Below are 55,958 nucleotides of genomic sequence, written 5' to 3' on the forward strand. Positions count from 1 at the left end.
CGGTCGCCGGTTCGGTCAGGCGAGCGTACTCCTCGAAGGCGGTCGTCCGGCAACCGAGGCGGTGGCCCGTCAGCGCTCCGTGGTCGTCGCTGGAACCGGTGACCGCCAGTTCCAGCCGCTTGGCCGCACCGCGCCAGTAGGCGGCCTCATCGTCGTCGTGGGAGGGGTGATCGGCCTCGATGCCGCCGAGCCCGACTTCGGCCATCTGCTCGATCAGCGACATCGGCACCGCGCCGTCGGGAGTGGCCTCGCCGCGGGCGGGGTGGGCGACGGCGCACACTCCCCCCGCAGCGCGCACCAGTTCGACCGCCCGCAGCGCGTCGAGCGCGTAGCGGGCGACGTAGCCCGGGCGGCCGACGCCGATCCAGCGGTCGAAGGCCTCGGGCACGTCGGCGGCGGCGCCCTCCTCGACGATCGCCTGTGCGATGTGCGGGCGCCCGACGACGCTGCCCCCGGATCCGTCGGCTCCGCCTGCCCCGTCGGCGGCCCGGTCGGCGGGAAAGCCCGCCAGCGTGCGGACGCGCTCCCAGACGATCTCGACGCCCGCTCTCTGCAGCCGCTCGACCATGGTGCGGGCACGGATGGTGCGGTCGTCGCGGATGCGCCGCAGCTCGGCCGCCAGCTCGGGATGCTCGGGGGCGAAGAGGTAGGCGAGCAGGTGCACGCCGGCGCCCTCGTGCAGGCAGGACAGCTCCATTCCCGGGACCAGGGTGAATCCCCGGGGCAGGTCGGCCGCGGCCTCGGGGATGCCGGCGACGGTGTCGTGGTCGGTCAGCGCGAGGATGTCCAGACCGGCCGCCGCGGCGCGCCGGACGACGTCGGCGGGCGGCTCGGTGCCGTCGGAGACCGAGCTGTGGGCGTGCAAGTCGATGCGCATCCGCCGATCATTCCACGCGTCCGCGTTCCGCCGGGCGACAGCGGCTCAGGGGGTGGGCTTCAGCGCCGAGGAGAGGAAGGGGGAGGGCGCGCCGAAGGGCGGTTCCAGCGCCGCACCTCCGTCGCGGCGGTCGCGCAGGTCGCGAACGTCGCCCAGTTCGGCGATGAGTACGGCGGTGTCGGCGGCGCTGAAGACGATCCACAGCCAGTCGGCGAAGGCCTCGCCCGCGTACGCCGCACGCCCCATGCCGGTCTCGACGCTCCACAACGCGATGTCGTGGCCGTCGTAGCGGAGTTTGGCATCGGGCGGTCCGGCACCGAACCCGCTGCCGGGGTCGGGGCCGTCGAGCCCGGCCAGCCGCGCGCCCATGCCGATTCCGGGATCCTCCGCCACCAGCACCATCTCGCCGACGCCCCCCAGCGGCGCCGGGCCGGAGAGCGCGACCGCGGTGCCCAGCGCGCCGCTGCGGTCGTCGCCGGCGTCGGCGAATCCTGTGACCAGCCATCCTGCCGGCAGCGGCCACGGAAGCCAGACGGGCACCCGGGTTGAGGCGAGCAGGAGTTCCAGCGAGGCCGTGTGGGGGGCGCGCACCGGATTGAGCGGGGCCACGGGTCCGTGCGCACCGCACTGCCACGCGCTCGACCACAATCCCGGCGCGTGGACGGCGCGTCCGCAGCGTGGACACGAAGGATCGGACCTCATGACTGCCCCGGAAAATACCCGTGCCTGCTGTGCGGAAACGCGGCCGAGGGGAGGCAGTGGTGCCACCGGTGCCGCTGTCTCCGCCGCGGACGGCGGGACGGGTGTCGCGTGTCTTAGCCGCCCGAGCCCGGCGCGGTCCAGTTCGGTCCGCTTGGAGGGTCATCGGGGTGACCCTGCGGATGCCCGGGCGCGTAGTGCCGCCCGCCGGAGGCCGCTTCGGCGTGGCCGGGCTGATGGGGCGGCTCCCGATACCACTGGGCGGGCGTGCCCTGATCCGGCGTGGAGGGCGGAGCGGCCGGAGCCGCCGGCGCGTTCCGGTCGTGCTCGTCCTCGGGGACGGTCCTGCTCACCCCCGAGCGGCGGGCCATCCACACCACCGCCGCGCAGTAGAGGCCGACCTCGACGGCGGTACTGACGACCCCCTGCCACGAGCCGCTGCCGCTGGCGATGCGGTCGAGGCCGCCTTCGTAGGCCGTGATGGTGAACGCCACGAGGTTGTGCAGGACGTGCAGGCCCACCGCCGCCTCGATCCCGCCGGTGTACCAGCTCAACCACGCCATGGCGACGCCGAACACCGCGACGTCGAGCAGGCCCCAACTGGAGTAGTCGTGCAGCAGGGTGAACACGGTGCCGCTGATCAGGATGCCCAGGAGCGGCAGGCGCAGGAACCGGGAGACGGGGCTCGCCCCGCGGGGCTCGTCGGGTCCGGCCCCGATCGAGCCGACCGCCTGCATCACGAAGCCTCGCAGCGCGATCTCCTCTGCGGAGGCCTGGAGCGGCACCAGCAGGACGAACAGCCCGATGGTCAGGGCGAATCCGGACCCGCCGGCGTACTCGCCGACGAAGGCCGCGTCGGGAGAGGTGATCCGGTGGAGGCCGAAGAGCACGCCGAAGGAGAGCGCCAGCGCGGGCACGGCCGGCACCAGGCATCGCAGCAGCCACCGAACGCGCAGCCGCCCGGCGACCGAGAACAGTGAGCCCACGGTCCGACGCTGGATCGCCCAGGCGGTGGCGATCACGATCGGCGCCATCGTCGCGATGACGACGAGTTGCAGCACGACGTTGGCCAGCGGCGAGCGGAAGACGTCGTCGCCGGTGCCCTCGATCCCGCCGACGATCGCGGCCACCACCGCGGCCGTGGCGATGATCAACTGCACGACCAGAATGGCCACCACGGCGGTGAGGACGGCCAGCGGCGGCCTCCACCACCGGTGGCGCCGGTTCCGGGCCAGGCGGTGGTACGGCGATCCGGCGGGCGGCCGGGCGGTTCCGGTCGGGCCGCGGCGCGGCTCGGTCGGCGGTGGCCACGCCCACGCGGGGGCGTGCTGGGCCGCCGCCGGCGGCCACGCCCAGACCTGCTCGTGCTGGTGCGCCGACCGGTCCGGGCCGATGGGCCCTTGCGGTTCAGACGACCAGGACGAGCCGGGTGGCGGCGGCGGGTTTCTCATCGTTTGCCGAGATTACCGTTCGCGGTTGTATTGGCCGTGTTAAGAACGCACCGCAACCGCGCCACTACCCCGAAAGACCTGCGGCGATTCGGGGCTCCTCTCGCGGCACGCGCCCGCGGTCCGTCCCCGAGAGCGCGGTCCGGGGGACGAAAGTATGATTACCGCCCGGTACGCCAGGCGCGTGCAGGGTGATTTCGCTCACATCTTCGGCGCTCTTCGTGCTGTTTAGCGCCGTGTGCGGCCCCGATCCGCCCCTAGCGCCGGCCCCGGCGGAGCCCCTCGGCCGCGGCCGGGAAAACTCCTGCTCTGCGGTCGTCGGGGTAGCGGGAAGTCCTTGCATACCATGGAGTCATGTCCTCCACACCCACCACCGAGCAGGTAAACGCGGCTCTGGCGACCGTCCAGGACCCCGAGATCCACCGCCCCATCACCGATCTCGACATGGTCAAGAGCGTCGAGATCGCCGACGGCGGTGTCGTGAACGTCGGCATCTACCTCACGGTGGCCGGTTGTCCCATGAAGGGGCGAATCGAGAGCGACGTCACCAACGCCGTATCCAAGGTCGCAGGCGTCACCGGCGTGAACGTCGAACTCGACGTCATGAGCGACGAGCAGCGCAAGGCGCTGCAGACGAAGCTGAAGGGCGGGCAGGAGGATAAGGAGATCCCCTTCGCCAAGCCCAACTCGCTCACCAAGGTCTACGCCGTCGCCTCCGGCAAGGGCGGCGTCGGCAAGTCGTCGGTGACCGTGAACCTCGCGGCGGCGATGGCCGACCTCGGGCACAAGGTCGGCGTGGTCGACGCCGACATCTACGGGCACTCGGTGCCGCGGATGCTCGGAGTCTCGGGCCACCCGACCAAGGTCGAGGACATGATCATGCCGCCCACGTCGCACGGCATCAAGGTCATCTCCGTCGGCATGTTCACCCAGGGCAACCAGCCCGTGGTGTGGCGCGGCCCGATGCTGCATCGCGCGCTGCAGCAGTTCCTCTCCGACGTCTTCTGGGGCGACCTCGACATCCTGCTGATGGACCTGCCTCCGGGCACCGGAGACATCGCGATCTCGGTGGCCCAGCTGCTGCCCAGCGCCGAGATCCTGGTGGTGACCACGCCGCAGCAGGCCGCGGCCGAGGTCGCCGAGCGGGCCGGCGCCATCTCCGGGCAGACCCACCAGCGCGTCGCGGGCGTCATCGAGAACATGTCCTACTTCGTCACACCGGGCACCGGCGAGCGCACCCACCTCTTCGGCGAGGGCGGCGGCCAGCGCGTGGCCGACGGCCTGACCCAGTCCCTGGGCGCCCAGGTGCCGCTGCTGGGCCAGGTGCCGCTGGACATGCGGCTGCGCGAGAGCAGCGACGAGGGCCAGCCCCTCGTGCTCAGCGAGCCCAGCACCGACGCCTCGCAGGTGCTCAGCGGGATCGCCGGCGACCTCGTCGGCAAGCCGCGGGGCCTTTCGGGCATGCAGCTCGGCGTCACGCCGATCGGCGGGGGCCGGTAGCACCCGGCACCGCGCAACCGACCTCGCAGGGGCCGCCGTCGTCGACGGCGGCCCCTGCGTATGTGTGCGGCAGGCGCGGCGCGCGGGAGCGCTCCGGCGGGACCGGGGCGCTCAGCGATACCATCGGACCCCGCTGCGGCCCGCCGTCCGGGCGGGGCACCGCGCAGACCGCGACTCCGGAGGATCCGTTGCCCGCGCCCGAGGAGACCGACCGCTACCGGCAATGGCTGGAGACCGCCGTCGAGGAGGCGCGCGCCGGCTTCGACGAGGGCGGCGTCCCCGTCGGTGCCGCGCTGATCGACCGCGACGGGCGGGTTCTGGGACGCGGCCGCAACCGGCGGGTGCAGGACGGCGACCCGTCCGTGCACGCCGAGACAGCGGCGTTCCGCGCCGCCGGGCGCCAACGCGGCTACACCGGCACGACCATGGTCACCACGCTCTCGCCCTGCTGGTACTGCAGCGGGCTGGTGCGCCAGTTCGGGATCTCACGGGTGGTCGTCGGCGAGGCGCGCACCTTCTCGGGCGGCCACGACTGGCTGGCCGAGCACGGCGTCGAGGTCGTGGTGCTCGACGATCCCGGGTGCACGGCCATGATGGCCGAGTTCATCCGGACGCGTCCCGAGCTGTGGCACGAGGACATCGGCGAGGACGCCGCGGAGTGACAGCGGCCCGGCCCGGCCCTCAATCCGTGCTCGACCCCAGGGTGATGTCGGTGGTGTTGCGCTCACCGCCGCGCTCGAAGACGACCTCCACCCGGTCCCCCGAGTCGTACTCGCCGATCAACCGGATCAGCGTGTCCGCGTCGGAGATGTCGCGGCCGTCGAAGCGGACGATGACGTCGCCCGGCTGCAGCCCGGCCTGGTCGGCGGGCCCCTCGGGCTCGACCGCGTCGCCGCCGGCCTCCTGGTCGGAGGCGATGCGCGCACCCTGGTCGTAGCTGTCGTCGAGGACGACGCCGATCTGGGCCTGACCGTCCTCGGAGCCCGATCCGTCCTCTCCGTCCTCTCCCGCACCGCTGAGGATGTCGTCGACGATCCCTTCGACCTCGGCCGACGGGATCGCGAAACCGAGTCCGATGCTGCCGCTCTGCCGGCCCGCGGAGCCGCCCATCGTCGCGATGGCGGTGTTGACGCCGATCACCCGCCCCTGCGCGTCGACCAGCGGCCCCCCGGAGTTGCCCGGGTTGATCGCCGCGTCGGTCTGCAGCGCGCTGATGGCCGTCCCTTGGCCCGGGGAGTCCTCGCCCAGGCGCACCGGCCGGTCGACGGCGCTGATGATGCCGGAGGTGACGGTGCCCGCCAGGCCCAGCGGCGCCCCGATGGCCACGACCTCGTCCCCGACGGTGACGTCGTCGGAAGCGCCGAATTCCAGCGGCTGCACGTCGAGCGGGTCCTCCAACCGCAGCACGGCCAGATCGGAGTCGGGCTCGGTGCCGACGATGCCGGCGCCGCTCGTCTTGCCGTTGCTGTAGGCGACCTCCATTTCGCCGCTTTCCAGCGCCGAGGCGACGTGGTTGTTGGTGACCACGTGGTCGTTCTCGATGACGAAACCGGACCCGTTGCCGCTCATCGTCGTCCCGCCGTCCTGGATGGAGACCACGCTGGGGCTGACCCGCTGGGCGACGCCCGCGACGGTGTCGGGGGCGCGGCTGGGGGCGTCGGAGGGCAGGTCGGTGTTCAGCTTGGGCGAGGACGTCTCCTCGGGCGGGGCTCCTTGCTGCACTCCCAGGGACCCACCGAGGACGCCGCCGGCGCCCGCCGAGCCGACCGCCACCACGGCGACGACGATCAGCACCGCCCACAGCGGCATGCTGCGGGTCCTCTTGGGCGGACGGGGCTGCGGCTGCGGGAAGCCGGGGGTGCCGTAGGGCCCGCCCCCGCCGGGGCCTGCCGGGCCCGCGGGAAGGCCGGGGCCACCGGGCGGAGGGGCGCCGGGGCCGCCCGCGGGCGCGTTCATGCCGGGGGCGCCGCCCTGGGCGGCGAGGTGCGGCGGGTTCGGCGCCGGAGCGCCCGGATTCTGCGGCGGCCACTGGCCGGTTCCGGCCATCGGGGCGTGGGGAGGCTGCGCCCAGGGGCCCGACTGCGGCGCGCTCCGGGGCGCGTTCTGCGGCGCCTGGAACGCGTTGTGGGAGACCTGCGGCGGCTGTGCGTAGCCGGGTTCGGGCTGCGGCGGGCCCGGAGCCTCGTCGCCGTGCCGGGTCCGGGACTCGTCCTGCTGCTGCGCCGGGGCGGGCTCGTCCTGCCGGTCTGGCCGGTCCGCGGAGGGCGGATCCGCCTGTCCCTGCGCGGCCTCCGGGCGCCCCTCCTCCGGCGAGTGCGGATGCGACCAGGTCTGGTCCGCTCCGCTGTCGGAGGTACGGGGTCCGGTGTCGTCGGTCATCCAACTCTCCGTCTGTCGCCGCCGCCCCAATAGTGGAGCAGCTCGGATAAACCGGCCGTTAGGTCGCCCGCCAGGGCATCCCCACCGGCGGACCCTATTCCCCCGATGAGCGTTTCGCAGGGCGATGACGCCCATGACGGACCTGTCCGGTCCCCATTGTCCCCGCTCAGTCCGTAACGGCAGCCGAGAGGTAGCCGAACCCCCGCAGGACCCGCGCCCAGAACTTGGGCGGCTCCGGAGCGGAGAAGCCCTCGGCCGCCGCGTCCAGCAGATTCGCGGGCGCCTGGCCCATCGCCGTGTAGACGAAGCCGCCTGAGTCCCACATCCGCTGCTGCGGGGCGCCCGACATGGCGGTACTGTCCCCCGTTACGACCTTCGCGGCCCCCGAACCGGTTCCCTCCGATTCGCCGGGCAGGCGCCCGCGCTGAGCGAACACCGACACCACCGAGAGGCCGTCGGAGTAGGCCAGGTGGACCGCACGGCCGCTCTCGGTGTCCTTGGCCCAGGCGCGGATCAGCCGCAGATTCCAGGCGGGGCGCTCGGGGATGTGCCACCCGTCCGCGCGCAGCTGTGCCAGCTCCCCCGGCGAGAGCTCGTCGGACCAGGGGCGCGCCCGCGCCCCGGAGCCCTTCGGCCGGGCCGGGGCGCCGTCCAGGCTGACCTGGACGAATTCGACCGCGTGGACGATCCGGCCCGAGATGTCGCGGATCTCCCTGCGCAGCGGCAGCCCGGTGGCCTCGTCGACCCAGATCCGTCCGGCGACGGTGCCGTCGGCACGCAGCGCGTCGAGCACAGTGGCCTGCCGACCGCACATCCGGCCCTCGCCGGCCCGGGTCACCCGGTAGGTCCGCCCCAACTGGTCCAGCAGCAGCTCGTCGGACTTCATCAGGGGCGGGGTCTGGCCGACCATGACCTCCTGCCCCCGGCCGGGAGGCGCACCCGCCGTGTAGCGGTAGTGGGTGCCTTCACCGGCGCGGTGCACCACGTCGACAGTGAGCGTGCCGATCCCGCGGACCGTCACCACCTGCACCCCTTCGAAGGAGACTTCGCCCACGGAGTCGGCGGTCCGGCGCAGCAGCTCCATGCCGTCGTCCGCGCCCGGCGCAGGGACCTCCTCCGCGTCGGCCGCGACCGACGACGGCAACAACACGAGGAGGGCCAGCGCCAGGGATAACAGGACGAACGGGACCCGCATGGGACTTCCTCCGACGCGGAGCGTCTCCGGTGGGCGGCTGTGGGCGACGCGGAGCGTCTCCTTCGAGGGCGGCGGCGGACGGGCGCGCCCGAGACGGGCGGCCCGCGCCGCTTACCGCGGTGCGGGCGTCGGCGCCTGGGTCTCCACCACCGTGCTGACCTTCGCGAGACCGGATTCGATGTCGGGCACCGGGACTTGGCGGGAGGTCACGGCGTGCTCGACGACGTAGTCCTCGATGGGCGGGGTGACCACCGGAGGGTCCTCGGCGTCCCCGCCGGCCACGAAGGCCGTGCCCAGCGCGACGGCCAGCACCGAGACACCGGCGACAGCGAAGCGCGTGCGCTCCCAGCGCGGCCGCAGCACCGACAGCGGCCGCTGCCGGGGGGCGCGCGGGCGACGGGCGCGTTCGGGCTCCGGTGCGGCGGGGGCGGACTCGGCGACGGCAGGCGTGCCGCCGCCGGTGGTCCACGGCAGGCCGCCGCCGATGGGCCGACTGGCGCCCAGTGGCGGCCTGGAGCCGAACACGCCGCCGGGCGGCCCCTGGTCCGGAGGGTCGTCGGAGGGCGGACCGGACAGCGACGTCAGGCGCCCCAGGAAGTCGGTGGAGGGCTCAGGCGCGTCCAGGCCGTGCAGGCGGCGCTTGAGTCCGCGCAGCATCTCGGCCTCGAAGCGGCAGTTCTCGCAGGCGGCCAGATGCCGCAGGATGCGGTCGCGCTCCGCGTGGCCGAGTTCGCCGTCGACCAGAGCGGACAGACGCTCTCCCGGATGGTCCATCGTCACTCCACCTCCCCGATACCCGCATCGGCGCCGCCCTGCGCGCCGGACTCGGCCTCGCGGGCGGCGGCCAGGCGCCGCCGGTGCTCAAGGGCCTTGCGCAACTGCGCGCGGCCCCGGTGGATCCTGCTGCGCACGGTCCCCAGCTTCACGCCCAGAGTGGCGGCGATCTCCTCATACGACAGGCCCTCGATGTCGCAGAGCACGACCGGAGCACGGAACTCTGCGGGCAGGTCGTCGAGCGCGGACTGGATGTCGGCGTCGAAGTGGCGGTCGTCGAACGACTGCGCCGGCGAGGGCTCGCGGCCCTGGAGCCGGTCGTCGGCGTTGTCGGAGAACCCCTCGAACCGGATGCGCTGCTTGCGCCGCGCCGTGTCGAGGAAGAGGTTGGTGGTGATGCGGTGCAGCCAGCCCTCGAACGTGCCCGGGGTGTAGCTGGACAGCGACCGGAACACCCGGATGAAGACGTCCTGGGTCAGGTCCTCGGCGTCGTGCTTGTTTCCGGTCAGCCGGTAGGCCAGCCGGTACACGCGCGCCGAGTGGTCGCGTACGACCTCGTCCCAGCTCGGCGGCTCCCATTGCTCGAAGTCCACGGCAGCGTCGGAGTCTGCCACCGCCACTCCCTTCGGATCGCGTGCGCCCGCGGGGCTCCGCGGGGATTCGGGCGCACCGTCCCTGCGTCGTCGTCAAGCCGGTCGTGCCGGGTCCGGCATCGAAGGTTCGGATACGAACTGTCCCTACCCAGTTTGCAACGTCGCGAGGCGGTGATTAAGTTCCCCGCGCCGCCAACACGCCCCCGGGAGCCCTCGGCAGGCTAGTCTGTGCCCAGGACCCCGTCTACGGGTGAGCGCACCGGCACGAAGTGTGACCGGGTGTGCGCCCGGAGCGTGCTGCGGTCCGAGCAAGCCGGCGCACGCCGCGTCCCGCCATCCGGCCGAGCCAGGTCCCGCGACGGGGCCGCCCGGCCGCAGGTACACGTCACACCACACGCGGGGAGACCGCCATCGCCAGCCGAGACGACACACTGGCCCATGCACTGGCCCACATCGAGCAGTACGCCGTCGAGGACGCCAGCCTCACCTCGGCGCGCGAGGCGGGGCAGCGCGCCGAGTCCTCGCCCGTCAGCGCCTCCGGCGGGGCGGCCCTGCGCTTCCTGGCCGCCTCGATCGGCGCCCGGTCCGTGGTCGAGGTGGGTACCGGGTGCGGCAGCTCCGGAATCTGGCTGCTGCGGGGCATGCGCGACGAGTCGGTGCTGACCAGCGTCGACATCGAGCCCGAGTACCAGGAGCTGGCGCGGGCGGCTTACCGCCGGGCGGGCTTCGCGGCCGGGCGTGTGCGGCTGATCCTGGGACGCGGGCTGCACGTGCTGCCGCGCCTGACCGACGGCGCCTACGACATGGTCTTCGTCGACGCCGAGCAGGCCGCGTACCCGGCCTACCTCGCCGAGGCGCTGCGACTGCTCCGCCCCGGCGGGATCGTGGTCTTCAACAACGCCCTTGAGGCCGCCACGAACTCCGACGGGCCGCTGAGCGCGCCCGATCCGGGCACGGCGGCGGTGCGCGAGGTCGCCCGCCTGGTGCGCGACGACGAGGACTTGGTCCCGCTGCTGCTGCCGATCGGCGAGGGCCTCCTCGCGGCGATCCGCGAGGCTCCCCGAGACGGCGGCTGATCCCCGCCGCCGTCTCGGGGAGCGCTCGCCCTCACCGTCGGCGCCGCGAGCGGCTCCGGGAAGGGGCCGCCGAGATCCCGTGCGGATCGGTTCTGCTACGACCGCTTCGCCCTCCGGTGGGGGTGCCCCGCTCCGCCGCCCGAGCCGGCCGCAGCCTCGCTGCCGGACAGCCAGCGCAGCAGCAGCCGGGTGGAGAACCCGGTGCCGCCCTTGCTCAGCACGCCCTCGTCGCTCGTGGAGCGCCCGGGGCCTGCGATGTCGAGGTGGGCCCACGGCAGGCCGCCGGTGAACTCCCGCAGGAACAGCGCCGCCTCGGCGGCCCCGGGCCGCCCGTAGCCGCCGTTGCCGATGTTGGCCAGGTCGGCCACCCGGGAGTCGAGCAGCTCGCGGTACTCCTCGGTCAGCGGCATCCGCCACACGGGTTCGCCCGACTCCTGTCCCGCCGCGCTCAGCGCCGCGGCCAGGGCCTCGTCGCCGCTGAACAGAGCACCCGTGCCGGTGCCCAGCGCGACCTTGGCCGCGCCGGTGAGGGTGGCGACGTCCACGAGGGCGTCCGGTGCCAGCTCGGCCACCGCGTAGCCCAACGCGTCGGCCATGACCAGCCGGCCTTCGGCGTCGGTGTTGAGTACCTCGATCGTGCGCCCGTCGTAGGCGGTGATCACGTCGCCGGGGCGCTGCGCGGAGCCGGAGAAGGCGTTCTCGGCGACGGGCAGCAGACCTGTGACGGCGACCCGGCTGCCCAGCGCCGCCAGGGCCGACATAGTACCGAGCACCACTGCCGCGCCGCTCATGTCCGTCTTCATGAGCTTCATGTTGTCGTTGGGCTTCAGCGACAACCCGCCGGTGTCGAAGGTGATGCCCTTGCCGACCAGCACGATGTGGGCCGCGGGGTCGTCCGGGCGGTAGTCCAGCCGCACCAGCCGGGGCGGGCGGTCCGAACCTGCGCCCACGGCCAGGATCGCGCCGAAACCGTCGCGTTCGAGCCGCTTCTCGTCCCAGACCTCGGCGTGCAGGCCCGAGTTGGCCGCGACCACGCCGGCCCGCGCGGCGAGCCACGCGGGGTCCTTCTCGGCCGAGGGTGTGTTGATCAGGTCGCGCGCCAGCGCGGTCGCACGCGCCAGGGCCTCGCCGCGGCCGACCGCCGATACGGCCTCCGCGGAGTCCGCGCCCACCAGGGACAGGTCTTCCAGCGGCGCGGGTCCCTTGGTGCCGGAGGCCAGGCTGAACCGGTAGGAGGCAAGCAGCGCTCCCTCGGCGAACGCCGCCAGAGCGTCGGCGCCGCCGCGGGACACCGACTCCAGCAGTGCGACGGTGGTCGCCGCCGTGGAGTGCCCCTTGGCCGCTCGGGCCAGTGCGGCACCGGCGGTGCGCAGGTCGGCGGGCGCCGCCTCGCCGACTCCCAGCAGTACGACACGCACCAGCCCCGCACCGAGGTCGGCGGGGAACTGCGCGATTTCGCCCGGCTTTCCGGTCAGGTCGTAGTGCGCGAGCAGGTCGGCGGCGGAGGCCGGGAGCCGCGCGTCAAGCTCGGCGGGCTCGACGCCCGCGCCCGCCGTCAGGACGGTCGGCGCCTCGCCGCCGCGCACGACGGGAACGGCCACCAGTCCGGCGGCGGAGTCGATGAGGGTGCCCGGAACCGGGCGGATCTCCGTAGCGATCGGCACGGATGCTCGCAATCGTGGAATGGGATCTCGGTGGAGCCGCGGCCCGCCGCCCCGCGGTGGCTGCGGCACACGTAGGGCGGTCGTCGGGGCGTCCGCCGGGCAGGGACCGGCCGATCAGCCGACGACGCCGTCCAGGGCCTCCTTGAGTTCGGCGGCCTCGTCCGGCGTGAGCTCGACGACGAGCCGCCCGCCGCCCTCCAGCGGGACCCGCATGATGATGCCGCGGCCCTCCTTGGTGACCTCCATCGGACCGTCACCGGTCCTCGGCTTCATCGCCGCCATGCCGCATCCCCTTTCATAGGAACCTCTCGCGGGTGAATGGGCCGCTCCGGCGGAGATGCCCCTGCCTCGGGGCGGCCGGTCCGGGGCGCGCCGCATCCGCGTGACTCAGGGAACGAATCACTGTTCTTCCATTATCTCGGTTTTGAGAACCGATTGGGAACGATCGGACAGTGCCGGGACCATCGGTCCCGAGGAATCCGAACAGTAAGGTTATAGCCGCATCGCACTTTCGCGGTCGCGGGGACCGCGCCAGGAGCCGACCAGATCGGGAGATCCGCTTGTCCGAGTCAGACACCGCAGACACCACCGACAATCGGGACAATGCAGGCAACGGGGGCAGCGGTGCCGACGACGCCGGCGACACCCCTGTCGGCTACGAACTCGCCGACGGCGTCGCCACCATCCGACTGAACCGCCCCGACGCGATGAACTCGCTGACGGTGCAGACCAAGCAGGCCCTGCTGGCCGCCATCGAGCGCGCCAAGAACGACACCGAGGCCCGCGCGGTTCTGCTCACCGGCAGCGGCAAGGCGTTCTGCGCCGGACAGGACCTGCGCGAGCACGCCGAGAACCTCAACGAGGGCCGGGGGCTCAACGGAACCGTCCGCGACCACTACAACCCCATCATCCTGGGACTGGCGCGCATGCCCAAACCCGTCGTCGCGGCGGTCAACGGCACGGCGGCGGGTGCGGGAGCGTCGCTGGCCTTCGCCTGCGACCTGCGCATCGCATCCGAACGCGCGTCCTTCCTCATGGCCTTCGCCAACGTGGGACTGGGCTCGGACTCGGGCTCGTCGTGGACCCTGCCGCGCCTGGTGGGCCACGCCCGAGCGATGGAGATGCTGATGCTGGCCGAGCCGGTCCCGGCGGCCCGCGCCCTGGAGATCGGCCTGGTCAGCAAGGTGGTGCCGGACGACGAACTGGAGTCCTCGGCGCGGGAGCTCGCCGAGCGCCTGGCCAACGGCCCGACGGTGGCCTACGCGACCATCAAGGCCGAGCTCACGTTCGGCTCGGGGCTGGACCTGGCCAACGCCCTGGAGATGGAGGCGAGCCTGCAGGACCAGTGCGCCGAGACGCGCGACCACCTCAACGCCACCGTGGCCTTCCTGAACAAGGAGGGGCCGGAGTTCGAGGGCCATTAGGCAGCGGGGCCGGCGGGCGCTTCAGGAGACGATCGCGACGATGACGGCCACCACCACGATCACCACCAGCAGCGACGCCCCTGCGACGACTCCGATGATCATGCCGGCTCCGCTGCCGCCCGAGGACCGGGCCGGGGCGGAGCCGGCGGGTCCGTAGGCCGGCGGCTGCGGTCCCCACCCGGGAGCGCTCCGCCCCGGTGCGTAGGAAGCCTGAGGCCCCGACGGCACCGGCGGGCCCCCGACACTGCCCGGGCCGTAAGGCGGCTGCGGCGGCCCCGAGGCGGCCCCGGGATACCCCGGCCCCTGCGGGCCCGGCCCGTAGGGAGCGCCGCCCGCGGGAGGGTTCGCGGGGCCGGGCGCAGCCTGCCCGCCGGTCGGACCCGCCGCTGGTCCCGCCGCGTAGGGCGCGGCAGGCGGCGGTGCGGTTCCGGGGCCGTAGGGCTGCCGCCCCTGCGGCGGCCCGCCCGGACCGGGGGCGTGCGGCGGCTGGGGCCCCGACGCGGGAGCCGACGACGGCGGACCGTAGCCGTACGGCTGCTGCCCGCCGGTCGGAGGCATCGGTGACGGCCCCCCGTGGGGATGCTGCGGGCCCGAGCCCGCGGCGGGCGGGGTCCGGGGCGGGGCGCCCGAGCCGGGCGCCTGCCACTCGCCGCCGGGCGGCACGGGGGCTGCCGAGGGCGGCGTCTGCGGTCCGCCGGGCGGCGGGGTGTGGGGCCCGCTCGGGGGCGGTGTCTGGGGCCCGCTCGGCGCCGCGGGAGCGGCCTGCTGCCCGGAGGGGTGCTGGGGACCGGTTCCGGCTCGCGGCGGGGCGGGTGGAAAGGACCGGAAGAGGCCGTCCTCGTCGATGACACTCCCGCTGCCCTGCGGCAGGCTGTCGCGCAGCCCGGCCGCGGTGCGCTCGCGCACCTCCGGCGCCGCGGCGGCCACGGCACCGGCCGCCAGAGTCTGCACGGGCAGCGCGCCGGACTCGCCGGGCTCGTCGGCCTCGGCGGCGCCCGCCGCAGCGGGATCGGACATGGCCACGCCGAGGACGCCCATCAGCGTCTCGGCGGCGGTGGGCCGATCGCCGGGGGCCTTGGCCAGGCAGCGCTCGGCGATCTCGCGCAACCGACCGTCCAGCTCACCCAGTTCCGGCGGCTCGTTGGCGACGCTGTGCAGTACCTCGCGCAGCGAGTCCTGCCCGAACGGGCTGCGGCCATTGGCCGCGAAAACGATGGTGGATCCCCACGAGAAGAGGTCCACCGCGGGCTCCAGCGCTTCGCCGGCGATCTGCTCGGGGGCCATGTAGGCGGGAGTACCGGCGATCTGGCTGGTGAGGATCGCGGTTCCCTCAAGCGCGCGGGCGATGCCGAAGTCGATCACCCGCGGACCGTCGGGGCCGATGAGGACGTTGCCGGGCTTGAAGTCGCGGTGCACGATCCCCGCCTGGTGGATGGCGGCCAGGGCGGTCAGCGTGCCCACGGCCAGCCGCTCCAGAGAGGCGCCGCGCAGCGGGCCGTCGCGCAGGACCACCTCGCGCAGCGTCGGGCCCTCGATGTACTCGCTGACGACGTAGGGAGGGTCGGCGTCGATGTCGGCGGCCAGCACCTGGGCGGTGCAGAACCGCGCGACCTTGCGCGCGGTCTCGATCTCCTCGGCGAGCTGGCGGCGCAGTCCTGCCGCGTCGATGCCGTCGGAGTGCAGGGTCTTGACCGCCACGGAGCCGCCGTCGGAGTCGTCTCGGCCGAGGTAGACCACGCCCTGTCCGCCCTGCCCCAGGCGCGCGGTCAGCGTGTAGCCGCCGATGCGCCGTGGATCGTCGTCGGTCAGGGGCTGGGTACCGGTCATCTTCCCTCCAGAGGCCCTGTTCCGCGCGCGGCGGGCGCGCGGACCTCAGCGGCGCCCACCCTAACGGAGAGTCCCGGTGGAGGTCATCGGCACGCCGTTGTGGGAAACGGCGGTCCAGCGCGCTTCGAGCGTGCCCGCCGAACCGCCCCGCTTCAGGACGAGGTCGGACTCGTCCACGCAGCGCGTCTCGGGGTCGTAGGTCTCGACGTAGTCGAAGGCGAGGCGGTCGCCGGTGCGCTCGGTCAGGGTGAGGCTTCCGCGGCAGTCGAAGGTGTACCACTCCGCTACGCCGCGCTCCTCGCCCCGCTCCAGCTTGACCTCGGCGCCCCAGTCTGCGACGTGCTGGCCGTCCTCGTTGACCTGGCTCATCTCGCCCCGCCACGTCCCCGCGTAGGACTCCGGCACGGCGGAGGTGTCGGCGGTGCCGCCGCGCTGCATCACCCATACGGCGGCCGAGCCCATGCCCGAGCCCAGGACGAGGACCGCGGCGAGTCCGAGGATGAGGTTCCGCCGGCGCTTGGCGCTGTGACGAGTGGAGCGCGGCGGCGGCCACAGCGAGATGTGCCGGACGGGCGAGCCGCCCCGCGAGTCGGCATCTCCCTTGGCGGCCGCGCCGGAAAGGCCGCTCACCGCGGGCTCCCGGGCCGGGCCCGGTCGAGGGTGTTGGCTGTGATCATGGCGTGAACCTCCAAAGCGAACAGGCTCAGGCGTCCGCTCGCGGCTACAGCGACAGAGAATAAGCGACACATCCCCGCATCGCCTCCGACATGGAGTGATGTGGAGCACATCGGGTGAAAACGCTGATGCCGGACATGTCGCTACCCGTGGCACGCGCGGCGGGCCGCGGACAGGGACGGGATGTGCGGGGCCGGACCGCGCCGTGAGCGAGGGTCGCGCGCAGCGTCAGCGGACGCGGCGGCGGTGGGCGGGCCCCTTCAGCGGGAGCCTACATCGCGCGCGAGCGTGGTCGGCGCCTCACTCCGGACCTGCCTGCCGCGCGCGGCGGAAGCACCCGCTGAGGTGGTCGTCGACGACGCCGGCCGCCTGCATCGCCGCGTAGGCGGTTGTGGGGCCGACGAAGGCGAATCCGTGCCGCTTGAGCGCCTTGGCCAGCGCGGTGCTCTCGGGGGTGGAGGCGGGCACGTCGGTGACGCGCTCGGGCGCCGTGTGATGCTCGGGTGCGTGCCGCCACACCAGCGCGGACAGGCCGCCGGGCAGCTCCAGCGCGGCCCGCGCGTTGCGGATGACCGCCTCGATCTTGGGCCTGCTGCGGATCAGGCGGGCGTCGCCCAGCAGCCGCTCGACGTCGGCCTCGCCGTAGTCGGCCACGAGCTTCGGGTCGAACCCGGCGAAGACCTCGCGCAGGGCGGGGCGCTTACGCAGGACCGTCAGCCACGACAGGCCCGCCTGGAAGCCCTCAAGGCAGATCCGCTCGAACATGGCGTCGTCGCCGGTGATCGCAAGGCCCCACTCGGTGTCGTGGTAGTGCAGCAGGTCCTCGCCGCCCAGGGCCCAGTGGCAGCGGCGCCGGCCGTCGGGTCCCGGTCGGGCCGTCGCTTCGTCGCCGCTCATCGGGCACCCGGCCGCTGCGACGCGGCCGGAGCGGACTCCCGAGCGGATGCGGGGCCTCCGTCGGGGTCCGAGGTGTCGTCCGCGTCGTCGGAGGTCCCCGAGGACGCGGCCTTTCCACCGGCCCGGCGGCCGCCGGGCTCCTGCGCATCGGATCCGGACGCGGAGTCCGCGGTGGGCTCCTGCCCTTCCGCCGCGCCGCCGACCCGGTGCGTCGCGCCCGGCTCACGGGGGCCGCTCGGGTGGGAGTGGGAGCCCGTGCGCACCACGTGGGTGGGGCCGGTGTCCGCGCTCGTCCCGGAATCGATCGGGGCCGCACCGGGATCGGCGCCCGGCGCGGAGTGCGGCGGTACCGGCCGCCCGGCCTCGGCAAGGCGCCGTTCCAGGTCGGCGATCCGGGCGTCGCGTTCCGACAGCGCGCCCACGACGCGGCGCAACACGTCGTCGACCGCGCGCACGTGGTAACCCCACAGCGACAGCGGCAGCAGCACCCGGCTCACGTCGGACCCCGACAGCGGCCGATCGGCGGGAAGGTCCAACGGCGGGTGGTCGGCCTCGAAGCGCGCCAGCTCACCGCCCTTCCCCATGACCACGAACGCCACGCCGGCGAGCACGGCCACCGCGGCGAGGGCGATCAGGGCGATGATGATCGGAGACATTAGCCTCAATGGTGCCACAGCCCGGGGGACGCGGCACCGCGGCCGACGCCGCGGCGCACAGGTCACGGGGCGCCGGGAGCACCGTTCCGGCGTGCCGCCGACCACGCGGGGCGGTGGTCGCGGCACGGCACACAGCGACGGGATCGGGGGGGTCATGGCGCCGGAGGAGACGCGGTACGGCCGGGTGGTGGAGCCCGGGGCGGTCGTGGAGGACGCCGAGGACCTCGGTTACCGGCCCGCCCCCGATCGGGTGCGCGACCTCGCCGAACGCGGCCGCACGGTCCTCGTCCGCTGCGCGCCCCCGCCCTGCGCCGACAGCGGCCCCGCGCCGGGCCGGCCGGAGGAAGCGCGCGCCGCCGAGGCGGCCGAGGTGGCGCTGGCCTCGGTCTACGCCTGGCTCGGCGCCCGGGTCTTCGCCACCGGCCATCCGCAGGCGGTGCGCCAAGCCCTGGCGCTGGTCGCCTCGGCCCAGGGCCGCCGACCGCCCGCTGTGGCCCGCCGCGGCCTGGCCTAGCCCGTCACGCCCGCCTCCACCGCCCACCGCGTCCAGCTCGATCCGTGCGCTCGCCTACCCCCGTTGATCTTGTACCTACGGTCACTGTGAGCGATCACATGTGCCCGTAGGTACAAGATCAACGCTGAGAAGCGCGGCGGGTTCACTCCGGCCGCCGGCGGGGCCGGTCCTGCGGGGGCTTCGGCGCCGAGTCCGTCCGCGCAGACGGGCTCGGCGCGGGAAGCCCGCGGGAGACCGCACGCCTCACCCGGTCACGACGACTCCGAGGCCTCCTCGGCCGCGTGCAGGTCGGCGGCCTCGTCGGCCACCTGCCCCGCCTCGAACTCGCGGCGGGCCAGATCCACGTGGGACTTGCGGACGATCTCGACGACCTCGTCGGGGTCGTCGGTCAGATACATCAGCTCCGGATCGCCGGGCGAGATCGTGCCCTCTTCGAGCAGGGTGTCGCGGATCCAGTCGCGCAGGCCCGACCAGAACCGGGTGCCGACCAGCACCACCGGGAACCGGGTGACCTTGCCGGTCTGCACCAGGGTGATCGACTCGAACAGCTCGTCGAGCGTGCCGAAGCCCCCGGGCAGCACCACGAAGGCCCGGGAGTACTTCACGAACATCGTCTTGCGCACGAAGAAGTACCGGAAGGTGACGCCGATGTCGATGAAGTCGTTGAGGCCCTGCTCGAACGGCAGCTCGATGCCGAGGCCGATCGACGTGCCGTCCACGTCCTGCGCGCCGCGGTTGGCCGCCTCCATGACACCGGGACCGCCCCCGGTGATCACGGCGTAGCCCGACGCGGCCAGCTTCGTGCCGATCTCCTGGCCGAGTTCGTAGAAATGGGTGCCCGGCTTGGTGCGCGCCGAGCCGAAGACGCTGACCGCATGCCCGACCTCGGAGAGCAGGCCGAACCCCTCGACGAACTCCGACTGGATGCGCAGCACGCGCCACGGGTCGGTGTGCACCCAGTCGGCCGGTCCGCGGCGGTCCAGCAGGCGCTGGTCGGTCGTCGTTTCGGGTATCGCGTCTCCTCGGTAGGTGAGCGGTCCCGCGCTACGGGTCTTCCGAGATTCCGTCATGCCGCAACGCTATCCGGATTCGCGCTGCCGCATGCTGAATCCCAGGCCACACACGTGCGACCACAAGCGGACGTGCGCCCGTACGCGCCCGGGCTCACTCCGTTCCGGTGAGCCATGCGCTCATGCGGGCCTCGGCCTCGGCGACGGCGTCCAGCGACACCCACTCCCCGCGGGTGTGGGCCAGCGTGGGATCGCCGGGACCGTAGTTGACCGCGGGCACACCCAGCTCCGCCATCCGCGCTACGTCGGTCCAGCCCAGCTTGGCGCGGACCTCGCCGCCGCCCACGGAGGAGACGAACTCGGCCGCCGCTGGGTCGTCCAGCCCCGGGCGCGCGGGCGCCGCCGAGTCGGTCACCCGCACGTCGAAGTCCTGGAACAGCTCGCGCAGGTGCTGCTCGGCGTCCAGGGGCGTGATGTCGGGGGCGAACCGGTAGTTGACGGTCACGGTGCACTCGTCGGGGATGACGTTGCCGGCCACGCCGCCGTCGACGAAGACCGCGTTGAGGCCCTCGCGGTATTCGAGGCCGTCGACCACCGGACGGCGCGGGGTGTATTCGCGCAGCACGTCCAGGATCGGTCCGGCGCCGTGGATGGCGTTGCGCCCCATCCACGACCGGGCGCTGTGCGCGCGCTCGCCGCGGGAGATGACCTCGACTCGCATGGTCCCCTGGCAGCCGCCCTCGATGACGCCGCCCGTGGGCTCCAGCAGCACCGCGAAGTCGCCCAGGAGCCGGTCCGGCAGGTTGCGGGCCAGTCGGCGCAGCCCGTTGCGCTCGGCGTCGACCTCCTCGCAGTCGTAGAAGACGTAGGTCACGTCGTGCGCCGGCTCGGGCACCGAGGCGGCGAGGCGCAGCTGCACCGCCACGCCGCTCTTCATGTCCGAGGAGCCGCAGCCGTAAAGCCGCCCGTCCTCGGTGCGGGAGGGCACGTTGCCGACGATGGGGACCGTGTCGATGTGCCCGGCGAGAACCACACGGCGCTCCCGGCCCAGCTCGGTGCGGGCGATGATCGCGTCCCCGTCGCGCTCGACGGTCAGGTGCGGCAGTCGGCTCAGGGCGCTCTCGACGGCGTCGGCGAGAGGGCGCTCGCCGCCGCTGACGGACTCCGTGTCGACGAGCTCGGCCGTGAGCGTGCGGACGTCGGCGGTCAGATCCAGCATGTCGGCTGCCTTACAGGTCGTGGCGGATCGGGGCGGAGCGGCCCGGGCGGCGGCGCCGCGCCCACCGGTGCGCCCTCCACGGGCGCGGTGGGCGCCTCGCTCGTCTGCGCCCCGCCGCCCGGGCCCGCCGGTGACAGGGCGGGCCCGGGAAGGCGGGCTCAGGCGTTGACGCCGTGCTCCCGCAGCAGATCGTTCAGGGCGAGCTTGTCGTGCTCCTCGCCGGCCTCCAGTCGCTTGAGGACCAGCAGGCACGGCATGCCGAAGTCCCCGCCGGGGAAGCTCTTGACCCGGTTGGCGGTGACGCACACCGACCACGCGGGCGCCTCGCCGCGCGGGAGCTCCTCGCCGGACTCGGCGTCGAAGACGCGGGTGGAGGAGGTCAGGATCGTGCCGGCGCCGAGCTTGGCGCCGCGGCGCACCCGCGCGCCCTCGACGACCATGCTGCGCGAGCCGAGGAAGGCGCCGTCCTCGATGATGACGGGCGAGGCCTGCGGAGGCTCCAGCACGCCGCCGACTCCGACGCCGCCGGAGAGGTGCACGTTCTCGCCGACCTGCGCGCACGAGCCGACCGTCGCCCAGGTGTCGACCATGGTGCCCGATCCCACCCAGGCGCCGAAGTTGGTGAAGGAGGGCATCAGCACCACGCCGGGCGCCAGGTAGGAACCCCAGCGGGCGATGGCGCCGGGCACCACGCGCACACTGTCGAAGCGGGTCTTGAGCGGAATGCGGTCGTGGTAGTGGAAGCCCCCTACCTCGGCTTCCTCCATCGCCAGGACGCGGAAGCTCAGCAGGATGGAGCGCTTGGCGCGCTCGTCGACGACGACCTCGTCGGTGGCCTCGTCGACGAAGGCGACCCGGGCCTTGCCGGTGTCCAGTTCGTCGACCGCGCCCACGATCACGTCGCGGGCTTCGGTGTGGTCGGGGGTCAGTTCGGATCGGCGCTCCCAGAGGGTGTCGATCTCCTCGGGAAGCGGGCTCGTGAACGCGGTGGTCATGGGCACGGAGCCTACCGTCGGCCGCCGCACGCCCCAACCCGGCGCACGCGGGCGGCCCCAGCGCCGTGTGGGCGGATCGCGTACCCCCCGCCGCGCCGCCCCGTTCACCGAGGCCGGCCGGCCTGCGCCGCCTCCGTGCACACCGGGATACGGCCGGTTACACGCGAGCACCGCCTTCCACTACGCCTTACTATGCGTGCAGATCCCCTGCCCGGAATCGCGCGGCGGCCCGCTCTCACGGCCGGATCCGCGCGAGATCGATCCTGTCAGCCGAGGCGCGCCCACGCCCGCGTCCCCCAACCCCTACGGTCTGCCTGTGCCTGGAAAGCTCCGGAAAGTCTCCGCCTTCTTCAAGATCCTCGTCGTGTTGACGCTGGTCTGCGGCGCGCTCCTCGCCGGCGGGTACTACGTGATGAACTCGGTGCAGCCGCTGGAGGTGAGCGAACCCGAACCCGTCGAGGCCTGCACGTTCACCGCCGACGGCGACACCGACTCCCTCGATCCCGACCAGGCCGGCAACGCCGCGACGGTCGGCGGCGTGGCGTTCGCCAAGGGCCTGCCGCGCGAGGCGGTGGTGATCGCCTACGCCACGGTCTGGCAGGAGTCGAAGTTCTACAACGTCGAGTACGGCGACCGCGACTCGGTCGGACTGTTCCAGCAGCGGCCTTCGCAGGAGTGGGGCGAGCCCGAACAGCTGATGGATCCCGTCTACTCCACCGCGGCCTTCTACGACAAGCTGACCGAGATCGAGGGCTACACGGACATGCCGGTGTACGAGGCGGCCCAGGCCGTTCAGCGCAGTGCCGACGGATTCGCCTACGACCAGCACGAGCCGGTGTCGCGGCAGATGGCGAAGGCGTTCAGCGGGGCCTCGGGACCCACGGTCTCGTGCGTGCTGCCCGACGGTGTGGGCGAGGCCGATCTGCAGGGGGCCCGCGAGGAGATGGCCCGGGTCTTCGGCGCCGACCCCCGCGAGGTGCCGCCCGGCGGCTCCTACGCCACCGGCGACCTGGGCTGGGCCATGGCGCAGTGGGCCGTGGCCAACGCCAAGGACTACGGCATCGGCTCGGTGACCTACCAGGACCAGCGCTGGCGCGCCGAGGCGGGCCAGCAGGGCTGGACCACGATCCCCGAGGCCGACGCCGCGCCGCGCGGGGAGATCGTGCTGAATTAGCGGGACGGGGACGCCGTTCTGCGGATCGACCGCTCTCGTGGCCGACGGCGTCCCGCGGTCTCACCGGGGAGTCCCGCCGCGAGGCCCCGGTCGAGCCGGCGCGCAGCGTCTCCGACGGCGGCGGGCGGGGCTCAGAACAGGGCGCCGAGCCGCTTGACCGCCGCGTCGACGCGTTCGTCGGTAGCGGTGAAGGCGACGCGCACGTGCCCGGCTCCCGTAGGTCCGTAGAAGTCGCCCGGAGCGACGAGGACGCCGTGCTCGGCGAGCAGCGCCACCGACCCCCAGGCGTCGTGATCGGGGTGGGCCGCCCACAGGTACAGCCCCGCCTGCGAGTGCGTGATCCGCCAGCCCGCGGCCTCCAGCGCACCGCGCAAAGCCCTGCGCCGGGCGCCGTAGCGGGCCTTCTGCTCTTCGGCGTGGCCGTCGTCGTCCAGGGCGGCGCGCATCGCGGCCTGGACGGGGCCCGGCATGATCATGCCGGCGTGCTTGCGGACCGCCAGCAGTTCGTCGACGAGCGCCGGGTCGCCGGCGGCGAAGGCCGCGCGGTAGCCGGCGAGGTTGGAGCGCTTGGACAGCGAGTGCAGAGCGAGCAGCCCTTCGTGGGACCCGCCGCACACGTCGGGGTGCAGCACCGAGACCGGCTCCTCGCCTTCCCAGCCGAGGCCGATGTAGCACTCGTCGGAGGCCACCACGGCACCGCGCTCGCGCGCCCAGGAGACGACCTTGCGCAGGTGCTCCACGCCCAGGACCCGGCCGGTCGGGTTGGCCGGGGAGTTGATCCACACCAGCCGCACGGGCGCCGGCCCCAGGGCGGTCAGGCCGTCGGAGGCGACGGGTTCGGCACCGGCCATGCGGATGCCGATGTCGTAGGTGGGATAGGCGAGTTCGGGGAAGACCACGGTGTCGCCCTCGCCCAGGCCCAGCAGCGTGGGCAGCCAGGCCACGAACTCCTTGGAGCCCACCGACGGCAGTACCGCTGAAGGCTCGACGGTGACGCCGTGGCAGCGCGCCAGCCAGGCGGAGGCCGACGCACGCAGTTCCGGGGTGCCGTAGGTGGCGGGGTAGCCGGGGCTGTCTGCGGCCCCGGCCAGGGCCTCGCGCACGCGCTGGGGTACGGAGTCGACGGGGGTGCCTACCGAGAGGTCCACCGGGCCGTCGGGGTGCGCGCCGGCCGTCGCCTTATGGGGAGCCAGGCGGTCCCACGGGAAGGCCGGCAACCGGTCTGCCACGCGCCTGCGATCGGCCATTGCGTTCATCCCTCGATCTTCGCCGGTGCGCGGCGCGGGGCGGGTCACGCGACACACGTCGCCCGCCGCGGCGCGGCGGTGTCTCGCTGTTCAGGCGGGAGCCGCCGGCACGCCAGGGGTAAGGCCTCGTGTGCCGACACTCCCGCATCGGGAGGCGGACCCGCCGTGCGCGCCGTCTCGGATCGCAAGCGCGCGCACGGCTCGGCCCGCTCCTTATTCGGCCTGCGGGGGCAGCTTGGCGACTACGGAATGGTCGGTGTCGAGCTGGCCGACCTTGGACGCGCCTCCCGGAGAGCCGATCTCGTCGAAGAACTCGACGTTGGCCTTGTAGTACTCCGACCACTGCTCGGGAAGGTCGTCCTCGTAGTAGATGGCCTCCACAGGGCACACCGGCTCACAGGCGCCGCAGTCGACGCACTCGTCCGGGTGGATGTAGAGCATGCGCTTGCCCTCGTAGATGCAGTCGACGGGGCATTCCTCGATGCACCCCTTGTCGAGCACATCGACGCAGGGCTGCGCGATGACGTAGGTCACGTCGTACTCCTCCTCGGTCTTCGCCACGTTGACCGCGTTTACGTGTCTTCGCTGTCACATAGCCTGGGCGATGCCGGAGAGCCTGGAGTGGACCGCCGGGCATCTGACACACGATTCGCACTATCCAGTATTGCGTCTACCGAGCGTTCCCGCGTAATTGGGGGTCGATCCCATGGGCTCCGCCCCGCGCTTGAGGTCCGAACTGACTCCCGACCACGTCGGGCGGCGCGCCAACGTGCGCCTACGGCTGCCTGGCGGGGGATTCCAGGATATCGTCGGAGTTCTGGAGTCCTGGCAGGACGGTCTGCTACGGCTCCGTCGGCGCGACGGCACAGTGGCTGAAGTCACCGCCGACGACGTCGCGGGAAGCCGTATCGTGCCGCAGCAACCGCCGACACGCAGGCGCGGGACCGGCAGGCCGCCGACGGACGGCTAAGCGCCCGCCGCTGATGTTGAAGGGGGAGGTGGCGAGTTCACGCCATGCAGGAGACCGTCGCTTCCGCCCTCGCCCAGCTCTCCCGCGCCGACTCCCGCGCGGCCCAGGTCGCCGAGACCGCGCTGTCCACGCTCACCGACGGCCGCAACCTCGAGGCGCTCACCCAGCACTCCGTCCAGGAGTTCTGCTGGTTCGTGCTGCCGGTGCGCTTCTCCACCGACTCCGCCGAACGGCATTTCGCGGCACGCTCGCTGGGCCGCCTGTTCAGCCTGCTGGGGTTGGACCGCTACGCCGCCATCTGCACCTCCGGCGTCACCCGCGAGATCCTGGAGAACCACCGGGTCAGCCACGACTCCGGCCGCCAGGCCTACCGGCGGGCGATGCGCGCCTCGGGTGTCGAACCGCCCGACCTGCCCGAGCTGACCTGGGGCAGCACGCTGGGATCGGCCGAGATCTCGGCCTACCAGGCCACCGCGGCGTCTCTGGAGCTCGCCGTCGCTCTGGACGAGCTCCGACCGGGCACCCCGGCGTGGCGCAACTCCCAGCAGCAGCAGACCCGGGCCTTTCTGACCCAGCCCGACTCCCAGGGCCGCAGCAGGCTCGACCGCGTCCGCGAGGAGCGCGTGCGTGCTTGGCTCTCCTCGCCCTCCCACCCCCATCGCCAGCGGCTGTGGCCGCTGCTGGGCCAGTTGATCAGCGGCGCCGAGACCCCGCCCGACGCCGCCGCCGCGCTGGCGCCGGTGGTGCGGCTGCTGGACTACGCCGACGACGGCATCGGGCTCACCCAGATCGGCTATATCTCGCCCAGCGTGGTGCGCGAGCTGTGCGCGGAGTTCGACTGGGAGACCTCGCCCTCGCCGCCCCGCAGTGAAACCGACTCCACGCAGCTCATCGCGCTGCACAAGCTGCTGCGCACCATGCGGGCGGTACGCCGGTCGGGGCGCCGGCTGGTGCTCACCCGGCGCGGGCGGCGCCTGCACGACGACACCGAGGCGCTGTGGCGCGCCGTCGCCGAGAGCGTGCTGGACACCGACGGCTTCGCCCAGGCCGCCACCGAGACCCTCCTGGGGCTGCTGCTGTCGTTCTCCTCGCGCTCGACGGGCAACCACGCCCGCGACACCTGCACCGACATCGCCGAGGAGGCCCGCCTGGTGCTGGCCGACGCCGGCTGGGGAAGCGACGGCCGGCTGCCCGACACCCAGCAGGTCGGCTCGGTGCTGATCACCGTCACCTGGCTGCTGGAGACCCTGGGGTTCGTCGTCGGCGGCGACCTGCTGGGCGAAGGCGGCAGCCACCAGCTGACCAAGGCCGGGCACGCGTTCTCACTGACCGCCATGCACCTGTCGGCGACCACTCCCCCGACCTCGCTGTAGCCCCGGGGGGTCCTGCTCCACCCCGGAGGATGGCGGGTCCCGCCACCCGGTGCGCGTCCGGAGGCCGGTGCCCATAGCCTGGAGGCGCCGCCGCTGATCCCCCGCGCACCGCGCTTGCGCACGGTGTTGTGACCCGTTTTCCCACGAGCTGGAGCACCATGTCCGCGCCTGAGCCCACCGACCGGGACGAAGCGGCCGCGTTGCGGCCCGACGCCGACGCGGCCGTCGCCGGGGACGCCGACGAGCGCCCCGAGGGGGCCGCGCCGGTGGACGGCGACGAGCCGGAGGCAGCCGGCCCCGAGGCCGACTCCGCCGGGGAAGGCCCCGCCGCCGCGGAGCGGGACGCCGCGCGCGGCGTCGCCGACCTGCTGCCCAGTCCGTTCTTCGTGCTGCTGCTGGGGATCGCGGGGCTGGCGGGCTGGTTCTCGTGGACGCGCGCGGAGGTCGACTGGACCGGTGACGACTCCACCGTCTACCTGCCCTTCGTCTTCATCCTGGCCGGGTGGATCATCTCGCTGGCCCTGCACGAGTACGGCCACGCCGCGCTCGCCTACCGCTTCGGCGACCGGTCCCTTCGCGGCAGCGGCTACCTGCGGCTCAACCCGTTCGGCTTCCGCGATCTCTTCGCGGGGCTCCTGATGCCGGTGGCCTTTCTGCTCCTGGGCGGGATCGGCCTGCCGGGGCCGGCCACCTACCTGGACCCCTCCGCCGTACCGGGCAAGGCCCGGCGCAGTCTCGTGGCGACGGCCGGAATCACCGTCAACCTGGTGCTGGCCGCGGCGACCGCCGCCGCCGTCGTGCTGCTGGTCCCCGCGGAGATGTTCACCGACAACTGGATGCTCGGCGGGCTGATGTACCTGTGCTACCTCAACCTCGGGGCGGCACTGCTCAACGTGCTGCCGATCCCGGGCCTGGACGGATTCGGCGTCATCGCGCCGCACCTGCCCGGCGATGCGGCCGAGCGGATGCGCCCGTGGGGGCTCTTCGGCGTCATCGCCGTCTTCGCCGTGCTGTGGGTGCCGCCGGTGAACGTCGAGGTGCCCCGGGTGATGACGCAGGTGTTCGCCGGCCTGGGTCTTCCGCAGATCGACGTCGGTTTCGGCGAGGTGCTGCTGCGGTTCTGGGCGTCCTGATCGCGCCGCCGGAGTGCGCGGCCGCCGGTCAGGGGCCGGGGTCGGTGAGGACGACGGCGATACCCACGGCGGTGAGCCCGCCGAACAGGTAGCAGTAGTCGATCGCGGTCGAGGTCAGCACGACGTCGCCGCCCGAGGTCGCCGCGACGAGCGCGAACACCGACCCTGCCCAGCCGACCGCAGGCAGGCCCGAGCCCAGGCGCGAGCCCATCCCCCAGCCCGCTGCCCGGCATCCGGCGAAGAGCGCCGCCAGCAGGACCAGCAGCGCGACGGCGGCGACGGCCTGCCCGGCCATGCCGGCGCGCCACAGGTAGGACAGCCACCCGGCCATGACGGTGCCGCCCAGCCCCGCGGCCGCTCCGGTGGCGAGCAGCGCCGCATACCCCAGCCCCGTGACGACGGGGTCGGCGATCCGGGCGGCCGCCGCCGCACGGCTTTCGGCTGCGGCGCCGGGCGGCGGGGACTGCGGGTGGGGGGTCGGCTGCTGGGGTGCGGACACGGCGGTGGTTCCTTCCGGCGTCGTGGGGATAGCGGGCGGAGGAGCGGTCGCAGGGCCCGCCAGGCTTCGGCCGCGCCGGCTTCGCCGGGCTCGTTCGGCGCGGGCCTCAGGCGAACAGGTCGGTCTCGAACCCCTCGGGCCCCCGCCGCGCCGCGGCTCCGGCGATCTGGGTGAAGTACTCGACGCCCCGGATCTCCTGGGCGATCCCGTTGGACAGCGCGAACAGCTCGCCCTCGACGCTGATCTGGGTGGCGTGCGCGCGCATCGCCAGCGCCTTGGCGGCCCAGTGCGCCGAAGCGTCGATGCGCGCAGTGACGAGGCCGTCGGGCGTGCCCGGCGAGATGTCGCCGGGCCCTTGGGGCGCGCTGAAGGGCCCGGGACTGCGCCGCAGGCGCTCGGCCGACTCCTCCAGCACCGACTGCGGCTGCGCGATCGCATAGAGCTTGCGGGTCTGCCACGGCGTGCCCGGCAGCGCGCGCTCGGCGGCCTTCTCGAACGCCCGCACGGTGACGCGGTGGGCCTGGATGTGGTCGGGGTGGCCGTATCCCCCGTTGTCGTCGTAGGTGACGACGACCTGCGGGCGCACCTCGCGGATGACCGTCGCGAGCATGTGCGCGGCCTCCTCCACGTCGGCCTGCCAGAAGCAGCCGGAACCGTCGTTGGTCGCCGCGCCCATCATCCCGGAGTCGCGGTAGCGGCCCGGCCCGCCGAGGAAGCGGTGGTCGCGCACCCCCGAAGCCAGGCAGGCCTTGTCCAGCTCGCCGACCCGGTACTCGCCGAGGGTGTCGTCGCGGTCGGAGCCCAGGTGCGCGAGCTCGGCGGGGATGATCTCGCCCTCCTCGCCGCGCGTACACGTCACCAGGGTGACCTCGGCTCCTTCGGCGGCGTACTTGGCCATGGTCGCGCCGGTGACGATGCTCTCGTCGTCGGGGTGAGCGTGCACCAGCAGCAATCGCCGATCTGTCATGGTCTGGACGATACCCCGGTCGGGTCCCAGGACACGGCATCGCGCGCCCCGGCCGCCGATGTGGGTACGAGCGGCGGCATCCGCGGCGGGCGCCGCGGATGGGCCACAATCGACGCATGAGTTTTCCCCGGCAACAGGCCCGCACGCGTCGGTTCACCCTCGGCGTGCCGCGCGCCTTCCAGATCTCCCCGGACGGCAGGCGCGTGGCGTTCCTGCGCGGCAGGGACGGCGAGGACACCGCTACGTGCCTGTGGATACGCGACGTGGACAGCGCGCAGGAGCGCGTCGTGGCGGACCCCCGCACCGTCGGAACCGACGGCGAGGACCTGCCCGCCGAGGAGCGCGCCCGGCGCGAGCGGCTGCGTGAGACCGGCGGCGGCATCGTCTCCTACACGGTCGACAGCCGGTTCGCGCGTGCCGCCTTCACACTGTCGGGGCGGCTGTACACGGTCGGGTTGGACACGGGCGTGCCGCGCGAGGTCGCCGAGGCGGTCACGCCCGTGGTCGATCCCGCGATCTCGCCGCAGGGCGGCGCTGTGGCCTACGTGAGCGGCGGTGCGCTGCACGTTGTCGACCTCGGCGGGGGCGGCGACCGCGTGCTGGCCGAACCGGACGGCGACGACGTCGCCTGGGGGCTGGCGGAGTTCATCGCCGCCGAGGAGATGAACCGCTTTCGCGGGCTGTGGTGGGCGCCCGACGGCTCGGCGCTGCTGGCGGCGCGCGTGGACGGTTCGCCTGTCACCCGGTGGACCATCAGCGACCCCGCTAATCCCGACGCCGCCGCGCAGCCCGTGGCCTATCCTGCCGCAGGCACACCCAACGCCGACGTGCGGCTGGCGGTGCTGGACCTGGACGGGGGCGGAGCGGCCGAGCCGCGCTGGATCGAGTGGGACCGCGCGGAACTGCCCTACCTGGCACGCGCGGGCTGGACCGAGCGCGGCGGCCCGGCGCGGGGCGGTTCCGGCTCCGCCGAGGCCTCCGGGGCACCCGAGGTCGTGTTCACCGCCCAAAGCCGCGACCAGCGCACACTCGCGCTGCTGCGCGCCGATGCGCGCACCGGGCGGGCGCAGCGGGTGCACACCGAGACCGACCCCACGTGGGTCGAGATCATGCCGGGGGTCCCTGCTTTCACCGGGAGCGGCGAGACGGTGTGGATCGGGGGCGGCGATCAAAACGCGGGCCGTGTGCTGCTGGTGGGCGGCCGCGAGGCGGGCCCGCCGGACGGCTGCTACCTGCGGTCGGTCGCCGACGTCGACGGCGACCTGGTGCTCTACTCGGCCTCGCCGGCCGGGGCGCCCGGCGAGGTCGGCCTGTGGCTGCTCGACACGCGCAGCGGCTCGACCGCGCCCGTCGACGTGCCCGATGCGGCCGAGGGCGGCGTGGTCGCGGGCCGGATGCGCGGCGGCACCCTGGTCCTCCAGCGGCGCGACATGGCCGGCGACGGCGTGCGCACCGAACTGCTCCGTGTCCCCTCTGCCGAGGCCACGGCCGAGGCCGAAGCCGCCGGCCGGATCGAGAGCTTCGCGCAGGTGCCCGACATCCCGCGTCCCGATGTGCGCTTCTGGTCGGCGGGTGAGCGGGGGATCCCCGCGGCGCTGGTGCTCCCCTCCTGGTACGACCCGGACTCGACGGTACGCCTGCCGGTGCTGGTGGACCCCTACGGCGGCCCGCACGCCCAGCGCGTGATGCGCAGCCGCTCGGCCTATCTGACCTCGCAGTGGTTCGCCGACCAGGGGTTCGCGGTGCTGATCGCCGACGGGCGCGGCACCCCCGGCGTCGGCGTCGGGTGGGAGCAGGCGGTCCACGGCGACTTGGCGACCCCGGTGCTGGATGACCAGGTGGCCGCGCTGCACGACGCGGCGGCACGCTTCGGCTGCCTGGACCTGGACCGGGTGGCGATCCGCGGCTGGTCCTTCGGCGGCTATCTGGCGGCCCTGGCCGTGCTGCGCCGCCCCGAGGTCTTCCACGCGGCGGTGGCGGGCGCGCCGGTCACCGACTGGCACCTGTACGACACCCACTACACCGAGCGCTATCTGGGCACGCCGCAGCAGCGGCCCGACGCCTATACCCGCTCCTCGGCGCTGGAGGGCTGGGCCGACCCCCACCGCCCGCTGATGCTCATCCACGGCCTGGCCGACGACAACGTCGTCTTCGCCCACACCCAGCGGCTGTCCTCGCGGCTGCTGGCGGCGGGACGCGCCCACACCGTGCTGCCGCTGTCGGGCATCACGCACATGGCCTCCGAGGAGACGACAGCGGAGAACCTGCTGCTGCTCCAGGTGGAGTTCCTGCACCGATCGCTGGGTCCGCGTCGGGCAGGCGGGTGAGGGCCGGCTCCCGCCCACCGGGGCGGGAGCCCCTCCACGGTGCCCCGGGCCGCCACACAGGAGGCCGACGTCGCGCGGGTCCACGTTGGGTTGACATGAGATCGTGGCCGAATCCGGCCAATTGTCCGGCTGGTGGCGACGGTGGGTGATCAGCCCCCGCAGGACCCCGTGAGCACGGGGTTCCGCGGCAGGAACGTGCTTCCGACTCCTTCGCGGGGCGTGTGCGACACGGCTTGCCTCCTCTGAAGGGCCTTGATCGCGACATCGGGTGATGGCGACGTCTTCGATGTGATCTGTCGCACATGCCGCCCATGACCTATGGTTTCCCAGCGCTCACCGAAGGCCGGTGAGCGGGTGCGGCGGTCCTGTGTCCCTCTCCTTTGCGTGCGGCCGCCGCCCGTCGGCGGGCCCCGCTGAGCCCCCCGCTCTTCGTCGGGGCCCGCCTCTCCCGCGAGCCCGAAAGAGCAGAAGTGCGCCAATCCCCCTGCATCTGGGCGCTCGGCGCCGCCGTCGCAATCGGACTGGTCGTCGCCGGTGCAGCGTCCACCACCGAGAACGCAGCCGTGCCCCAGGACATCGCCCTGAGCTCCGCAGGAGGCGCCACCTCGGCGACCGCGGCGCCTCCGACCGGCTCCGACCGGGCCGAACCCCCCGGCCCCGCATCGGCACCCGAGCAGAGTCCGCACGCGGCTCCCCTGCGCGCCCGCGTCGCCGACGCCTTCGCCGAGTACCGCCCCAGCGCCGGCATCCGAGGTCTGACGGTCGTCGTGGCCGCGGGAGAGCGAACCTCCTCAGAACGTCACAACCCCCGTCGTCTCGGCGATCCGGACGCCGCCGGGGTTCGGCTCGGCTCTCCTTAGCGGCTAAGCTGCCGCTGAAGCTCGTCGGTATGCGACGAAGGCCGGAAACGGCCCGAATTGTCGCGGACGCACCACGCAGAGCACCGGTCCGATGCTCCTGCGGCGTGCCCCTCCGATCCAGCGGCTTCACGAGCGCTCCGGCGCCGACAGGGGCGCCGGGGTCTCGCGCATCGCAACGCCCGGGTGCGCGAGGCCGGCCGGCGTATCCCGTCCGCATCCATTCCCCGAATGCGCCGGCCGGCTCCCCCCGGGTCGTACGGGCCCGCCCCGCACCGCCGCACTCCGGACGCGGTGCGGCGGGCCGTTCCTAGACTGTGGCCATGCGCCTCGTCCTGCCGGCCTTCCTCCTCGACGCCGCCTTCGTGCTCGCCTTCGTGGTGATCGGACGCATCAACCACGCGGAGGGGCTTACGCCGTCCGGGGTGGCGCTCACCCTCTGGCCCTTCGCCGCGGCGCTCGTCGCGGGATGGCTGGCGACACTGCCGTGGCGGCCGTGGCGCGCTCCGAAGACACTGCTGACGACCGGCTGGATCGTGTGGGCGGTCACGGTCGGCGGAGGGACGCAGCTGCGCGACCTCGCGGGCGAAGGCGCCCCGCTCTCGTTCTCCCTGGTGACCGCGGCCTTCCTGGGCGTCACACTGCTGGGCTGGCGCGGTCTCGCGATGCTGGCCGGAAGGCGCCGGCGCGCCGCGGCCGAGTAAGGGCGTCCGCCCCCGGCGAACCGCCTTCCGTGAGCCCGAAGGACGAGTCCGGTGGGCGAACACGCATCCGCCCCGGTCCGCGCCCGACGACGCGCCGATCATCCCGCACGGCGTCGATCCGTCATCGGGAACTCGCCCCAGCGGTTGCACGTTCAGCTTAGACTCAGGGTATACACAGGTTTCTCCCAGGTTTTGCCTTCGGCCTCCGCGAGTCCGCACGTGGTCCCGGACCGAGGGCGGCTCCGCCCCCTGACGCGAGAACCTGGCCAATCGACGAGCGGGAAAGGTGACGATGCCTAAGTCGGCCGGCGCCATCAACAAGTACGGACAACTGGACGAGTACACACCCGAGGACATCGCTGCCGGTGCGCACCGCAAGCGGGTGGGCGCCTACTGGGACGAGATCGGGCAGCTCCAGTTCGACTTCCTGGTCAAGCAGGGCCTGACGCCCGAGTCCAAGCTCCTCGACGTGGGCTGCGGCTCGCTGCGCGGCGGGATCCACTTCATCCGGTACCTGGAGCAGGGCAACTACTACGGCATCGACGTCGACCCGGCGCTGGTGAAGGCCGGGCTGGAGTACGAACTGCCCGCCGTGGGGCTCAGCGACCGCCTGCCCGAGGAGAACCTGCGCGTCACCACGCGGTTCAACGCCGACTTCGGAGTGAAGTTCGACTTCGCCCTCGCGCAGTCGGTCTTCACGCACCTGCCGCTGAACCACATCCGGCTGTGCCTGTTCCGCGTGGCCAAGGTGATGCCGCCCGGCGGGCGGTTCTTCGCCACCTACTTCGAGGCCCCCGCGGACGAGCCCTTCGACAGGCCGTTCAAGAAGCGCTACCCGGAGCAGGACCCCTATCAGTACCGCCCCTACGAGATGGAATGGGCGGCCAACGTGGCCGGATGGAAGTTTCGCAACATCGGCGACTGGGGCCACCCCCGCGGCCAGCGGATGGCCGAGTACCGCAGGGTCGCCTCCCCCCGTTCCACCGTTCAGCGCGTGCGCCGCAAGGCCAAGCGCATGGTGCGCGGAAACCGGTAGCGCGCCTGAGGGCTCCGGTCCCCGCCGGGTGCCGCCGGGGGACCGCCGCGGCCGAGGCCGCGACGCGGCGAAACGGCGGGGAACCGGTACGACGCCCCGTGCGAGCGCCCCGCCCGCACGGGGCGTTCGCACGGCACGAACCGGTGCGACGGGCCGCCTCCGTGCGCCTCTAAGCTGGGAGCGTGACCGATCAGGCCCTTCCCGATTCCGCGACCCCCGACTCCGGCGCCGACGGGTTCTCCGAACGCCACGAGGTCGGTGTCGGGCCGTGGCAGGGCCCCTGGCCCGAGGGCGACCACTACGATCCCGAACTGCTGGCCGAAGGCGACCGGCGCAACGTGGTCGACCGCTACCGGTACTGGCGGCGCGAGGCGATCGTCGCCGACCTGGACGCCGGCCGCCATCCCTTCCACGTGGCCGTGGAGAACTGGGAGCACGACTTCAACATCGGCTCCGTGGTGCGAACGGCCAACGCCTTCGCCGCGGAGGCCGTGCACGTCGTGGGACGGCGCCGCTGGAACCGCCGCGGGGCCATGGTGACCGAGCGCTACCAGCACATGCACCACCACCCCGACAGCGCCGCTCTGGTCGCCTGGGCGCAGGACCGCGGCCTGCCGCTGATCGGGATCGACAACCTTCCCGGCGCGGTGCAGCTGGAGACCTATCCCCTGCCGCGTGCGTGCGTACTGGTCTTCGGCCAGGAGGGCCCCGGACTGTCCGAAGAGGCGCGGGCGGTGTGCGAATCCGTGCTGTCCATCGGCCAGTACGGGTCGACCCGGTCCATCAACGCGGGCGCTGCGGCCGCCGTCGCCATGCACGCGTGGATCCGCGCGCACGTCTTCGACCAGCGCCCCTGACACCGCGGCGGGGAACTCACCGGAAGCCGCCGCACCGGCTACCGCGGCCGGCCGCGGCGGGCAGGCGCACAGCGCTTCGCCCTGGACGGCCCCATCGCCGCGACCTCGCCGGAACCCCGCCCCTCGCGTTCTCCCGGAGGGTTCCTCGGGGCCCGCGCACTTCGGGGCCGCCCCACTGCGGGACGGCCCCGAAGGCGGTCGTTCTCGCGTCCGCGCCGCTACTCGGCCGCGCCGCTGGACAACGAGCCCAGCAGGTCGCGGTTGAGCTGGGAGATGGTGTCCAGCGGGATGCCCTTGGGGCAGACCGCGGCGCACTCGCCGATGTTGGTGCAGCCGCCGAAGTCCTCCTCGTCGTGCTGGTTCACCATCTGCACGACGCGGGCCTCCCGCTCGGGCTGCCCCTGCGGGAGCATGCCCAGGTGGGTGACCTTCGCCGCGGTGAACAGCATGCCCGAGGCGTTGGGGCAGGCGGCCACGCACGCGCCGCAGCCGATGCAGGTGGCCGCGTCGAAGGCGCGGTCGGCGTCGGCCTTGGGCACCGGGCTGGCGTGGGCGTCGGGCGCGGTGCCGGTCGGCGCGCTGATGTAGCCGCCGGCCTGGATGATCCGGTCGAAGGCGCCGCGGTCCACGACCAGGTCCTTGATCACCGGGAACGCCTTGGCCCTCCACGGCTCCACGGTGATGGTGTCGCCGTCGGAGAAGCTGCGCATGTGCAGCTGGCAGGTCGTGGTGGTCTCGGGGCCGTGGGCCTCGCCGTCGATGACCACGCCGCAGGCGCCGCAGATGCCCTCGCGGCAGTCGTGGTCGAAGGCCACCGGCTCCTCGCCCTCGAGGATGAGCCTCTCGTTGAGGACGTCGAGCATCTCCAGGAAGGACATGTCCGGCGACACGTCCTCGACCTTGTAGGTGACCATCCGACCCTTGTCGTCGGGGCCCTTCTGGCGCCAAACGCGCAGGGTGATGTTCACTTGTAGCTCCGCTGCTTCATCTCGACGTATTCGTACTCCAGGGGCTCCTTGCGCAGCACGGGCGGCTCGCCCGTCCCGCCGAACTCCCATGCGGCGACGTAGGCGAACTCGTCGTCGTGGCGGAGCGCCTCGCCGTCCTCGGTCTGGCTCTCGGAGCGGAAGTGCCCGCCGCAGGACTCCCTGCGGTGCAGTGCGTCGATGCACATCAGCTCGGCCAGCTCGAAGAAGTCGGCCACACGGCCGGCCTTCTCCAGCGACTGGTTCAGCTCCTCGTTTTCGCCCAGCACGCGGACGTTCTGCCAGAACTCCTCGCGCAGCTCGCGGATGCGCTCGACGGCCTTGCGCAGGCCCTCCTCGTTGCGCTCCATGCCGCAGTAGTCCCACATGATGTGGCCGAGTTCCTTGTGGAAGGAGTCCACGGTGCGGTTCCCGTTGATCGAGAGCAGCTTGTCGATGCGCGCGCGCACCGCCTCGGCCGCCTCCCCGGCCTCGGGCGTGCTCTCGTCGACCTCCTCGAAAGGACCGGCGGCGAGGTAGTCGTTGATGGTGTTGGGCAGCACGAAGTAGCCGTCGGCCAGGCCCTGCATGAGGGCGCTGGCGCCCAGGCGGTTGGCGCCGTGGTCGGAGAAGTTGGCCTCACCGGTCACGAACAGGCCCGGGATGGAGCTCTGCAGGTCGTAGTCGACCCACAGCCCGCCCATGGTGTAGTGCACGGCGGGATAGATGCGCATCGGAACCTCGTAGGGGTTCTCGCCGGTGATGCGCTGGTACATGTCGAAGAGGTTGCCGTACTTGGCCTCGACCGCGGGACGGCCCAGGCGCTTGATCGCGTCGGCGAAGTCCAGGTAGACGCCGAGGCCGCCGGGGCCGACCCCGCGCCCTTCGTCGCAGACGTTCTTGGCGGCGCGCGAGGCGATGTCGCGCGGCACCAGGTTGCCGAAGGCGGGGTAGATGCGCTCCAGGTAGTAGTCGCGCTCTTCCTCGGGGATCTCGCGCGGGTCGCGGGTGTCGCCGGCCTCGTTCGGCACCCAGATGCGGCCGTCGTTGCGCAGCGACTCGCTCATCAGCGTCAGCTTGGATTGGTAGTCGCCGCTGACGGGGATGCAGGTGGGGTGGATCTGGGTGTAGCAGGGGTTGGCGAAGTACGCGCCCTTGCGGTGCGCCCGCCAGGTAGCGGTGACGTTGCACCCCATGGCGTTGGTCGACAGGTAGAAGACGTTGCCGTACCCGCCGGAGGAGAGCACCACCGCGTCGGCGAAGTGGGTCTCGATCTCGCCGGTGACCATGTCGCGGGCGACGATGCCGCGCGCGCGGCCGTCGACGACGATCAGCTCCAGCATCTCGTGGCGGGTGTTCATCTCCACGGTGCCGGCCTGCACCTGGCGCTCCAGCGCCTGGTACGCGCCGATGAGCAGCTGCTGTCCGGTCTGGCCGCGGGCGTAGAAGGTGCGGGAGACCTGGACGCCGCCGAAGGAGCGGTTGTCGAGCAGGCCGCCGTACTCGCGCGCGAACGGCACGCCCTGGGCCACGCACTGGTCGATGATCTCGACGCTGACCTGCGAGAGCCGGTAGACGTTGGACTCACGCGAGCGGAAGTCGCCGCCCTTGACGGTGTCGTAGAACAGCCGGTAGATGCTGTCGCCGTCGTTGCGGTAGTTCTTGGCGGCGTTGATGCCGCCCTGGGCGGCGATGCTGTGCGCGCGCCGCGGACTGTCCTGGTAGCAGAAGGACTTCACCTGGTACCCGGCCTCGCCCAGGGTGGCGGCGGCCGAGGCGCCGGCCAGCCCGGTGCCCACGACGATGACCGACAGCTTGCGTCGGTTGGCGGGGTTGACCAGCTTCGCGGAGAAGCGGCGCTGGTCCCAGCGCTCGGCGACGGGTCCCGCGGGCGCCTTCTCGTCGCGGATCTCGTCGCCTTCGATGTAGAGGTCCTTCATTTATTCCACCAGCCCGAAAGTCACAGAGAGCGGCGTGAGCAGGAAGCCGATCGTCAGGGCCGCCGCGATCACGGTCGCGATGATGTTCAGCGAGCGCTGCCGGCTCTGCCGATTGATCCCCAACGTGGCCAGTGCGCTCCAGATGCCGTGCCGCAGGTGGAAGCCCACGGCGATGACAGCGGCGACGTAGAAGAGGGTGACGTACCAGAACTCCGGCTGGAAGCCGGCGACCATCCGCTCGTAGGGGCTCTCGGAGCGCCCGCCGGGGTGGATGGTGTTGGTCGTCAGATGCAGCACGTGGAACACCGTGAACAGCGCGATCATGATCCCGCCGTAGCGCATGGTGTAGGAGGAGTAGCTCCGCTGCACGCGCTTGGTCACCTGGTAGCGCACCGGGCGCGCACGGCCGGCCCGCCGCCACAGCGCGACCGCCGCGTAGGTGTGGATGAGGACGCTCGCCAGCAGCACTACGCGCATGATCCACAGGAAGCCCCCGTGGGGCAGCATGGGCTCGCCCAGCTCGCGCAGGTGATGGGAGTAGGTGTCGAAGGCCTCCTGGCCCGCGAACGCGTTCAAGTTGCCGTACATGTGGGCGATCAGGAAGAGCACGAGGATCACGCCGGTGACCGCCATCGCGGACTTGAGGGCCACCGTGGAGCCGAGTGCCTCCGATCGCTGTCTGGTCAGGGTACTGTTCGCCACAGCTCGTCACTTTAAGTCTTGATAAAGAAGAACGTCTAAGTCATGAGGATGCTGGTGACGATAGCCCTAGGCTATGGTCATGCAGTTTCAGCAGCTGGAGTACTTCCTCGCGGTGGCCGAGACACGCCATTTCACCCGCGCAGCCGAGGTTTCACACGTCGCCCAGCCGAGTCTGAGCCGACAGATCAGGAACCTGGAGGAGGAGCTCGGCGCGTCGCTGTTCAGCCGTGCCCGGGGAAATATCACACTCACACCCGCCGGTGAGGCCCTGCTGCCGCTGGCCCAGCGGATCGTCGCCGACATGGAGACGGCGCGCCACGAGGTGCAGGAGCTGGCCGGGATGCGGCGGGGGCGGCTGCGGCTGGGCGCCACGCCGTCGCTGTGCGCGGGGCTGCTCGCCGAGGCGCTGGCGGGCTTCCACGACCGTTTCCCCGGCGTCGGGCTGCAGGTCGAGGAGAGCGGCTCGCGCGACCTCATCCGCGCACTCGGCCACGGCGAACTGGACCTCGCGCTGATCATCCTGCCCCTGCAGAGCAGCGACCCGGCCTTCGTGACCACGCCGATTCTGCGGGAGAACCTGGTGGTGGTGCACGCGGCGGACGCGCCGCCGCCGACGCAGCGCGCGTCGATGCGCATCACCGATCTGCGCGACAGGCCGCTGGTGATGTTCCGGCACGGCTACGATGTGCGCGAGGCGACCCTGCACGCCTGCCGTGCCGCAGGCTTCGAGCCGCGGCTGGCCGTGGAGGGCGGCGAGATGGACGCGGTGCTGCGCTTCGTCGAAGCCGGCCTGGGCATCGCGGTGGTGCCCAGCATGGTGCTGAAGAACCGGCCCGGACTCCGCGGCACCCCGCTGGCCCAGCCGCGGCTGCTGCGCACGATCGCGCTGGCTCATCGCAAGGACGTCGACCCCACCCACACGGCGCGGGCCTTCCGGCGCCACCTCATGGCCTACCTGACCCACCTCACGCGCGACGACCTGGGCGAGGACCTGGAGGTCATCGCCTCGCTGCACGACCACTGAGGCAGCCGCGAGGCGAGAGCCGACCGGCGCGCCGCCGCGGACGCGGTGGGGCTTAGGGGCGGGGCGGATCCGGCGCCACTGCGCCGCACGGGCCGACCCATTCGATAAATTGTTTTCATGAAGGCTCGACTTACTTTCACATAGCGGTCATAAGCCTACATTTTTCGCGAATCAAACATAAACCTTAAAAGCCCGCATTCGCCCACATTCCACTGCAAACACGCGGTCGCCGCACCGGTGCAGTGGCATTTTTCACATGCAATTCGCGCAATTTCCGAGCTGAATTCGTGATCCCTGCGGCCTAACGTGGCAACCCAAACCCGTCCGCACTGCCTGATCAGACGGCTGCGGGATCGGCCCGCGCGCCCCGCGCTCCGCCATCGCTGGGGCCGCCCGCGCCAAGATGGAGACGCAGCGAAATGACATCGACGCTTCCCCCGCCGGAGCGGGCCGGACTCACGCGCCCACGTATCTCCGCCCGGACCCTGCGCACCGACCGCTGGTGGGCCGGCCCGGCATGGACCGTGCTGGGCCTGACGGCCTTCCTGGTCTACGGCCTGGCTCGCACGCTGCAGCAGGACAACTACTGGGTCGCCGAGTACGGATACCTGACGCCGTTCTACTCGCCGTGCGTATCGGCGTCCTGCATACCGGAATCGGCGCATTTCGGGACGCTGCCCTGGGAGTTCCCCTGGTTCCTGCCCTATGCGCTGTTCAGCCTGCCGTTGCTGCTGCTGTTCCGGTTCACCTGCTACTACTACCGCAAGGCCTATTACCGGGCGTTCTGGCAGGCGCCCACCGCGTGCGCCGTGCGCGAGCCCCACGGGCGCTACACGGGCGAAGCCCGCTTCCCGATGATCGGGCAGAACCTGCACCGCTACTTCTTCTACGCCGCCGTCGTCATCTCGCTCATCAACACCTACGACGCGGCGCTCGCGCTGTTCCACGGCAGCGACGGCGGATTCGGAATCGGGCTGGGCAACCTCGTCCTGTTCACCAACGTGATCCTGCTGTGGGCCTACACGCTCAGCTGCCACTCGTGCCGGCACGTCTTCGGCGGCCGGCTCAGGAGCTTCAGCGGCCGACCCGTGCGCTACTGGCTGTGGACCCAGATCAGCAGGCTCAACACCCGCCACATGATGTGGGCCTGGATCACGCTGGGCACGCTGGTACTCACAGACCTGTACGTGTCGCTTGTCGCGAGCGGGACCATCGCCGACCCGCGGATCTTCAACTAGCTCAGGTAGCACCGCAGACCGCAGCAAAGCAGCCCCCACAACCGCGGGTATCCGGTGCACCGCCGCCCCAGGCGCGGCAGCGGCCGGTACCAGCGCAACCGAAAGTCAGGAAGATGTCCGAGACAACACGGCACAGCTACGACGTCGTCGTGATCGGGGCCGGCGGCGCCGGCCTGCGCGCCGCGATCGAGGCCCGGGAACAGGGCAAGAAGACAGCCGTCATCTCCAAGTCCCTGTTCGGCAAGGCCCACACCGTCATGGCCGAGGGCGGCGCCGCAGCGTCACTGGGCAACGTCAACAGCAGCGACGACTGGCAGACGCACTTCCGCGACACCATCCGCGGCGGCAAGTTCATGAACAACCCCCGGATGGCCGAGCTGCACGCCCAGGAGTCGCCGCAGCGCATCCTGGAGCTGGAGTACTGGGGGGCGCTGTTCGACCGCACTTCCGAGGGCCGCATCAGCCAGCGCAACTTCGGCGGGCACGAGTACCCCCGCCTGGCCCACGTCGGCGACCGCACCGGCCTGGAGATGATCCGCACACTGCAGCAGCGCGTGGTCCAGCTGCAGCAGGCCGACGCCGCCGAGTACGGCCATCCCGAGGCGATGCTGCGGGTCTTCGCCGAGACCACGATCACCGAACTGCTGCTGGAAGGCGAACCCGGCCAGGAGGGCAGCTGCATCGCCGGAGCCTTCGGCTACGTCCGCGAGACCGGCGACCTGCTGGTGTTCGAGGCTCCCGCCGTCGTCCTCGCCACCGGCGGCATCGGTCGCTCCTTCAAGGTCACCTCCAACTCCTGGGAGTACACCGGCGACGGCCACGCCCTGGCCCTGCGCGCCGGGGCGACGCTGCTGAACATGGAGTTCGTCCAGTTCCACCCCACCGGCATGGTCTGGCCGCCGTCGGTGAAGGGCATCCTGGTCACCGAGTCGGTGCGCGGCGACGGCGGAGTGCTGCGCAACTCCGAGGGCCGGCGGTTCATGTTCGACTATGTGCCCGACGTGTTCCGCGACCACTACGCCCAGACCGAGGACGAGGCCGACGGCTGGTACGCCGACCCCGCCAACAACCGGCGCCCGCCCGAACTGCTGCCGCGCGACGAGGTGGCACGGGCCATCAACAACGAGGTCAAGCAGGGCCGCGGATCTCCGCACGGCGGTGTGTTCCTGGACGTGTCCACGCGGCTGCCCGCCGAGGAGATCATGCGGCGGCTTCCGTCGATGCACCACCAGTTCAAGGAGCTGGCCGACGTCGACATCACGGCAGGGCCGATGGAGGTCGGACCCACCTGCCACTACGTGATGGGCGGTGTCGAGGTCGACCCCGACACCGGCGCCTCCACGGTGCCCGGGCTGTTCGCCTCGGGTGAGGTGGCCGGCGGGATGCACGGCTCCAACCGGCTGGGCGGCAACTCGCTCTCGGACCTGCTGGTGTTCGGACGCCGCTGCGGTCTGGGGGCCGCCTCCTACCTGGACGGCCTCGGCGACGAGCGGCCCGCCACCGACGCCGAGGTGATCGACCGCCTCAGCCGGGAGGCCGCCGCCCCGTTCGAGCGCGAGAGCGGCGAGAACCCCTACCAGCTGCAGCAGGAGATCCAGCAGACCATGAACGACCTGGTCGGGATCATCCGGCGCGGCAACGAGATCGAGCAGGCGCTGGAGTCGCTGGAGAAGCTGCGCGAGCGCATCGCCGGGGTGCGCGCGGAGGGCGACACGATCTACAACCCCGGCTGGCACCTGAGCCTGGACCTGCGCAACATGCTGCTGGTCTCCGAGGCCGTCGCCAAGGCCGCGCTGGAGCGCGAGGAGTCGCGCGGCGGCCACACCCGCGACGACTTCCCCCAGATGTCCGCCGAGTGGCGGCGGGTGAACCTGGTCGTGTCGCTGCGGGAGGGCGGCATCCGCCTGAACCGCCGGCCGCTCGACCCCCTGCGCCCGGACCTGATGGAGCTGTTCGACCGCGAGGAGCTGGGCAAGTACCTCACCGAGGAGGAGCTGCCGCCTGCGGAGCGGTCCGACGGCGCCGAGACCGCGAAGGAGGACAACTGATGACCAAGCGGACGTTCCATGTGTGGCGCGGCGGCGGCGAGGACGGCGGTCTGAGCCAGTACGAGGTCGAGGCCAACGAAGGCGAGGTCGTGCTCGACGTCCTGCACCGCCTCCAGGCCACCCAGTGCCCCGACCTCGCCGTGCGCTGGAACTGCAAGGCCGGCAAGTGCGGCTCGTGCTCGGTGGAGATCAACGGGCGCCCGCGCCTGTCGTGCATGGCCCGGATGAGCACCTTCGAGCCCGAGGAGAGCATCACCGTCACCCCCATGCGCACCTTCCCGGTGATCCGCGACCTGGTGTGCGACGTGTCCTTCAACTACCAGAAGGCGCGCGAGATCCCCTCGTTCACCCCGCCCGAGGGCTCCGAGCCCGGCGACTTCCGGATGGCCCAGGCCGATGTGCAGCGCTCCCAGGAGTTCCGCAAGTGCATCGAGTGCTTCCTGTGCCAGGACGTCTGCCACGTCATCCGCGACCACGAGGAGAACAAGGAGGCGTTCTCCGGCCCCCGGTTCCTGATGCGCGCGTCCGAGCTGGAGCTGCATCCCGAAGACACCGCGGACCGCCGCAAGATCTCCCAGGAGGAGTTCGGGCTGGGCTACTGCAACATCACCAAGTGCTGCACCGACGTCTGCCCGGAGAACATCCAGATCACCGACAACGCGCTCATCCCGCTCAAGGAGCGCGTCGCCGACCGCCAGTACGACCCGGTGGTGTGGCTGGGCTCCAAGATCGGCCTGCGCAAGGACGCCGACACCCCCCTGCCGCCCAACACCCGCACGCCCACGTCGACCCCCGAGCAGTAGACCGCAGGGGCCGCCCCACGCGGGGCGGCCCCGACCGGGCGTTTGTCAGGACCCCCTCGAGAACCACGTGCAAGCCGTGCCGCAATGGGTGCGGCAATGGGGCTGCGGCCGCGAAGCGCTGTGGGCCGGGTTGCCGCTGGGCGAGCTGCGCCTCCTTGCCGCGGCCTCCGCGGCGGCCGGCTCCAGGCGGTTCCCGGAGGTCCCTCCGGGGCCGACCGCCGCACGTCGGCCCTGCCTAATACCCCTCCCAGGCGCCCCGCTCGTAGTCCAGCACACGCGGTCTCAGCAGCGTGGAGGCCTCCGAGCCGGTGGGTCGGCGGTCCTTGGGGAAGGTCCGGGCGGCGCGCAGCGTGGCGCCGTCGAGGAACCGCAGCGGCGGATGCTCGTCGGGCAGCGCCACGTCGGGTTTCCCGACCTCCTCCGGCGCGGCAAGGAAGAATCCCCAGTCGCCGAAGCTCGGCACGTCCACGTGGTAGCCGGAGGTCCGCCACCCCGCCGCACGCAGCCCCGCGCGCACGCTCCAGTAGGCCTCGGGCGCGAAGTAGGGCGATCCGGCCTGCACGGCCATGCGGCCCTGTTCGGCCAGTGAGCGCCGCGCCAGCGTGTAGAACTCGGTGGAGTACAGCTTGGCGGTGCCGGTGTCGTCGGGGTCGGGCATGTCGGCCAGGATCACGTCGAAGCGGCGCCGGTTCTCCCGCAGCCAGGTGAAGGCGTCGGCGTTGACCACCTCGACACGCTCGTCGGCGAACGCGTTCTCGTTGAGCGCCCGGATCTCGGGCATCGTGCGCGCCAACCGGGTGACGGCGGGGTCGAGGTCGACGAGGGTGATGGACTCGACGTCGCTGTAACCGACCAGCTCGCGCACACCCAGTCCGTCGCCGCCGCCGAGCACGAGCACGTCGCCGTGCGGACCGTTCATCGCCGGGTGCACCAGCGACTCGTGGTAGCGGTACTCGTCCAGCGAGCTGAACTGCAGATCCCCGTTGAGGAACAGCCGGGTGTCCGAACCCGACAGCTTCTGGGTGACCACGATCTGCTGGTACTCCGACCGCTGCGCGTGGACGATCGGATCGCGGTAGAGCGCCTGGCGCGCGTTCACCTCGAACCGCCCGGAAAGCGCGAACGACGACGCCAGCACCGCCAGGACCACGACCAGGCCGATCGCGGGCAGCATCCGGCCCCGCGGCGTCAGCGATCGGCGGAACAGCCACAGCACCACCCACACGCCCACGACGGCGTTCAGCGCGCCCACGATCAGCGTGCCCTTGAGCAGGCCGAACACGGGCAGCAGCGCGAACGGGAACGCCAAGCCGCCCAGGAGGCCGCCGACGTAGTCGGCGGCGAACATGTCCGCCGCCGCGTCGGCGGCCTCCTGGCGGCGGATGCGCTGGATCAGCGTCATCAGCAGCGGGATCTCCGCACCGATGAGCGCTCCGATGACCGTGGCCAGCAGCACCATCGCCGGCTGGTAGAGCGAGAACCAGGCGAAGGCGGAGTAGAGCACCAGCACCGACAGCCCGCCGACGAGCGACAGAGTCCCCTCGATGACGGCGAACCAGAACGCCGGGCGGTCGGTGAGCCGCTTGGACAGCACCGAGCCGACGCCCATCGCGAACACCATCACCGACAGCACCACCGAGGCCTGCACGATGGTGTCGCCCAGCAGGTAGCTGCCCAGCGCGACGAGGGCCAGCTCGTAGACGAGACCGCAGGCGGCGCACACGAAGACCGCGAACAGCACGAGGAAGCGCGCCAACCGGGGCCGCACCGGCAGCCGGGGGCCGTCGCCGAGCCGGGACGCGGAACCGTCCACGGCCGCCATCAGGAGATGGCCGCGGCGACCATGAGTGCGATGGCCAGGTGGGCGGCGGCGTTGACCCATACGGCGGGGTGGGTCTCGCTGTCGGTCAGCAGCTCGCCGAGCTTGCCCGGAGTCAGCGCGTCGATCAGCACGAACGACAGCGCCATCAGGACGAGGCCGACGAGGCCGTAGGCGGCGGCTCCGGCCAGGCCGATCGCCAGGCCGCCCGTGCTGATGTAGATGGCTGTCGCCACGACGATGGACACGCCCAGCAGGTTGGAGGCCACCAGCAGCGCGGCGTTGCGGTTGCGCTGCTTCCAGACCAGCTCGTGCAGCTTGCCCGGAGTCAGTACGTCGACGATCAGGTAGCCGAGCACCATGAGCGCGATGCCGAGGACGCCGTAGGCCAGGCTGGCGCCTGCTTCGTAGAGGAGGACGGGCATGGGGATTCCTTGTCTACTGGAACGGGCGGGGGTGGTGGGTCGGTCGGAGGGCGGGCGCGGGGTGGTGCGGCCGCTGCGGGGTCACTTGCCCGAGCCGGGGCCGCCGCCGCGGAAGAGTCCGCCGGACCCGCTGGACCCGCTGGACCCGCTGGAGCCGCTGGACCCGCTGGTGCCGCCGGATCTGGTGGACCCGTCGGAGCAGCCGACGTACTCGAACTCGCCGGGCCCCGTCTTGCGGTAGTCGCCCTCTCCGGGCTCGTACTCGTAGGACCTGCCGTCGTTGCCCTCCTCGATGCTGTCGCCTTCCAGGAAGTCTTCGGCGTCGGCTTGGTCGTAGTCGCCGCAGGAGGAGCCGAACGAGGGGAGTCCGAACGCCGCCACGAGGATGACGACGAAGAGCCCGATGATCAGTAGGTACTTGCCCGCTTTGGATGTGCTGCTGCCTTCGGACATGGCACTCACGCGTCCTTTCCGGGTTGGTGGCGCCCGACGGGCCGTTCACAGGTGGTCATGGTGGTCACCAGCTCTGCCGTCTGCGGGTAGGCGTGCCAGGTCCGCCACCGCACCCCGGTTTCGGCCGCGGCCTGCGGCAGCAGCGCGGTGATGGCCAGCGGGTCGCCGGGGAAGGCGGCGACCACGCCGAACGGATCGTTCTCGACCTCGGCGCGGATGCGCTCCACGCGCTCGGCGAAAGCGGCGCGGGGCAGTGCGGCCACGCGGCTGGTGAAGTCGTAGGAGGCCAGCCCGGCCACCGCCGGACGGGCCCGGTGCGGGAGTTCGCCGTCGACGTCGGGCAGGCAGGCCACGGTTTCGGTCAGCAGGGCTGCGCCGTCGGCCAGCGCCACCTGGTGGGAGGCGCCGAGCACCCGAAGTTCCACCCGGTAGCCGGCCAGCCGGCGGGTGCGGGTGAGCAGCGCGGGCAGCGCGGGCGCGTCCAGTGTCCATGTCAGGTCCGCGGCCTGGGTGTCGACGAACGCCGCGGACAGCGCGGTAGGCACCGGTCAGCTCCCCGAGGGGTAGACGGTGAAGGCCGTGCGGCCCAGCGGCGTTCCGGGGCAGGGCTCCCACCGGCCGTGGTCGAAGCGCTCGAACGACAGCAGGCGGCCGTCCACCGCCTCGTAGTCGGCGTAGTCCATGCCGCCCTCCGCCCGCAGTCCGGTGGTGCCCTCGGAGCGGTAGGAGGCGCTGCCGCGCTCGGTGAGGCGGTAGCGGACGCCTTCGAGTTCGACCTCGGGGCCGTGGGGGGTGAGGTCGAGGTCGGGCCGCCCGGTCCACAGCGCCATCTGCAGGTCGGGGTCCTGCTCGACGGAGAGCCACCGCCGAGCGCCCTCGACCTCGAGGAAGTGCTCGGCCCACACCGCGCCGCCCTCGGACAGCCGCAGCGTGCCCCGGATCCAGGTGCGCTCGGCACCGAAATCGAGCATGTCCCCGGCCTTGAGCCGCAACGGGTCGCCCTCGGTCTCACCGATGTCGGCGAAGGGGTCCGCCGGGGCGGCCGGCGACGTGCGTTGCGGAGCGGCGCGCCGCCCGTTGCGGACGAGCACGACGACGGCAGCGCCTATGATCACGACGGCTATGACCAGGACCGCGGCGAAGAGAAGCGGCGTCGGCGAGTTCAGCATCTGCTCGGAGTTCTCCAATGGGGGAACGGATCGGTCGGCAGCCGGCAGCCGTCGACCTCACCACTCCGGCGGATGGGGACGATGCCACGTTCCCGCAGGAGGAACACAACTCCATAACGGCAGGCCACCGGTCCGGTCGCCCCCGCCGCCGGTGCAACGATGCGCGCCGTCACAGCGGTCCCGGCGACCGCCAGGCGTCGACGGGTCTGGTGTAGCGGGCCAGCAGTCCGGGGGCGGTGGCGCCGACCACCGCCGCCGCGGTGTCGCGCATGCGGGCGGCCAGCGGCGACGCGCTCTGCACGGCCTCGGCCAGCTGGGCCGAGCGCTGGACCAGTGCGGTCGTGCGCGGCAGCCGGGCGTCGGTGTAGGGCTGCAGCGCGGTGGGCACGTAGGCGGCCGATCCGCTGATGTGGTGGGCCAGCACGACGGCGTCCTCCAGCGCCTGGCAGGCTCCCTGGGCCAGGTTGGGCGTCATGGCGTGGGCGGTGTCGCCCACCAGCGCGACGCGGCCCTTGTGGTAGGCGGGCAGCGGGGTGTCGACGTGCCACACGTCGGTGCGCATCACCGACTCCGGCCGCGCGGCGGCCGCCAGGCGCGGCAGCGGATCATGCCACCCGGACACCCGCGCCGAGAGTTCGGCGCGCTCGTCGGCGCTGCGCCCGCCGGCCGGCGCGTTGCCCGTGGCGTAGCAGAACACCTGGTCGCCGGTGAGCGGCAGAATCCCGGCCACCCCGCCGCGGCCCCAGCTCTCGCCGAAGGCCATGGCCGGATCCGGCCGCGGCACTACCGTGCTCCAGCAGGAGAAGCCCGCATAGACGGCGCCGGGGTGCTCCAGGAACAGCTCGGTGCGCAACGCGGAGCGTGCGCCGTCGGCCAGCACCACGAGGTCGGCGGTGTGCTCGCCCGTACTTGTGACCACGCGGGACGGCCGGCGGGTGTCGCCGGGCTCGACCGCGGTGACCGTGGCGGCCGTGTGCACCGAGCCGTCGGGCAGCCGCTCCAGCAGCATCGTGCACAGCTCGCTGCGGCGCAGCACGCACACGGCTTCGCCGAACCGCTCGCGGGTGCGCTCGGCCGAGACCCGCAGGATCCACCTGCCGTCGCTGCGGCGGATCGCGGCGATGCCCTGCTGGGCGGAGCGTTTGCGGACGTCTTCGCCGAGGTCGAGGGTGTCGAGCGCGCGCAGCGCGTTGGGCGCCAATGCCAGTGCGACCTCGGCGGGTTCCAGGCCGGGGGCGCGCTCGCAGACGGTGACCGCCCAACCCACCCGGCACAGGGCCAGCGCTGCGGCCAACCCGCCGATCCCGCCTCCGACGACAACGGCGTGCGGCTGTGCCATGGGCTCGCCCTCCGGGGAGTCGCGCCGGGGGTCCCGAGGCCGAGCCGGTGCCCGGAACCGTGTTTCGCCCCAAGGCTAGAGCCGACGGCCCGGCGGCGCCACGGAATGCCCATCCCTGTGGACGGCGGGGCGCCCCGGCCCTTGTGGGAAGGGCGATCCGGCCCCGCGGCGGCCCCGCCCGCCGGAACCGACCGGGCGGCCGGGTCCGGCGAACAGCGGCGCCGGGCGGATGCGGGGTCCCGCTCCGGCTCAGCCGCGCTTCTTGTGGGCGGCCATCCGGCCGCGCTCCTTGGAGTCGAGCACGACCTTGCGGATGCGCACCGCGTCCGGCGTCACCTCGACGCACTCGTCCTCGCTGCAGAACTCCAGGGCCTGCTCCAGCGACAGCCGCCGCGGCGGCACCAGGCGCTCCAGCTCTTCACCCGAGGAGGAGCGCACGTTGGTGAGCTTCTTCTCCTTGGTGATGTTGACGTCCATGTCGTCGGCGCGGGAGTTCTCGCCCACGATCATGCCCTCGTACACCTCGGTGCCCGGCTCGACGAACAGCACGCCGCGCTCCTGGAGGTTGAACATGGCGAAGGTCATGGCCTTGCCGGTGCGGTCGGCCACGAGCGCACCGGTGGGGCGGGTGCGCAGGTCGCCGAACCACGGCTCGAAGCCCTCGAAGACGTGGTGGGCGATGCCGGTGCCGCGGGTCTCGGTGAGGAACTCGGTGCGGAACCCGATGAGGCCGCGCGAGGGCACCAGCCAGTCCATGCGCACCCAGCCGGTGCCGTGGTTGGTCATCTGCTCCATACGCCCCTTGCGGACGCTGAGCAGCTGGGTGATGGCACCCAGGTAGTCCTCGGGCGCGTCGACGGTGAGCCGCTCGATGGGCTCGTGCAGTTTGCCGTCGATCTCGCGGGTGACCACCTGCGGCTTGCCGACGGTCAGCTCGTAGCCCTCGCGGCGCATCTGCTCGACCAGGATCGCCAGCGCGAGCTCGCCGCGGCCCTGGACCTCCCAGGTGTCGGGGCGCTCGGTAGGCAGCACGCGCAGGCTGACGTTGCCGATGGTCTCGCGGTCGAGGCGGTCCTTGACGAGCCGGGCGGTGACCTTGGCCCCCTTGGTCCTGCCCACCAGCGGCGAGGTGTTGGTACCGATGGTCATGGAGATGGCCGGCTCGTCCACGGTGATCAGCGGAAGCGGGCGCGGGTCCTCGGTATCGGCGAGCGTCTCGCCGATCATGATGTCGGGGATGCCCGCGATGGCGATGATGTCGCCGGGGCCCGCCTTGTCGACGGACTTGCGCTCCATCGACTCGGTCATCAGCATCTCGGTGATGCGCACGTTCTGCGTGCTGCCGTCGCTCTTGATCCAGGTGACCTGCTGGCCCTTTCGGATCTCGCCCTGGTGCACCCGGCACAGCGCCAGGCGGCCGAGGAACGGCGAGGCGTCCAGGTTGGTGACGTGGGCCTGCAGCGGGGCGCCGGGGGTGTACTCCGGTGCGGGGACCGTGTCGAGCAGCGTGTGGAACATCGGCACGAGGGTGCCGTTGTCGGGCGCGGTCCCGTCGGCCGGGCGCTCCAGGGAGGCCTGGCCGTCGCGGGCGCAGGCGTAGACGATCGGGAACTCGATCTGGGACTCGTCGGCGCCGAGGTCCATGAAGAGCTCGTAGGCGTCGTCGACGACCTCGGCGATGCGGCTGTCGGGCCGGTCGACCTTGTTGATGACGAGGATCACCGGGAGCTTGGCAGCGAGCGCCTTGCGCAGCACGAACCGGGTCTGGGGCAGCGGCCCTTCACTGGCGTCGACCAGCAGCACCACGCCGTCGACCATGGACAGGCCGCGCTCGACCTCGCCGCCGAAGTCGGCGTGGCCGGGGGTGTCGATGATGTTGATGACGACGTCGTCGCCCTGGGGCGTGGTGTAGTGGACCGCCGTGTTCTTGGCGAGAATGGTGATGCCCTTCTCGCGCTCGAGGTCGTTGGAGTCCATCACGCGCTCGTCGACGTCCTGGTTCTCACGGAAGACGCCGGACTGCCAGAGCATGGCGTCGACGAGAGTGGTCTTGCCGTGATCGACGTGGGCGACGATGGCGACGTTGCGGATGTCAGTCCTACGTGCGGAGCCTTCGACAGGCTGGTCGCTGGACATGCGAGTGTCTCGATCTCATGTGGTGGGAAGGCCGCGACTCCCGCGGCACGCTTCCAGTTTATGCGGCACTGCCGAGTAGGCGGGAAAACCGCCAGGTCAGCGGATACCGGAGGTCCGGGCACGGCTCGGGGCCTGCGCAGGCGGCGCGGCGGGCGCCGGGGCGGGGGCCTCAACCGCGCAGATGCGGCCGGATGTCGGTCAGGAACGGGACGTCGGCGGGCAGCCAGTCGACGCCGCAGAGCCCGCCGGCATCCAACCAGCGCAGCGCGAGGTGCTCCAGCGCACGGGGTTCGGGCCCGTCCGCGGGCAGCTCGGCGAGCCACACCCGCAGCACGGCGGCCGAACCGTCGTCGCGGACGGGAAAGGAGACGTCGCCGCCGATCCGGCGCACCGGCTCGATGCGCACGCCCAGTTCCTCCTCGCACTCGCGCACGAGGGCGCGGGTGTCGGACTCGCCGGGATCGACCTTGCCGCCGGGAAGCTCCCAGCGCCCGCGCATCACCGGGGGATGGGACCGCTGAGCGGCGAGCACCGCGCCGTCGCGGACGATCGCGGCGCCGACGACGATCTGGGAGTGGGGCACGAGCCAAGATTAGCCGCGCCCGCACCCCGCCGATCCGCGGACCCCGCCCGGCACGAGCGCCTCCCCTGCCGTTCCCGGCGCCAGGACGACCCTACGCACGCGATCGCCAAGCCGCAGGGGTCAGGCCGCCATGCGGGTGTGCTCCGCACGGCCGCCGGCCTCGGCGCCCAGGCGGCGGGCGGCGCCCTCGGGATCGGCGGCGGGGTGGGTGGACTGTGCGCCGCCGTCCTCTCGCCAGCGGAACAGACCGCCCCAGCACCACACCGTCAGGCCGCTGCGCAGGGAGAGCATCGCCACCCGACCCAGCGCACCGCCGTAGAGCCGCTGGCCGCCCGATTCGGACAGGCGGTCGCGCAACCGGGCGACGGCTTCGGCGGAGGTCGCTGGAGCTGCGGCGGAGATCGTCGAGAGGCTACCCACGGAGGAAGGACCTTTCCAGTCGGCACCTGCGGGCACGGATGCCCGCTGCGGCGATGCTGCGGCACGGCGCGGCCGGGCGCGCCTGTCGTCGACGTCGCTAATCCCCGTATCCGGCCGCCCGTAAACGGCCACAGTCGATTCGGTCACGACTCGGTCAAGGGGCGGCCGCGCGGCGGCGGCGCGTGCCCGGCGCTTCCTGCGCGCCGCCGGGGCCCGTTGATCTTGTACCTACGGTCACATGTGATCGCTCACAATGACCGTAGGTACAAGATCAACGCTGGTGCCTGGACCAGGGCCGCTAAAGACCGCGGCGACGGGCCGTGGGCGCGCGGGTGGCTCCCGCACGGCCGATCACAGGCGCAGTCCTCGGGCGCCGGTGGAGGCGGCGCCCGAGGCGGAGCGACGCTCCCCGGGGGGGAGTGGCGGGAACGTCGGCGTCCGATGGGACTGCGTCGCGGCGCGCCTGCACCGCCGATCGGTCGCCGCGCGGCGGCCGATCGGGGAGGGTGCTGCGGTGCGGCGGCCGGAAGAGGGGCCGGAGGGAGCTGGGCGCAGCGGCGGACACGGGTCGCCGTGCCGATGGCGGCCCTCCCGCTGCGACGCGGCGGCGGCGCGGTGCGGGTGCCCCGGCGGCCGGTCGGCGCCGAACGCCGGTTCCGGCACCGGATGCGGGCACGACCACTCCGCCGAACCGCGGATTCCCGTCCGGTTTCCGCTTCATAACGGGAGCCTATTCAATGGCCCCAGAACGCGGGGTGGAAACCTGAAAAACGGATCGCCGCGGTCGGGGCCGGGGCCGCCGCCGAACTCCGTTTTCACGACACCCGGACGAGTGCGCTCGCGCACCCGCCCTCGGAGAAGGCGGCGGCCCCGACCGGCCCGGTCGTCGTCCGGGAGGGATCGAACGCGACCACGGCCCGCGGGCGGCGGCACGGGGAGAGGGGGCTGTGCCGCTGCCCGACTCCGAACACGGTACTGGATATCCCCCAATATTTCAGTTGTCCACTTATACGAATCCGTTGGCTGACACGAGACACCTATTACTGAAGTGCGCCCGAATCGTCTGTTATGCCACGAAAGAGGCGAAGGAATGTAGCAGCTTGGTATGCTTTTTCAGACATCGGAGACATTCGCTCCCCTTCCAGGGTTTCTCATGCGCAGCGTGCCGAATCAACGGTTCGGGACCGCAGTCAGAAATCGGCCAGACGCTGCGCGAGAGCCGTGAACCGCCGCCCCGCGCCCGCGTTGCGCACCGCCTGGGCCAGCGCGCGGCGCGAGCCCACCAGCACGACCAGCCGCTTGGCGCGCGTGATCGCCGTATAGAGCAGGTTGCGCTGCAGCATCATCCACGCGCTGGTCGTGACGGGTACGACCACGGCCGGATACTCGCTGCCCTGCGAGCGGTGGACCGTCACGGCATAGGCGTGCACCAGCTCGTCGAGCTCGGCGAAGTCGTAGGCGATGTCCTCGTCCTCGTCGGTGCGCACCGCCACCGACTGCTCCACGCTGTCGATGCCTGCGATGACGCCGAGGGTGCCGTTGAAGACGCCGTTCGCGCCCTTGTCGTAGTTGTTGCGGATCTGGGTGACCTTGTCGCCGACGCGGAAGATCCGGCCGCCGAACCGGCGTTCGGCCACGCCCTCGCGCGAGGGCGTCAGAGCCTGCTGCAACAGCACGTTGAGATTGCCCGCGCCGGCCGGCCCTCGGTGCATGGGCGCCAGCACCTGGATGTCGCGCCGCGGGTCCAGGCCGAACGTGCGCGGGATGCGGTTGGCGACCACGTCGACGGTCAGCTCGGCCGTGGCCTCGGTCTCCTCGCTGGGGAACAGGAAGAAGTCCGACATCCCCTCGAACCGCGGCGGGGTTCCCGTGTTGATCCGGTGCGCGTTGGTCACCACGCCCGACTCCTGGGCCTGACGGAACACGTGTGTCAGCCGCACCCGCGGCAGTGGCGAGCGCTCGTCCAGCAGGTCGCGCAGCACCTGTCCGGCACCCACCGAGGGGAGCTGGTCCACGTCGCCGACCAGCAGCAGATGCGCGCCCGGCGGGACCGCCTTGGCCAGCTTGTTGGCCAGCAGCAGGTCGAGCATGGACGCCTCGTCGACCACCAGCAGGTCGCAGTCCAGCGGATTGTCGCGGTCGTAGGAGGCGTCGCCGCCCGGCTTGAGCTCCAGCAGCCGGTGCACCGTAGAGGCTTCGTGGCCGGTCAGCTCGGTCAGCCGCTTGGCCGCGCGGCCCGTCGGGGCCGCCAGGACGATCTTGTGCTTCTTCGCGGCGGCCAGGGTGATGATGGAGGCGACGGTGAAGGACTTGCCGCATCCCGGACCGCCCGTCAGAACCGCGACCTTGCGGCTCAGCGCCAGCTTGACCGCGTTCCGCTGCTCCTCGGCCAGATCGGCGCCGGTGCGCCGGCTCAGCCAGTCCAGCGCCACGTCCCAATCGACGTCGGCGAAGGCGGGCATGCGGTCGGCCGAGGCGTTCAGCAGCCCGCGCAACTGCCCCGCGAGCGCCTCCTCGGCCCGCTGGAAGGGCACCAGGTAGACGGCGGTCGTCTCCTCGCCGTCAGGGCCCACGACCTTCTCCGAGACCACGCCCTCCTCGGCGACCAGCCGGGCCAGGCACTCGATCACCAGAGCGGAGTCGACCTGCAGGATCTTCACCGCCTCGGCGATCAGCCGCTCCTCGGGCAGGTAGCAGTGGCCGTCGTCGGTGGACTCCGACAGCGTGAACTGGATGCCGGCCATCACCCGCTCCGGGCTGTCGTGCGGGATGCCGACGGCCTGGGCGATGGTGTCGGCGGTCTTGAAACCGATCCCCCACACGTCGGTGGCCAGTCGGTAGGGCTCGTTGCGGACGATCGAGATGGAGGAGTCGCCGTACTTCTTGTAGATGCGCACAGCGAGCGAGGTGGTGACCCCGATTCCCTGCAGGAAGACCATCACCTCTTTGATGGCCTTCTGCTCCTCCCAGGCGTCGGCGATCAGCTTGGTCCGCTTGGGGCCCAGCTTCGGTACCTCGATGAGGCGCTCGGGGGTCTGCTCGATGACGTCGAGGGCGTCGACGCCGAAGTGGTCCACGATGTGTTCGGCCAGCCGCGGCCCGATCCCCTTGACCAGGCCGGACCCGAGGTAGCGGCGCACGCCCTGGACCGTGGCGGGCAGGACGGTGGTGTAGTTGTCGACCATGAACTGGCGGCCGTACTGGGGGTGGGAGCCCCAGCGCCCCTCCAGCCGCAGCGACTCCCCGGGCTGGGCGCCCAGCAGCGCGCCGACCACCGTGGTCAGCTCTCCGCCTCCGCCGCGGCCGTTGTCGATCTTGGCGACCGTGTAGCCGGTCTCCTCGTTGGCGTAGGTGATGCGCTCCAGGACGCCTTCGAGCACCGTCGGCCGGAACCCGCCGCGCTCACCGGAACCGCCGCCCCGGCCCGACCGCTGGGCCATCAGGACACCCCTTCCACAACCTCGGTCCACCCATGATGCCGCCTGCGGACGACATACGGGCGAGTGCGGCGGAAGGCGCGAAGGCGACGGGACACGGTGCCCGTCACGGTGAGCTTGAAGAACGGTGAGCAGGCGAGCGCCGAAGGCGAGGCACCCTCCGGGAACCACCCGCAGCGGGGACCACGGCTCGGGGATTAGGTTCGGCGGGCCAGAGGTGAACGTTGCGCGGTTACCTGGGAAGCACGTAGACGCCCCGCCCGTGCACGGCACGAACAAGCCCGCCTTCCACGAGGTAATCCGTGGCCTTGACGGCGGTCCCCCGTGCCACCTCGAACTCCTGCCGGAGCTGATTCAACGACGGGATAGGCCGCCCGGGTGCATAGCGGCCTGCCTCGATACGAGCCGCAAGGATCGCTGCCAGTTGCAGCCACACAGGGTCCATGCCCTCGTGGTCGATCTCAGTATCGGGCCCGTAACCGGTCGGCAAGTCCATGCGGACAGAGTGCACCAGCACGGGTCACCGGATTCTTTCGGGGAAGTGCATGGACCACCAAAGATCAGCGAGTACACCATGGATCAGTAGGGTACAGTTCGATTGACAACATCAAAGCGGCCCGGCGGAAGCGGCTACTTCCCCGGGCCCGGCCAAGCGATCGGAGCGCTTGACGTGTGCCACCTTATTGCTCTGATATGCCTACCGGTACGCCTTATCCGCCCCTCGAAAGGGCTGCACGTGATGCCGCGTGCGGAACGCGTCGACCGGAGGTCGACCATCCGCACGACATACCACGCACGGGTCCGCCCCTACGCGCCCCTTCCCGCAGCGCCGGCGCCCGACGTCGGGACTGTGTGCCGGACGCGCGCTCCCTCGGTCCGCCCCTACGCGCT

At 72.2% G+C, this 55,958-nt stretch carries 52 protein-coding genes (1 of these 52 only partly in view); 18 read left to right on the forward strand and 34 right to left on the reverse strand.

Translation table 11 applies throughout. From position 1 onward, the window contains the following. The 3 genes from LP52_RS00240 to LP52_RS00250 form a co-directional block, all read right to left on the reverse strand. Positions 1-877: the 5' portion of a PHP domain-containing protein gene (locus LP52_RS00240; protein ID WP_040269660.1), read on the reverse strand. The gene continues 26 nt to the left of window position 1, outside the view; the window shows 877 of its 903 coding nt (coding positions 1-877); it begins with the start codon at positions 875-877; its stop codon lies off the left edge, out of view. A gap of 45 nt (positions 878-922) precedes the next feature. Beyond that, on the reverse strand, positions 923-1,579 hold the full coding sequence (locus LP52_RS00245; protein ID WP_052809253.1) for a DUF6758 family protein: 657 nt from the start codon (positions 1,577-1,579) through the stop codon (positions 923-925). 113 nt (positions 1,580-1,692) lie between these two features. Next, complete coding sequence (locus LP52_RS00250) at positions 1,693-3,027, reverse strand: CPBP family intramembrane glutamic endopeptidase (protein WP_084722754.1); 1,335 nt, start codon at positions 3,025-3,027, stop codon at positions 1,693-1,695. Positions 3,028-3,378: 351 nt separating this feature from the next. On the opposite strand from LP52_RS00250, the gene LP52_RS00255 reads away from it, so the two are divergent. Together LP52_RS00255 and LP52_RS00260 are read left to right on the forward strand one after the other, a co-directional pair. Further along, positions 3,379-4,524 carry an Mrp/NBP35 family ATP-binding protein gene (locus tag LP52_RS00255; protein ID WP_040269662.1) on the forward strand — a complete coding sequence of 382 codons (1,146 nt, stop codon included), beginning with the start codon at positions 3,379-3,381 and terminating at the stop codon, positions 4,522-4,524. A gap of 188 nt (positions 4,525-4,712) precedes the next feature. After that, positions 4,713-5,186: a nucleoside deaminase gene (locus LP52_RS00260; RefSeq protein ID WP_040269664.1), complete on the forward strand. Its 474-nt coding sequence runs from the start codon at positions 4,713-4,715 to the stop codon at positions 5,184-5,186. A 19-nt stretch (positions 5,187-5,205) separates the two neighbouring features. On the opposite strand, the gene LP52_RS00265 is transcribed toward LP52_RS00260, so the two are convergent. The 4 genes from LP52_RS00265 to sigE form a co-directional block, all read right to left on the reverse strand. Then, positions 5,206-6,903: a S1C family serine protease gene (locus tag LP52_RS00265; RefSeq protein WP_238580665.1), complete on the reverse strand. Its 1,698-nt coding sequence runs from the start codon at positions 6,901-6,903 to the stop codon at positions 5,206-5,208. A 166-nt stretch (positions 6,904-7,069) separates the two neighbouring features. Further along, complete coding sequence (locus LP52_RS00270; protein WP_052809255.1) at positions 7,070-8,098, reverse strand: sigma-E factor regulatory protein RseB domain-containing protein; 1,029 nt, start codon at positions 8,096-8,098, stop codon at positions 7,070-7,072. A gap of 111 nt (positions 8,099-8,209) precedes the next feature. Continuing rightward, positions 8,210-8,872 (reverse strand): anti-sigma factor family protein, encoded by a 663-nt coding sequence (locus tag LP52_RS00275; RefSeq protein WP_084722756.1) that lies wholly within the window; start codon positions 8,870-8,872, stop codon positions 8,210-8,212. 2 nt (positions 8,873-8,874) lie between these two features. After that, on the reverse strand, positions 8,875-9,486 hold the full coding sequence (gene sigE, locus LP52_RS00280; RefSeq protein WP_040269665.1) for an RNA polymerase sigma factor SigE: 612 nt from the start codon (positions 9,484-9,486) through the stop codon (positions 8,875-8,877). A 422-nt stretch (positions 9,487-9,908) separates the two neighbouring features. Here sigE and LP52_RS00285 point away from each other — a divergent pair, with 422 nt between their 5' ends. Beyond that, a complete protein-coding gene (locus tag LP52_RS00285) occupies positions 9,909-10,541 on the forward strand; it encodes an O-methyltransferase (protein WP_338011603.1) in 633 nt (210 codons plus the stop codon). A gap of 95 nt (positions 10,542-10,636) precedes the next feature. Here LP52_RS00285 and LP52_RS00290 read toward each other — a convergent pair whose 3' ends face one another. Further along, on the reverse strand, positions 10,637-12,205 hold the full coding sequence (locus tag LP52_RS00290) for a leucyl aminopeptidase (protein ID WP_084722757.1): 1,569 nt from the start codon (positions 12,203-12,205) through the stop codon (positions 10,637-10,639). 114 nt (positions 12,206-12,319) lie between these two features. Continuing rightward, positions 12,320-12,487, reverse strand: a complete 168-nt coding sequence (locus LP52_RS25985) for a DUF3117 domain-containing protein (RefSeq protein ID WP_084722758.1) — start codon at positions 12,485-12,487, stop codon at positions 12,320-12,322. A gap of 425 nt (positions 12,488-12,912) precedes the next feature. Between LP52_RS25985 and LP52_RS00295 the strand changes: the two genes are divergently transcribed. Next, positions 12,913-13,629: an enoyl-CoA hydratase-related protein gene (locus tag LP52_RS00295; protein ID WP_238580671.1), complete on the forward strand. Its 717-nt coding sequence runs from the start codon at positions 12,913-12,915 to the stop codon at positions 13,627-13,629. A 21-nt stretch (positions 13,630-13,650) separates the two neighbouring features. On the opposite strand, the gene LP52_RS25495 is transcribed toward LP52_RS00295, so the two are convergent. The 4 genes from LP52_RS25495 to LP52_RS28115 form a co-directional block, all read right to left on the reverse strand. Beyond that, positions 13,651-15,456 (reverse strand): serine/threonine-protein kinase, encoded by a 1,806-nt coding sequence (locus LP52_RS25495; protein WP_052809257.1) that lies wholly within the window; start codon positions 15,454-15,456, stop codon positions 13,651-13,653. A gap of 60 nt (positions 15,457-15,516) precedes the next feature. Further along, on the reverse strand, positions 15,517-16,086 hold the full coding sequence (locus LP52_RS00305) for a hypothetical protein (RefSeq protein WP_040269666.1): 570 nt from the start codon (positions 16,084-16,086) through the stop codon (positions 15,517-15,519). Between the two features lie 345 nt (positions 16,087-16,431). After that, on the reverse strand, positions 16,432-17,028 hold the full coding sequence (locus LP52_RS00310; protein WP_040269668.1) for a DNA-3-methyladenine glycosylase I: 597 nt from the start codon (positions 17,026-17,028) through the stop codon (positions 16,432-16,434). Beyond that, positions 17,025-17,684 carry a hypothetical protein gene (locus LP52_RS28115; protein WP_238580666.1) on the reverse strand — a complete coding sequence of 220 codons (660 nt, stop codon included), beginning with the start codon at positions 17,682-17,684 and terminating at the stop codon, positions 17,025-17,027. Before LP52_RS28115 ends, LP52_RS00310 begins: the two co-directional genes overlap by 4 nt. A gap of 154 nt (positions 17,685-17,838) precedes the next feature. Here LP52_RS28115 and LP52_RS00320 point away from each other — a divergent pair, with 154 nt between their 5' ends. Then, positions 17,839-18,198 carry a hypothetical protein gene (locus tag LP52_RS00320; RefSeq protein WP_040269669.1) on the forward strand — a complete coding sequence of 120 codons (360 nt, stop codon included), beginning with the start codon at positions 17,839-17,841 and terminating at the stop codon, positions 18,196-18,198. 251 nt (positions 18,199-18,449) lie between these two features. On the opposite strand, the gene LP52_RS00325 is transcribed toward LP52_RS00320, so the two are convergent. From LP52_RS00325 to LP52_RS00335, 3 genes are all read right to left on the reverse strand, one after another. Then, positions 18,450-19,268, reverse strand: a complete 819-nt coding sequence (locus LP52_RS00325) for an LOG family protein (protein ID WP_040269670.1) — start codon at positions 19,266-19,268, stop codon at positions 18,450-18,452. 94 nt (positions 19,269-19,362) lie between these two features. After that, the gene (gene dapE / locus LP52_RS00330; protein WP_040269671.1) at positions 19,363-20,427 is read right to left on the reverse strand and encodes a succinyl-diaminopimelate desuccinylase; all 1,065 of its coding nucleotides are present in this window, start codon (positions 20,425-20,427) and stop codon (positions 19,363-19,365) included. Between the two features lie 158 nt (positions 20,428-20,585). Beyond that, on the reverse strand, positions 20,586-21,422 hold the full coding sequence (locus LP52_RS00335) for a 2,3,4,5-tetrahydropyridine-2,6-dicarboxylate N-succinyltransferase (protein WP_040269673.1): 837 nt from the start codon (positions 21,420-21,422) through the stop codon (positions 20,586-20,588). A gap of 316 nt (positions 21,423-21,738) precedes the next feature. On the opposite strand from LP52_RS00335, the gene LP52_RS00340 reads away from it, so the two are divergent. Further along, the gene (locus tag LP52_RS00340; RefSeq protein WP_040269674.1) at positions 21,739-22,596 is read left to right on the forward strand and encodes a hypothetical protein; all 858 of its coding nucleotides are present in this window, start codon (positions 21,739-21,741) and stop codon (positions 22,594-22,596) included. Between the two features lie 131 nt (positions 22,597-22,727). On the opposite strand, the gene dapC is transcribed toward LP52_RS00340, so the two are convergent. Both dapC and fdxA read right to left on the reverse strand, forming a co-directional pair. Beyond that, a complete protein-coding gene (gene dapC / locus LP52_RS00345) occupies positions 22,728-23,843 on the reverse strand; it encodes a succinyldiaminopimelate transaminase (RefSeq protein ID WP_040269675.1) in 1,116 nt (371 codons plus the stop codon). Between the two features lie 213 nt (positions 23,844-24,056). After that, positions 24,057-24,377, reverse strand: a complete 321-nt coding sequence (gene fdxA / locus LP52_RS00350) for a ferredoxin (RefSeq protein WP_040269768.1) — start codon at positions 24,375-24,377, stop codon at positions 24,057-24,059. A gap of 172 nt (positions 24,378-24,549) precedes the next feature. On the opposite strand from fdxA, the gene LP52_RS29075 reads away from it, so the two are divergent. From LP52_RS29075 to LP52_RS00360, 3 genes are all read left to right on the forward strand, one after another. After that, positions 24,550-24,813 carry a putative acetyltransferase gene (locus LP52_RS29075; protein WP_084722759.1) on the forward strand — a complete coding sequence of 88 codons (264 nt, stop codon included), beginning with the start codon at positions 24,550-24,552 and terminating at the stop codon, positions 24,811-24,813. A gap of 44 nt (positions 24,814-24,857) precedes the next feature. Continuing rightward, entirely contained in the window at positions 24,858-26,186 is a 1,329-nt protein-coding gene (locus tag LP52_RS00355; protein ID WP_040269677.1) for a hypothetical protein, read from the forward strand. 158 nt (positions 26,187-26,344) lie between these two features. Further along, positions 26,345-27,319: a site-2 protease family protein gene (locus LP52_RS00360; protein WP_040269678.1), complete on the forward strand. Its 975-nt coding sequence runs from the start codon at positions 26,345-26,347 to the stop codon at positions 27,317-27,319. A gap of 28 nt (positions 27,320-27,347) precedes the next feature. On the opposite strand, the gene LP52_RS00365 is transcribed toward LP52_RS00360, so the two are convergent. Further along, positions 27,348-27,818 carry a hypothetical protein gene (locus LP52_RS00365; protein ID WP_052809258.1) on the reverse strand — a complete coding sequence of 157 codons (471 nt, stop codon included), beginning with the start codon at positions 27,816-27,818 and terminating at the stop codon, positions 27,348-27,350. 106 nt (positions 27,819-27,924) lie between these two features. Next, positions 27,925-28,785: an N-acetyl-1-D-myo-inositol-2-amino-2-deoxy-alpha-D-glucopyranoside deacetylase gene (mshB, locus tag LP52_RS00370; protein WP_040269679.1), complete on the reverse strand. Its 861-nt coding sequence runs from the start codon at positions 28,783-28,785 to the stop codon at positions 27,925-27,927. A gap of 116 nt (positions 28,786-28,901) precedes the next feature. Here mshB and LP52_RS00375 point away from each other — a divergent pair, with 116 nt between their 5' ends. From LP52_RS00375 to LP52_RS00395, 5 genes are all read left to right on the forward strand, one after another. Further along, a complete protein-coding gene (locus tag LP52_RS00375; protein ID WP_040269681.1) occupies positions 28,902-31,112 on the forward strand; it encodes a prolyl oligopeptidase family serine peptidase in 2,211 nt (736 codons plus the stop codon). A 470-nt stretch (positions 31,113-31,582) separates the two neighbouring features. After that, positions 31,583-31,972 carry a hypothetical protein gene (locus LP52_RS00380; protein ID WP_040269682.1) on the forward strand — a complete coding sequence of 130 codons (390 nt, stop codon included), beginning with the start codon at positions 31,583-31,585 and terminating at the stop codon, positions 31,970-31,972. Between the two features lie 320 nt (positions 31,973-32,292). After that, the gene (locus LP52_RS00385; protein ID WP_040269684.1) at positions 32,293-32,673 is read left to right on the forward strand and encodes a DUF3054 domain-containing protein; all 381 of its coding nucleotides are present in this window, start codon (positions 32,293-32,295) and stop codon (positions 32,671-32,673) included. 292 nt (positions 32,674-32,965) lie between these two features. Continuing rightward, positions 32,966-33,709: a class I SAM-dependent methyltransferase gene (locus LP52_RS25500; RefSeq protein WP_052809259.1), complete on the forward strand. Its 744-nt coding sequence runs from the start codon at positions 32,966-32,968 to the stop codon at positions 33,707-33,709. A gap of 182 nt (positions 33,710-33,891) precedes the next feature. Then, positions 33,892-34,566 carry a TrmH family RNA methyltransferase gene (locus LP52_RS00395; RefSeq protein WP_040269685.1) on the forward strand — a complete coding sequence of 225 codons (675 nt, stop codon included), beginning with the start codon at positions 33,892-33,894 and terminating at the stop codon, positions 34,564-34,566. 218 nt (positions 34,567-34,784) lie between these two features. Here the strand turns inward: LP52_RS00395 and LP52_RS00400 are convergent, their stop codons facing one another. From LP52_RS00400 to LP52_RS00410, 3 genes are read right to left on the reverse strand one after another with little or no spacing between them, the layout of a single operon-like run. Beyond that, positions 34,785-35,534 carry a succinate dehydrogenase/fumarate reductase iron-sulfur subunit gene (locus tag LP52_RS00400; RefSeq protein ID WP_040269686.1) on the reverse strand — a complete coding sequence of 250 codons (750 nt, stop codon included), beginning with the start codon at positions 35,532-35,534 and terminating at the stop codon, positions 34,785-34,787. Further along, positions 35,531-37,471 carry a fumarate reductase/succinate dehydrogenase flavoprotein subunit gene (locus tag LP52_RS00405; RefSeq protein WP_040269688.1) on the reverse strand — a complete coding sequence of 647 codons (1,941 nt, stop codon included), beginning with the start codon at positions 37,469-37,471 and terminating at the stop codon, positions 35,531-35,533. The genes LP52_RS00400 and LP52_RS00405 overlap by 4 nt, the downstream gene beginning before the upstream one ends. Then, entirely contained in the window at positions 37,472-38,173 is a 702-nt protein-coding gene (locus LP52_RS00410; protein WP_040269689.1) for a succinate dehydrogenase cytochrome b subunit, read from the reverse strand. It abuts the gene before it with no gap. 79 nt (positions 38,174-38,252) lie between these two features. Here LP52_RS00410 and LP52_RS00415 point away from each other — a divergent pair, with 79 nt between their 5' ends. The 4 genes from LP52_RS00415 to LP52_RS00430 all read left to right on the forward strand — a co-directional run bounded on the left by LP52_RS00415 (position 38,253) and on the right by LP52_RS00430 (position 43,286). Continuing rightward, positions 38,253-39,197 (forward strand): LysR family transcriptional regulator, encoded by a 945-nt coding sequence (locus LP52_RS00415; RefSeq protein WP_040269772.1) that lies wholly within the window; start codon positions 38,253-38,255, stop codon positions 39,195-39,197. 419 nt (positions 39,198-39,616) lie between these two features. After that, positions 39,617-40,435 carry a hypothetical protein gene (locus LP52_RS00420; RefSeq protein ID WP_040269690.1) on the forward strand — a complete coding sequence of 273 codons (819 nt, stop codon included), beginning with the start codon at positions 39,617-39,619 and terminating at the stop codon, positions 40,433-40,435. Between the two features lie 113 nt (positions 40,436-40,548). Beyond that, positions 40,549-42,483 carry a fumarate reductase/succinate dehydrogenase flavoprotein subunit gene (locus tag LP52_RS00425; RefSeq protein ID WP_040269691.1) on the forward strand — a complete coding sequence of 645 codons (1,935 nt, stop codon included), beginning with the start codon at positions 40,549-40,551 and terminating at the stop codon, positions 42,481-42,483. Further along, a complete protein-coding gene (locus LP52_RS00430) occupies positions 42,483-43,286 on the forward strand; it encodes a succinate dehydrogenase/fumarate reductase iron-sulfur subunit (protein WP_040269692.1) in 804 nt (267 codons plus the stop codon). The genes LP52_RS00425 and LP52_RS00430 overlap by 1 nt, the downstream gene beginning before the upstream one ends. 235 nt (positions 43,287-43,521) lie before the next feature. Here LP52_RS00430 and LP52_RS00435 read toward each other — a convergent pair whose 3' ends face one another. The 11 genes from LP52_RS00435 to LP52_RS00485 all read right to left on the reverse strand — a co-directional run bounded on the left by LP52_RS00435 (position 43,522) and on the right by LP52_RS00485 (position 55,563). After that, positions 43,522-45,108 carry a polyamine aminopropyltransferase gene (locus tag LP52_RS00435; RefSeq protein ID WP_040269693.1) on the reverse strand — a complete coding sequence of 529 codons (1,587 nt, stop codon included), beginning with the start codon at positions 45,106-45,108 and terminating at the stop codon, positions 43,522-43,524. Then, positions 45,108-45,530 (reverse strand): DUF350 domain-containing protein, encoded by a 423-nt coding sequence (locus tag LP52_RS00440; protein ID WP_040269694.1) that lies wholly within the window; start codon positions 45,528-45,530, stop codon positions 45,108-45,110. The genes LP52_RS00435 and LP52_RS00440 overlap by 1 nt, the downstream gene beginning before the upstream one ends. 81 nt (positions 45,531-45,611) lie before the next feature. Next, positions 45,612-45,983 carry a hypothetical protein gene (locus LP52_RS00445; protein ID WP_040269696.1) on the reverse strand — a complete coding sequence of 124 codons (372 nt, stop codon included), beginning with the start codon at positions 45,981-45,983 and terminating at the stop codon, positions 45,612-45,614. Positions 45,984-45,988: 5 nt separating this feature from the next. Further along, on the reverse strand, positions 45,989-46,528 hold the full coding sequence (locus tag LP52_RS00450) for a DUF2617 family protein (RefSeq protein WP_040269698.1): 540 nt from the start codon (positions 46,526-46,528) through the stop codon (positions 45,989-45,991). A gap of 3 nt (positions 46,529-46,531) precedes the next feature. Then, entirely contained in the window at positions 46,532-47,152 is a 621-nt protein-coding gene (locus LP52_RS00455; protein WP_040269773.1) for a DUF4178 domain-containing protein, read from the reverse strand. 169 nt (positions 47,153-47,321) lie between these two features. Beyond that, complete coding sequence (locus LP52_RS00460; RefSeq protein ID WP_040269699.1) at positions 47,322-48,491, reverse strand: FAD-dependent monooxygenase; 1,170 nt, start codon at positions 48,489-48,491, stop codon at positions 47,322-47,324. 249 nt (positions 48,492-48,740) lie between these two features. Beyond that, positions 48,741-50,627 carry a translational GTPase TypA gene (typA, locus tag LP52_RS00465; RefSeq protein ID WP_040269700.1) on the reverse strand — a complete coding sequence of 629 codons (1,887 nt, stop codon included), beginning with the start codon at positions 50,625-50,627 and terminating at the stop codon, positions 48,741-48,743. A 169-nt stretch (positions 50,628-50,796) separates the two neighbouring features. Next, positions 50,797-51,210: a (deoxy)nucleoside triphosphate pyrophosphohydrolase gene (locus LP52_RS00470; RefSeq protein WP_040269702.1), complete on the reverse strand. Its 414-nt coding sequence runs from the start codon at positions 51,208-51,210 to the stop codon at positions 50,797-50,799. A gap of 120 nt (positions 51,211-51,330) precedes the next feature. Further along, positions 51,331-51,630 carry a hypothetical protein gene (locus LP52_RS00475; RefSeq protein ID WP_040269703.1) on the reverse strand — a complete coding sequence of 100 codons (300 nt, stop codon included), beginning with the start codon at positions 51,628-51,630 and terminating at the stop codon, positions 51,331-51,333. 1,190 nt (positions 51,631-52,820) lie between these two features. Next, entirely contained in the window at positions 52,821-55,070 is a 2,250-nt protein-coding gene (gene recD2, locus LP52_RS00480) for an SF1B family DNA helicase RecD2 (RefSeq protein ID WP_052809260.1), read from the reverse strand. 229 nt (positions 55,071-55,299) lie between these two features. Next, positions 55,300-55,563, reverse strand: coding sequence for a GntR family transcriptional regulator (locus tag LP52_RS00485; protein WP_040269776.1), 264 nt, complete (start codon positions 55,561-55,563; stop codon positions 55,300-55,302). Between the last annotated feature and the right edge of the window lie 395 nt (positions 55,564-55,958).

Source organism: Streptomonospora alba (assembly GCF_000826685.1).
Taxonomy (GTDB): Bacteria; Actinomycetota; Actinomycetes; order Streptosporangiales; family Streptosporangiaceae; genus Streptomonospora; species Streptomonospora alba.

Excerpts from the sequence above, each read along its gene's own strand:
- LP52_RS00245 (WP_052809253.1), bottom strand. The coding sequence starts at position 1,579 with ATGAGGTCCGATCCTTCGTGTCCACGCTGCGGACGCGCCGTCCACGCG.
- LP52_RS00250 (WP_084722754.1), bottom strand. The coding sequence starts at position 3,027 with ATGAGAAACCCGCCGCCGCCACCCGGCTCGTCCTGGTCGTCTGAACCG.
- LP52_RS00255 (WP_040269662.1), top strand. The coding sequence starts at position 3,379 with ATGTCCTCCACACCCACCACCGAGCAGGTAAACGCGGCTCTGGCGACC.
- LP52_RS00265 (WP_238580665.1), bottom strand. The coding sequence starts at position 6,903 with ATGACCGACGACACCGGACCCCGTACCTCCGACAGCGGAGCGGACCAG.
- LP52_RS00270 (WP_052809255.1), bottom strand. The coding sequence starts at position 8,098 with ATGCGGGTCCCGTTCGTCCTGTTATCCCTGGCGCTGGCCCTCCTCGTG.
- LP52_RS00275 (WP_084722756.1), bottom strand. The coding sequence starts at position 8,872 with ATGGACCATCCGGGAGAGCGTCTGTCCGCTCTGGTCGACGGCGAACTC.
- LP52_RS25985 (WP_084722758.1), bottom strand. The coding sequence starts at position 12,487 with ATGGCGGCGATGAAGCCGAGGACCGGTGACGGTCCGATGGAGGTCACC.
- LP52_RS00295 (WP_238580671.1), top strand. The coding sequence starts at position 12,913 with ATGAACTCGCTGACGGTGCAGACCAAGCAGGCCCTGCTGGCCGCCATC.
- LP52_RS25495 (WP_052809257.1), bottom strand. The coding sequence starts at position 15,456 with ATGACCGGTACCCAGCCCCTGACCGACGACGATCCACGGCGCATCGGC.
- LP52_RS00310 (WP_040269668.1), bottom strand. The coding sequence starts at position 17,028 with ATGAGCGGCGACGAAGCGACGGCCCGACCGGGACCCGACGGCCGGCGC.
- LP52_RS28115 (WP_238580666.1), bottom strand. The coding sequence starts at position 17,684 with ATGTCTCCGATCATCATCGCCCTGATCGCCCTCGCCGCGGTGGCCGTG.
- LP52_RS00320 (WP_040269669.1), top strand. The coding sequence starts at position 17,839 with ATGGCGCCGGAGGAGACGCGGTACGGCCGGGTGGTGGAGCCCGGGGCG.
- LP52_RS00325 (WP_040269670.1), bottom strand. The coding sequence starts at position 19,268 with ATGACGGAATCTCGGAAGACCCGTAGCGCGGGACCGCTCACCTACCGA.
- dapE (WP_040269671.1), bottom strand. The coding sequence starts at position 20,427 with ATGCTGGATCTGACCGCCGACGTCCGCACGCTCACGGCCGAGCTCGTC.
- LP52_RS00335 (WP_040269673.1), bottom strand. The coding sequence starts at position 21,422 with ATGACCACCGCGTTCACGAGCCCGCTTCCCGAGGAGATCGACACCCTC.
- dapC (WP_040269675.1), bottom strand. The coding sequence starts at position 23,843 with ATGGCCGATCGCAGGCGCGTGGCAGACCGGTTGCCGGCCTTCCCGTGG.
- LP52_RS29075 (WP_084722759.1), top strand. The coding sequence starts at position 24,550 with ATGGGCTCCGCCCCGCGCTTGAGGTCCGAACTGACTCCCGACCACGTC.
- LP52_RS00355 (WP_040269677.1), top strand. The coding sequence starts at position 24,858 with ATGCAGGAGACCGTCGCTTCCGCCCTCGCCCAGCTCTCCCGCGCCGAC.
- LP52_RS00360 (WP_040269678.1), top strand. The coding sequence starts at position 26,345 with ATGTCCGCGCCTGAGCCCACCGACCGGGACGAAGCGGCCGCGTTGCGG.
- mshB (WP_040269679.1), bottom strand. The coding sequence starts at position 28,785 with ATGACAGATCGGCGATTGCTGCTGGTGCACGCTCACCCCGACGACGAG.
- LP52_RS00375 (WP_040269681.1), top strand. The coding sequence starts at position 28,902 with ATGAGTTTTCCCCGGCAACAGGCCCGCACGCGTCGGTTCACCCTCGGC.
- LP52_RS00385 (WP_040269684.1), top strand. The coding sequence starts at position 32,293 with ATGCGCCTCGTCCTGCCGGCCTTCCTCCTCGACGCCGCCTTCGTGCTC.
- LP52_RS25500 (WP_052809259.1), top strand. The coding sequence starts at position 32,966 with ATGCCTAAGTCGGCCGGCGCCATCAACAAGTACGGACAACTGGACGAG.
- LP52_RS00405 (WP_040269688.1), bottom strand. The coding sequence starts at position 37,471 with ATGAAGGACCTCTACATCGAAGGCGACGAGATCCGCGACGAGAAGGCG.
- LP52_RS00415 (WP_040269772.1), top strand. The coding sequence starts at position 38,253 with ATGCAGTTTCAGCAGCTGGAGTACTTCCTCGCGGTGGCCGAGACACGC.
- LP52_RS00420 (WP_040269690.1), top strand. The coding sequence starts at position 39,617 with ATGACATCGACGCTTCCCCCGCCGGAGCGGGCCGGACTCACGCGCCCA.
- LP52_RS00425 (WP_040269691.1), top strand. The coding sequence starts at position 40,549 with ATGTCCGAGACAACACGGCACAGCTACGACGTCGTCGTGATCGGGGCC.
- LP52_RS00430 (WP_040269692.1), top strand. The coding sequence starts at position 42,483 with ATGACCAAGCGGACGTTCCATGTGTGGCGCGGCGGCGGCGAGGACGGC.
- LP52_RS00435 (WP_040269693.1), bottom strand. The coding sequence starts at position 45,108 with ATGGCGGCCGTGGACGGTTCCGCGTCCCGGCTCGGCGACGGCCCCCGG.
- LP52_RS00440 (WP_040269694.1), bottom strand. The coding sequence starts at position 45,530 with ATGCCCGTCCTCCTCTACGAAGCAGGCGCCAGCCTGGCCTACGGCGTC.
- LP52_RS00445 (WP_040269696.1), bottom strand. The coding sequence starts at position 45,983 with ATGTCCGAAGGCAGCAGCACATCCAAAGCGGGCAAGTACCTACTGATC.
- LP52_RS00455 (WP_040269773.1), bottom strand. The coding sequence starts at position 47,152 with ATGCTGAACTCGCCGACGCCGCTTCTCTTCGCCGCGGTCCTGGTCATA.
- LP52_RS00460 (WP_040269699.1), bottom strand. The coding sequence starts at position 48,491 with ATGGCACAGCCGCACGCCGTTGTCGTCGGAGGCGGGATCGGCGGGTTG.
- typA (WP_040269700.1), bottom strand. The coding sequence starts at position 50,627 with ATGTCCAGCGACCAGCCTGTCGAAGGCTCCGCACGTAGGACTGACATC.
- recD2 (WP_052809260.1), bottom strand. The coding sequence starts at position 55,070 with ATGGCCCAGCGGTCGGGCCGGGGCGGCGGTTCCGGTGAGCGCGGCGGG.
- LP52_RS00485 (WP_040269776.1), bottom strand. The coding sequence starts at position 55,563 with ATGGACTTGCCGACCGGTTACGGGCCCGATACTGAGATCGACCACGAG.